The 57,671-nt window shown below is 40.5% G+C and carries 54 protein-coding genes (1 of these 54 running past the window's edge); 40 read left to right on the top strand and 14 right to left on the bottom strand.

The features are described 5' to 3' along the window. The 5 genes from J7K40_13450 to J7K40_13430 all read right to left on the bottom strand — a co-directional run. Nucleotides 1-298, bottom strand: partial view of a sodium:proton antiporter gene (locus J7K40_13450; GenBank protein MCD6163400.1) — the start only. Its footprint begins 935 nt before the window's first position; only the first 298 of its 1,233 coding nucleotides appear in the window; its start codon is at nucleotides 296-298; the stop codon falls past the left edge of the window. A 179-nt stretch (nucleotides 299-477) separates the two neighbouring features. Beyond that, a complete protein-coding gene (locus J7K40_13445; protein MCD6163399.1) occupies nucleotides 478-636 on the bottom strand; it encodes a hypothetical protein in 159 nt (52 codons plus the stop codon). 5 nt (nucleotides 637-641) lie between these two features. Then, nucleotides 642-968, bottom strand: coding sequence for a hypothetical protein (locus J7K40_13440; protein ID MCD6163398.1), 327 nt, complete (start codon nucleotides 966-968; stop codon nucleotides 642-644). Further along, entirely contained in the window at nucleotides 968-1,192 is a 225-nt protein-coding gene (locus J7K40_13435) for a hypothetical protein (GenBank protein ID MCD6163397.1), read from the bottom strand. The genes J7K40_13440 and J7K40_13435 overlap by 1 nt, the downstream gene beginning before the upstream one ends. Before the next feature lie 491 nt (nucleotides 1,193-1,683). Continuing rightward, nucleotides 1,684-2,997 carry a sigma-54-dependent Fis family transcriptional regulator gene (locus tag J7K40_13430; GenBank protein ID MCD6163396.1) on the bottom strand — a complete coding sequence of 438 codons (1,314 nt, stop codon included), beginning with the start codon at nucleotides 2,995-2,997 and terminating at the stop codon, nucleotides 1,684-1,686. A 330-nt stretch (nucleotides 2,998-3,327) separates the two neighbouring features. Here J7K40_13430 and J7K40_13425 point away from each other — a divergent pair, with 330 nt between their 5' ends. The 5 genes from J7K40_13425 to tsaD all read left to right on the top strand — a co-directional run bounded on the left by J7K40_13425 (nucleotide 3,328) and on the right by tsaD (nucleotide 7,922). After that, nucleotides 3,328-4,467: a hypothetical protein gene (locus J7K40_13425; protein ID MCD6163395.1), complete on the top strand. Its 1,140-nt coding sequence runs from the start codon at nucleotides 3,328-3,330 to the stop codon at nucleotides 4,465-4,467. 266 nt (nucleotides 4,468-4,733) lie between these two features. Then, nucleotides 4,734-6,212: a hypothetical protein gene (locus J7K40_13420; protein ID MCD6163394.1), complete on the top strand. Its 1,479-nt coding sequence runs from the start codon at nucleotides 4,734-4,736 to the stop codon at nucleotides 6,210-6,212. A 111-nt stretch (nucleotides 6,213-6,323) separates the two neighbouring features. Next, nucleotides 6,324-6,512, top strand: coding sequence for a hypothetical protein (locus J7K40_13415; protein MCD6163393.1), 189 nt, complete (start codon nucleotides 6,324-6,326; stop codon nucleotides 6,510-6,512). Nucleotides 6,513-6,526: 14 nt separating this feature from the next. After that, nucleotides 6,527-6,919 carry a hypothetical protein gene (locus J7K40_13410; protein ID MCD6163392.1) on the top strand — a complete coding sequence of 131 codons (393 nt, stop codon included), beginning with the start codon at nucleotides 6,527-6,529 and terminating at the stop codon, nucleotides 6,917-6,919. 4 nt (nucleotides 6,920-6,923) lie between these two features. Next, a complete protein-coding gene (tsaD, locus tag J7K40_13405; protein MCD6163391.1) occupies nucleotides 6,924-7,922 on the top strand; it encodes a tRNA (adenosine(37)-N6)-threonylcarbamoyltransferase complex transferase subunit TsaD in 999 nt (332 codons plus the stop codon). Between the two features lie 82 nt (nucleotides 7,923-8,004). On the opposite strand, the gene J7K40_13400 is transcribed toward tsaD, so the two are convergent. The 9 genes from J7K40_13400 to J7K40_13360 form a co-directional block, all read right to left on the bottom strand. Beyond that, a complete protein-coding gene (locus J7K40_13400; protein MCD6163390.1) occupies nucleotides 8,005-8,334 on the bottom strand; it encodes a hypothetical protein in 330 nt (109 codons plus the stop codon). Further along, a complete protein-coding gene (locus tag J7K40_13395; GenBank protein ID MCD6163389.1) occupies nucleotides 8,331-8,753 on the bottom strand; it encodes a hypothetical protein in 423 nt (140 codons plus the stop codon). The genes J7K40_13400 and J7K40_13395 overlap by 4 nt, the downstream gene beginning before the upstream one ends. Nucleotides 8,754-9,055: 302 nt before the next feature. Then, nucleotides 9,056-10,399, bottom strand: a complete 1,344-nt coding sequence (gene dnaB, locus J7K40_13390) for a replicative DNA helicase (protein ID MCD6163388.1) — start codon at nucleotides 10,397-10,399, stop codon at nucleotides 9,056-9,058. Continuing rightward, entirely contained in the window at nucleotides 10,400-11,038 is a 639-nt protein-coding gene (locus tag J7K40_13385; protein MCD6163387.1) for a uracil-DNA glycosylase, read from the bottom strand. It lies immediately after the preceding gene. An 86-nt stretch (nucleotides 11,039-11,124) separates the two neighbouring features. Continuing rightward, complete coding sequence (gene coaBC / locus J7K40_13380) at nucleotides 11,125-12,336, bottom strand: bifunctional phosphopantothenoylcysteine decarboxylase/phosphopantothenate--cysteine ligase CoaBC (GenBank protein ID MCD6163386.1); 1,212 nt, start codon at nucleotides 12,334-12,336, stop codon at nucleotides 11,125-11,127. 315 nt (nucleotides 12,337-12,651) lie between these two features. Beyond that, nucleotides 12,652-14,046 carry a tyrosine phenol-lyase gene (locus J7K40_13375; GenBank protein ID MCD6163385.1) on the bottom strand — a complete coding sequence of 465 codons (1,395 nt, stop codon included), beginning with the start codon at nucleotides 14,044-14,046 and terminating at the stop codon, nucleotides 12,652-12,654. 618 nt (nucleotides 14,047-14,664) lie between these two features. Continuing rightward, on the bottom strand, nucleotides 14,665-15,414 hold the full coding sequence (gene ybgF / locus J7K40_13370; GenBank protein ID MCD6163384.1) for a tol-pal system protein YbgF: 750 nt from the start codon (nucleotides 15,412-15,414) through the stop codon (nucleotides 14,665-14,667). A 619-nt stretch (nucleotides 15,415-16,033) separates the two neighbouring features. Beyond that, entirely contained in the window at nucleotides 16,034-19,411 is a 3,378-nt protein-coding gene (locus J7K40_13365; protein MCD6163383.1) for a hypothetical protein, read from the bottom strand. Nucleotides 19,412-19,561: 150 nt separating this feature from the next. Further along, nucleotides 19,562-22,336: a carboxypeptidase regulatory-like domain-containing protein gene (locus J7K40_13360; GenBank protein MCD6163382.1), complete on the bottom strand. Its 2,775-nt coding sequence runs from the start codon at nucleotides 22,334-22,336 to the stop codon at nucleotides 19,562-19,564. A gap of 398 nt (nucleotides 22,337-22,734) precedes the next feature. Between J7K40_13360 and J7K40_13355 the strand changes: the two genes are divergently transcribed. From J7K40_13355 to J7K40_13185, 35 genes are all read left to right on the top strand, one after another. Next, a complete protein-coding gene (locus tag J7K40_13355) occupies nucleotides 22,735-24,462 on the top strand; it encodes an SLBB domain-containing protein (GenBank protein MCD6163381.1) in 1,728 nt (575 codons plus the stop codon). A 5-nt stretch (nucleotides 24,463-24,467) separates the two neighbouring features. Beyond that, nucleotides 24,468-25,730, top strand: coding sequence for a hypothetical protein (locus tag J7K40_13350; GenBank protein ID MCD6163380.1), 1,263 nt, complete (start codon nucleotides 24,468-24,470; stop codon nucleotides 25,728-25,730). Then, nucleotides 25,714-26,739, top strand: coding sequence for a Gfo/Idh/MocA family oxidoreductase (locus J7K40_13345; protein ID MCD6163379.1), 1,026 nt, complete (start codon nucleotides 25,714-25,716; stop codon nucleotides 26,737-26,739). The genes J7K40_13350 and J7K40_13345 overlap by 17 nt, the downstream gene beginning before the upstream one ends. Nucleotides 26,740-26,750: 11 nt before the next feature. Further along, nucleotides 26,751-27,509, top strand: coding sequence for an N-acetyltransferase (locus tag J7K40_13340; GenBank protein MCD6163378.1), 759 nt, complete (start codon nucleotides 26,751-26,753; stop codon nucleotides 27,507-27,509). After that, nucleotides 27,506-28,609, top strand: a complete 1,104-nt coding sequence (locus J7K40_13335; GenBank protein ID MCD6163377.1) for a DegT/DnrJ/EryC1/StrS family aminotransferase — start codon at nucleotides 27,506-27,508, stop codon at nucleotides 28,607-28,609. The genes J7K40_13340 and J7K40_13335 overlap by 4 nt, the downstream gene beginning before the upstream one ends. A gap of 4 nt (nucleotides 28,610-28,613) precedes the next feature. Then, entirely contained in the window at nucleotides 28,614-29,684 is a 1,071-nt protein-coding gene (gene wecB / locus J7K40_13330; protein ID MCD6163376.1) for a UDP-N-acetylglucosamine 2-epimerase (non-hydrolyzing), read from the top strand. 82 nt (nucleotides 29,685-29,766) lie between these two features. Continuing rightward, a complete protein-coding gene (locus J7K40_13325) occupies nucleotides 29,767-31,062 on the top strand; it encodes a flippase (GenBank protein ID MCD6163375.1) in 1,296 nt (431 codons plus the stop codon). Then, nucleotides 31,059-31,727 carry a phosphocholine cytidylyltransferase family protein gene (locus J7K40_13320; GenBank protein MCD6163374.1) on the top strand — a complete coding sequence of 223 codons (669 nt, stop codon included), beginning with the start codon at nucleotides 31,059-31,061 and terminating at the stop codon, nucleotides 31,725-31,727. The genes J7K40_13325 and J7K40_13320 overlap by 4 nt, the downstream gene beginning before the upstream one ends. Before the next feature lie 27 nt (nucleotides 31,728-31,754). Beyond that, nucleotides 31,755-32,990 (top strand): CDP-glycerol glycerophosphotransferase family protein, encoded by a 1,236-nt coding sequence (locus J7K40_13315; protein ID MCD6163373.1) that lies wholly within the window; start codon nucleotides 31,755-31,757, stop codon nucleotides 32,988-32,990. Between the two features lie 38 nt (nucleotides 32,991-33,028). After that, nucleotides 33,029-34,111, top strand: coding sequence for a glycosyltransferase family 4 protein (locus J7K40_13310; GenBank protein ID MCD6163372.1), 1,083 nt, complete (start codon nucleotides 33,029-33,031; stop codon nucleotides 34,109-34,111). Between the two features lie 95 nt (nucleotides 34,112-34,206). Beyond that, a complete protein-coding gene (locus J7K40_13305; protein ID MCD6163371.1) occupies nucleotides 34,207-35,274 on the top strand; it encodes a glycosyltransferase in 1,068 nt (355 codons plus the stop codon). Nucleotides 35,275-35,341: 67 nt separating this feature from the next. Next, the gene (locus tag J7K40_13300; GenBank protein MCD6163370.1) at nucleotides 35,342-36,370 is read left to right on the top strand and encodes a glycosyltransferase; all 1,029 of its coding nucleotides are present in this window, start codon (nucleotides 35,342-35,344) and stop codon (nucleotides 36,368-36,370) included. Beyond that, nucleotides 36,367-37,218, top strand: coding sequence for a DUF3473 domain-containing protein (locus J7K40_13295; protein ID MCD6163369.1), 852 nt, complete (start codon nucleotides 36,367-36,369; stop codon nucleotides 37,216-37,218). Before J7K40_13300 ends, J7K40_13295 begins: the two co-directional genes overlap by 4 nt. Next, nucleotides 37,215-37,988 carry a hypothetical protein gene (locus tag J7K40_13290; protein MCD6163368.1) on the top strand — a complete coding sequence of 258 codons (774 nt, stop codon included), beginning with the start codon at nucleotides 37,215-37,217 and terminating at the stop codon, nucleotides 37,986-37,988. The genes J7K40_13295 and J7K40_13290 overlap by 4 nt, the downstream gene beginning before the upstream one ends. After that, nucleotides 37,979-38,518, top strand: a complete 540-nt coding sequence (gmhB, locus tag J7K40_13285) for a D-glycero-beta-D-manno-heptose 1,7-bisphosphate 7-phosphatase (protein MCD6163367.1) — start codon at nucleotides 37,979-37,981, stop codon at nucleotides 38,516-38,518. Before J7K40_13290 ends, gmhB begins: the two co-directional genes overlap by 10 nt. After that, complete coding sequence (locus J7K40_13280; GenBank protein ID MCD6163366.1) at nucleotides 38,515-39,492, top strand: GDP-mannose 4,6-dehydratase; 978 nt, start codon at nucleotides 38,515-38,517, stop codon at nucleotides 39,490-39,492. Before gmhB ends, J7K40_13280 begins: the two co-directional genes overlap by 4 nt. Nucleotides 39,493-39,572: 80 nt before the next feature. Beyond that, nucleotides 39,573-41,804, top strand: coding sequence for a sugar transferase (locus J7K40_13275; GenBank protein ID MCD6163365.1), 2,232 nt, complete (start codon nucleotides 39,573-39,575; stop codon nucleotides 41,802-41,804). Continuing rightward, complete coding sequence (gene serS, locus J7K40_13270; GenBank protein MCD6163364.1) at nucleotides 41,782-43,059, top strand: serine--tRNA ligase; 1,278 nt, start codon at nucleotides 41,782-41,784, stop codon at nucleotides 43,057-43,059. Before J7K40_13275 ends, serS begins: the two co-directional genes overlap by 23 nt. 22 nt (nucleotides 43,060-43,081) lie before the next feature. Beyond that, nucleotides 43,082-44,305 carry a HAMP domain-containing histidine kinase gene (locus J7K40_13265; GenBank protein MCD6163363.1) on the top strand — a complete coding sequence of 408 codons (1,224 nt, stop codon included), beginning with the start codon at nucleotides 43,082-43,084 and terminating at the stop codon, nucleotides 44,303-44,305. Between the two features lies 1 nt (nucleotide 44,306). Beyond that, nucleotides 44,307-45,851 carry a response regulator gene (locus J7K40_13260; protein MCD6163362.1) on the top strand — a complete coding sequence of 515 codons (1,545 nt, stop codon included), beginning with the start codon at nucleotides 44,307-44,309 and terminating at the stop codon, nucleotides 45,849-45,851. 36 nt (nucleotides 45,852-45,887) lie between these two features. Beyond that, nucleotides 45,888-46,298 (top strand): tRNA (adenosine(37)-N6)-threonylcarbamoyltransferase complex ATPase subunit type 1 TsaE, encoded by a 411-nt coding sequence (tsaE, locus tag J7K40_13255; protein MCD6163361.1) that lies wholly within the window; start codon nucleotides 45,888-45,890, stop codon nucleotides 46,296-46,298. After that, nucleotides 46,295-46,942: a tRNA (adenosine(37)-N6)-threonylcarbamoyltransferase complex dimerization subunit type 1 TsaB gene (gene tsaB / locus J7K40_13250; GenBank protein ID MCD6163360.1), complete on the top strand. Its 648-nt coding sequence runs from the start codon at nucleotides 46,295-46,297 to the stop codon at nucleotides 46,940-46,942. Before tsaE ends, tsaB begins: the two co-directional genes overlap by 4 nt. A 103-nt stretch (nucleotides 46,943-47,045) precedes the next feature. Continuing rightward, a complete protein-coding gene (gene rimI / locus J7K40_13245) occupies nucleotides 47,046-47,498 on the top strand; it encodes a ribosomal protein S18-alanine N-acetyltransferase (protein ID MCD6163359.1) in 453 nt (150 codons plus the stop codon). Further along, entirely contained in the window at nucleotides 47,498-48,343 is an 846-nt protein-coding gene (locus J7K40_13240) for an acetyl-CoA carboxylase carboxyltransferase subunit beta (protein ID MCD6163358.1), read from the top strand. Before rimI ends, J7K40_13240 begins: the two co-directional genes overlap by 1 nt. After that, a complete protein-coding gene (locus J7K40_13235; GenBank protein ID MCD6163357.1) occupies nucleotides 48,344-49,627 on the top strand; it encodes a bifunctional folylpolyglutamate synthase/dihydrofolate synthase in 1,284 nt (427 codons plus the stop codon). Further along, nucleotides 49,628-51,622, top strand: coding sequence for an excinuclease ABC subunit UvrB (uvrB, locus tag J7K40_13230; GenBank protein MCD6163356.1), 1,995 nt, complete (start codon nucleotides 49,628-49,630; stop codon nucleotides 51,620-51,622). Between the two features lie 121 nt (nucleotides 51,623-51,743). Continuing rightward, entirely contained in the window at nucleotides 51,744-52,616 is an 873-nt protein-coding gene (locus J7K40_13225; GenBank protein ID MCD6163355.1) for a hypothetical protein, read from the top strand. A 205-nt stretch (nucleotides 52,617-52,821) separates the two neighbouring features. Beyond that, nucleotides 52,822-53,631, top strand: coding sequence for a DUF4388 domain-containing protein (locus J7K40_13220; protein MCD6163354.1), 810 nt, complete (start codon nucleotides 52,822-52,824; stop codon nucleotides 53,629-53,631). 1 nt (nucleotide 53,632) lies between these two features. Beyond that, entirely contained in the window at nucleotides 53,633-54,409 is a 777-nt protein-coding gene (locus J7K40_13215; GenBank protein MCD6163353.1) for a hypothetical protein, read from the top strand. Continuing rightward, a complete protein-coding gene (locus J7K40_13210; protein MCD6163352.1) occupies nucleotides 54,399-54,575 on the top strand; it encodes a hypothetical protein in 177 nt (58 codons plus the stop codon). Before J7K40_13215 ends, J7K40_13210 begins: the two co-directional genes overlap by 11 nt. Before the next feature lie 33 nt (nucleotides 54,576-54,608). Beyond that, complete coding sequence (locus J7K40_13205; GenBank protein MCD6163351.1) at nucleotides 54,609-54,797, top strand: hypothetical protein; 189 nt, start codon at nucleotides 54,609-54,611, stop codon at nucleotides 54,795-54,797. Between the two features lie 161 nt (nucleotides 54,798-54,958). Beyond that, nucleotides 54,959-55,162 carry a 4Fe-4S binding protein gene (locus J7K40_13200; protein ID MCD6163350.1) on the top strand — a complete coding sequence of 68 codons (204 nt, stop codon included), beginning with the start codon at nucleotides 54,959-54,961 and terminating at the stop codon, nucleotides 55,160-55,162. 7 nt (nucleotides 55,163-55,169) lie between these two features. After that, nucleotides 55,170-56,234, top strand: coding sequence for a 3-methyl-2-oxobutanoate dehydrogenase subunit VorB (vorB, locus tag J7K40_13195; protein ID MCD6163349.1), 1,065 nt, complete (start codon nucleotides 55,170-55,172; stop codon nucleotides 56,232-56,234). Nucleotides 56,235-56,281: 47 nt separating this feature from the next. Continuing rightward, nucleotides 56,282-57,055, top strand: a complete 774-nt coding sequence (locus J7K40_13190) for a hypothetical protein (protein ID MCD6163348.1) — start codon at nucleotides 56,282-56,284, stop codon at nucleotides 57,053-57,055. Nucleotides 57,056-57,059: 4 nt separating this feature from the next. Further along, a complete protein-coding gene (locus J7K40_13185) occupies nucleotides 57,060-57,596 on the top strand; it encodes a 2-oxoacid:acceptor oxidoreductase family protein (protein ID MCD6163347.1) in 537 nt (178 codons plus the stop codon). The last annotated feature ends 75 nt before the right edge of the window (nucleotides 57,597-57,671 follow it).

Genomic DNA, 57,671 nt, shown 5'->3' with positions numbered 1-57,671 from the left:
GTGCGCCAATAATAAATTTCTGGCTGGCAAGGTCATTCAGGTTAATTTTTAGAGCGCCAGCGAAAAGCAAGAAGCTCAACATCCCCTTCATAAGAGCTTCGCTAAAATCAATTTGTTCTAAAAATCCACCGATAGAGCTTCTAAAATCGACACCCAGAACACTTAGCAATACAACCGCCAAAGACATAGACAGGCCGATAACCATCAGGCCTATAGTTGTCGGCAGTTTAATGAATCGATGGTTGATATAGCTTGAGACAGCGGCGGCGCTTATTAATATCGCTATGATGCCAAACATATTCAGAACTAACCTATCACTTTGTATTTAGTCGCAAATTCAATAATCGGAATAAGTATATATGTTTCTATCACAAATGTAAAGTGTCTTGATTATAGCCCGGTTCTGGCATTAAACATCTTCTAAGATGAACCAAGCGTTTAAATGAGAACGGCTAACTTTTTATTTATTAAGCGCGTCTATTTTTGGTAAATCTGAAAAATAACATTTACCGAATCAGTGTTTATAGCATTAAAATTCAAAATCGCGCCGCAGCTTTTACATACATAATCGCCGTATACCTTAGTAGCTATGCCCTGGCAAAATGGACATTTCTTTTTTCTTTTTTTGCTATACATAATAGTTATTCCATTACAAATTTATTTACAAACATTACAATAGTTGCACCTAAGGCAGTAACAGGCAGCACTCCCCAAAACGCTAATCCGGAAAAGTAGGATATTGCGCCGGCTAGTATTGCGCCTACAATAATAACCATTAGCGACCATTTAACCAGCGGCCGCAATATAAACACAGCTAAAGTCATCATAAATACCAACATAATCAGACTGCAATATTCGGCCGCCAAAGAACCGATAAATGGAATTTTCGCCATTAGTGATTGAAGGGTATTTTCGACAGCCTTAAATTGACCCACAATCTCATCTAAAAACCACACGAACCGTTCCATTAGATTAACCCCTCGTCAACAGGTTCTATTGTCAATGAGGATTCGCCAACTTTTATCAACCCAATCATTTTCTCGGTGAGAAAATTCTTTGAGGTAATCCACTCATGCGACATTTCCAAAACTTGCTGTTGTGAAACATCTTCTACCCAGTCAATAATCATATTATCAACCTTGCTTTCATCCAGAATCAAGTCTTCCATTATAAGCGTAAATTTCATTTTCATCGCCACTCCTTTGCTTGCATTCATAAAGGAATGATTCAAAAGACATACCCTTAAATAAAATCCACTTGGCGATATCCCTGCAGGTTAGTTATTATGGGTTATAACATAGGGTTACATGTTGCAGCGAATGAAACAATTGATGAAAAATGTACATTGAAAGGCGTTGGATATTATAGGTTATATCCAATACATCTTGGATTTATACAAGATTTTCCAGATGTACCGAAAAACTTGAATTAATATAAATTACCTGCAAATATAAAAAGCAGGAGTCGGGTTTGTTCGCTTTTAGCGATCAGATTGTAAACAAAAGGTTGTATTGATAGAATTTTTAATGCCATGTAAAAAGTCGAGGCTGGAAAGCCTCGACTATTAAGTGGCTAGTGCTTTAGTAAAAATTTAATAGCCCCGACTTTCCAGTTGGGGCGGGTTTTATCAACATACCGTGCTGTCGGAGGCAACTTCCGACAGCACGAAATATCATCACAATACTATGTAATTAATTTCTCTTCGATTTTAAATTTTTTCATGCGTCGCCAGAGCGTAGTTCGAGAGATTCCAAGTTGTTGAGCGGTACGTGTATAGTTGCCGGTATTCTGTTTTAGGGCTTTCAATATCAAGGCTTTTTGGTTGTCTTTAAGGGTAATATTTAGAAATCCTTGTTCTTCCTCAGATACTGGTCGGTCTCGCGGCAATGTAAAGATTAACGATTCATCGATTATCTCAGAATTTGATAAAGCGCAAGCGCGCGCAATACTGTTTTCCAGTTCCGCAACATTACCCGGCCATTGATATGTCTGCATCCACGCCAGAATATCCGGCGCTATCGCTTTGACATTTTTATTGAATTTAGCGCTGTATTTCTCAAGAAAATGATTTACAAGAGGGAAAATATCAGCTATGCGATTTCGCAGCGGCGGAGTATAGATTGACATAATATTTATAGCATAAAATAAATCTTCACGGAATTGATGGGCAGAAGCTATTTTTCTCAAACTTTTTGTGCAGGAACAGATTATTCTAACATCAGATTTAATTTTTTGGTTCTTGCTGGGGATTGTATAAAATCCATCCTGAATATATCTTAAGAATGATGCTTGAAGATTAGCAGATAATAGTTCTATGTCCTTAATAAACAGAGTGCCGTTGTTTGCCTGAACAATCATACCAGCGTAATCATTATCTTCCCAGTTGCCGAAAAGCTCCGCTTGAAGGTCTTTCTCATTCATGGTAGAACATTCAACTATCTTAAAAGGGAAATCCTTGCGATTTGACCGTCCATGAATAGCTCTGGCTATTAATTCCTTGCCGGTTCCGGACTCGCCTTCAATTAGAACCGCCACCTCGGTTCCAGACGCTTTGGCAGCTAAATTCAGCACATCCTGCATCTTCTGCGACTTGGTTATAAGCTTATCATATTTATCCGTAGATGTTACCTTGTGTTCCCTTCGCTTGATAATACTTTCAATTCGAGTTAGCAGGTTTCCGAATTCAAACGGCTTGCATATAAAATCCGCCGCTCCCCCCTGAATAGCATCTACAGCCATGGGAATATTGCCATAACCTGTAATTAATATAATTTCAGCAGCCGGATGAATATTTTTAACCTTCTTCATCAACTCAAAACCTGACATCTTATTCATTTTTATATCAGATATTAAAATGTCATAAAACTTATTCTTAGAAAGCTCTATAGCTTCTTCACCGGATTCGGCAGTATCGACTTCATAACTTTGACTTTTAAGATAAAAAGCGAGATTCTTACGCAGCGCTTTATCATCATCCACTACGATGATGTTTATCATGGTGCCTCCGAAGTTTGTTTACAGATTAGATACTGCTTTCTTGTAATATTTCGTCAAAAGTCTGATGATATTTAACTTTGAAACAGTAAAAAAAAATATTGCTTTTAAATTGAACAATTTTTATTATTATCTAAGCTTATGACATGGATATTATCGAATTCATATGCAAACCAATGCACTTTCCCTTCAAGGCTTAACTGTATCCAGTCGATTGAGTCATTATATAATAGAGAACTGATGCAATCACCTGATGGGAATATTCAGAGATGCATGAATGTATTTTTTCGACAATAATTCTTGATTCGAAAAACACGAGAGCTTTAAGTAATAATGATAAAATCTTTGAAGCATAGGATAGTATATTTATTGTTTGTGAATGCTATTAAAACATATGTATTACCTACGCTGATACTCCTGTGTTTTCTATGCGGTAGTTGTCGGGCAGGTCGCTCAGCGACATCGATACATTCTCTTCAACCGGATAGTCTTCAAGCGGCAATGCTCGATAAAGCATTGACCTCAGTCTATAGAGATAGTTTTGAAACTGCCTTAACCTGTATCGACAGCCTGATAATCATGCATAGCGGTTATTGGCCGGCTTATGTAATTAAAGCGGGAATTGTTTTTACCGAAATGACCGATGATGAAGACTACAAAAAAAAAGATAATTTCATAGCCCTGATTGACACTTCATTAGCCGGGTTGGATAAATTTCTAAAGCGAAATCCTGATGATAAATGGGGTTTGTTTTTTAAAGGCACCGCCTTGGGCTACTTAGCTGTCTGGGAGGGGAATCACGGCAGTTGGTATCAGGCTATAACTAAAGGACTGAAAGCTGGCAAATTTTTTGATGATGCCTATAAGCAGGATTCTCTTTTCTATGATGCTTGTCTTGGCTTGGGGAATCTTCATTACTGGCGTTCGGCAAAACTTGGTATAATCAGGAACCTGCCTTTCATATCCGATAGACGAGAGCAGGGGATTGAGGAACTTAAGCTGGCGATAGAGAAATCGCGGTTGTCCTCGACTGCCGCCGCCTTAGGATTAAGTTGGATTTATATTGATCGCAAAGAATACCGCCAAGCGGCCGCCTTAACCGACAGCTTAATCAAACAAGGTATCGATGGCCGCACTGTTTTATGGCCTAACGCAATCGCCAATTTTAAAAGAGGCGATGCGCGGCGAACAATCGAAAAATTTACCCTTATACGCGAGGGGCTTATCCGTAAAGGCGGCCAGAATTACTATAATCTCATTCTTGCCGGCTATTGTCTGGGGGTGGCTCATTACTGGCAACGAGAAAATGGCAAGGCTTTAGAATATTTCAATGAGATTCTGGATTATGAGGTATCCAAAGAAGTTGCCAAGCGCGTCTCTAAGAAGCTGAAGAAGGCGCAAGACTATCGGGAGAAGATACTAAATAGCAGGAGGATTCCCAATAGCAGCGATTGCCAGAACTGTCGGAAGTAACTTCCGACAGCACAAAAACACTCTTTATTCTTGCTTGGTTCCTGATATTGTTTCTACCATATTATTGTCCATGAGGTCATAAACCGATTTCTAATAACAAAATAGATTTTATGATAATTAGGACTACTGCAAACATCGAAAGTGTTATTTAGCGCCGCCGCTATCGCTCAGAAATTTGCATAATAATCTGTTCGCTTAATATTTTACACACATAAAATTTCATTAAAACAGTTGTATCTCTTAATCAAATTACATATTCTTAAAGCATGATAAAAAAACTTGCTCAGACATCTTTTATCACTATCATACTTTTGCTCAATTCGACTATTTCATCTGCTATCGATTACGAGCAGGGCGATTGGGTCGGCTATACAAATTTTAAATATATCACCTCAATCGCCGCCGACCAGCGAGTTGTCTATTTCGGCACTACCGGCGGGATAATCCGGTATGATAGATTTATGGATAAATGGCTGTATCCCTTAACCACTACCGGCGGTTTGCCCTCGAATAAGATACATAGGCTGGCTTATGAACCCAATTACGACGAGCTTTGGGCATTAACCGACAAAGGAGCCGCTAAATACAATATCACTTTCGCGGAATGGTATCCAGCGTCTGATTTCCCGGACAGTCTGGTAAGAAATAGCTGGACTCCATCGCGTTTTACCAGCCTGTTCACACCGTTTGGATATGACTACATGAATGGCTATATCACTGACCCTTATATGCGTAGGTTTTCAATTATGGTCGGGTTTGAGGACATTGACGACTTAATGTATATCGGCACCTGGGGCTTGGGACCGGCGATTCTGAATACACGCTATCAGAAAATCGAATTAATGCCGTTCGGGCCGTTCAACTACAATATATCAAGGCTAATAAGAATCGGCAATGATATCTGGATGGGCAGCGATTATATGCTGAGCGAGAAAGCAATAACCAAATACAGCTTAGATACTCAGGAGTGGGAATATTTTGAGCCTGAGTTCGTCTGGGGTTTAAACAGCTCCGAGCTAACCTCAGGCATACAAACAGGCAATCATGTCTGGCTGGGAACTCCAGAAGGCTTAGTTCGCATCAATGGCAATAATTCATTGCAGACATTTTCAAGTCTGCCCTCAAGATATATCCTGTCGTTGGCGGAGTATGGCGGGTTTATTTATGCTGGCACAAAAAACGGCCTGGGCATTGTTCCCACAGATGGAGATATGCCTGATTCATCGTTTAAAACCCCTTTATCGGATGAATACCATTTGCGGGGTTTTCAGGTAAACGACCTTCTAAAGTTCAATGGATGCCTGTATATTGCCACTCATGATGGCGCTTTTTGTTATGATTCTACCCATTTGAAATTCAGAAAAATTGATACGCCGACGCATGATTTGGCCTACGGTGTGAATGATATTTTCTCTGATGGCAGATATCTGTATTTTGGCGCCAGATTCGGGGTTGTTATAATTGATGTCAGGGCGGACACCAGCAGTGTGGCGACCGACCATTCCTACGCTGACAGATGGCAAATAAATGAAGTATGCAGCAATGATAAGTATATTTGGGCAGCGACCTCTATCGGTCTCTGGCGATACAGAAAAGCCGATGAAGAAACCCGCCTTTACACTACTGCCGATGGCCTTCCGACCGATTACATCAATTCTCTTATAATTGATGGCAACTATCTTTGGCTGGGCACAAGCAGGGGCATGGTTCGATTTTTATGGGATTCGCCGGGCCGCGGCGATTGAAAATTGGGCTTGTTTTTTTATTATAATTCCTGTTAATACTTATCAAAAAACCTTGACACAATCCATACCCTATACTATCTATAATTATTAACCTTTTGTCGGGAGGCAAAATTGGATAGATATCCAGATTGTTTAAAGTGTGGGAAAGGCGTGCTTATTCCCTTATCAGACTATGGCCGTGATGGTTCAGAGATTCGGTATAAAGCTTGGGTTTGCACAAATCATGAGTGCGGATTCTCGATTAGAATTGATAACGGCGAAGTATCATTTGGCCGAATTCTGAAATATTCAAATAAGTAGTCCAAGTATATACAGTGAAAATAAATTTTTTAAAAAATCCCGGCTGGAAACTTGGCGGTTTACTGTTGGCATTAGCGCTATGGTTTCATCTTACAACCGAACAGCAGTTCAATAAAAATATTACTGTTGATATAGATTATATTAATATTCCCGATAGCCTTGTACTGACCGATACCAGTCAGAAATCGGCAATAGTGCAGATCACCGCCAGCGGCAAGAAATTATTCAAGCTGCTGTATTTTGATGATATTCGACTTATCATTGACCTTTGTGAGTATACCAAGCCCGGAGCTTATTCGGAAAAATTATCCCGTGAACAGATGACTAATTCCGCCGAAATGACCGGTGTGGGTATAAATTTTATTGGCGTGCATGTTTGCGATTTTGAGCTGATTCGACAAGAGTAATACAATGCTTATACTTGGCATTGAAACATCCTGCGATGAGACTGCCGCCTCAGTTTTACAAACGCCCCGAACGCTTCTATCAAATGTTATTTATTCACAATTAATTCATAAAAAGTTTGGCGGTGTAGTGCCCGAACTGGCATCCCGTGAGCATATAAAAAAACTTGTTGGCATCGTAGATGAGGCTTTGGACAAAAGCGGTTGCAGCCTTAGCGATATTGACGGTTATGCGGTAACTTACGGTCCCGGTTTGGTCGGCGGCTTATTGGTGGGATTGACATTTGTGAAATCGATGGCGCAAGTATTGGGCAAGCCGTTCTATGGGGTAAATCATTTAGAGGGTCATATATTTTCAAACCGTCTGCAATACTCAGAATGCCAGCCGCCGTTTATTGCCTTGATAGTATCTGGCGGTCATGCCAATTTAGTACTGGTTAGGGATTGGGGCGATTATAAGCTTTTGGGGAAAACCCGCGATGACGCTCCCGGTGAAGCTTTCGATAAAATAGCGAAACTTTTAAAACTTGGCTATCCCGGCGGTCCAGCGATTGAGAAAGAGTCAAGCGGCGGCGATCGAAACTTCTTTAAATTTCCGCGAGCGTATATGGGCAAAGATTCTTATGAATTCTCGTTTTCGGGTTTGAAAACTGCTGTGGCTGTTTATTTAAAAGATAAAAGCGATGAATTTATAAGCAAGCATCTCGCCGATATCTGCGCCTCGTTTCAGGAAGCGGTTTGCGAGGTGTTGGCGGCTAAGGCAGTTGCTGCCTGCCGTAATCTGCAGGTTGACAAAATATCGGTTTGCGGCGGCGTGGCTATGAACAAACGTCTGCAGGAGATGGTTCGAGATATGACGGATGGCGTGCAGGTCTTTTTTCCTGGCGCTGGTTTATGTACCGACAATGCCGCCATGATAGCCGCAGTCGGGGGATACTATCTTGAGCAGGGCAAATCCTCGCCGCTTGATTTGAATGCGGTGCCGTATCTGGGGATTGGAGATTGATTTGTGGTTGGAACACTCCACACGCGTCAATACTCTGTGGTTGGCGTACGTCCTCGTGCGCCAATATGAATCGCCCTTAATATCAGCTCTTTTTATCTTTCAGAAAAAACATCAATATTATAACCAAAACGCCAACGGTAAAATGAAAAATATACTGATTGAAATCCCTGGCGATAATATAATATCCTGCCATTCCGGTTAAAGCTATCCCCTCGATTATTAAAACCGCGACTATTTTTTTCTTGAGATTAGCTTCAATGGTGGCATAGCCAAAACCGACACTCCAGACAATAAAAAATATTATCAACAATGGCAGGTCTATAATGGTTTGATCCGGAGTGTATATATCTACTATGAAAAGAAGGAGAACCGCCGCTAAAAATGCGCCGGCTAATGCTGTAACGATTTTCATAGAAAATAGAAAACCCGCCAACCTTTATCTGACTTATAAAGGTATAATTTTGAATAATGCGTTTTACCGTATTCCTTATCAAGAAGAGTCAGCTCGACCTCCGCAGTATCGCCCACAATAAGCTCCTGATTGATAACTGCGGTTACTCTTTTCCAGAAAGCGCGAGTACCGCCATCACCGGTGAGGTTTTGGATAATCCGATTGCGAAAATATTCCGGCGTTTCGGTTGAATCAATCGGCGGAACTTCCTGCATTCTACGTTTGACCATACTGTCAACATCGAAATGCTCCTCGATAGCCAGCGAATCATCCTCAATTACAGAGCCGATAAATTCCATGGCAACTTCCCGCGGTGATTGAGAGCCGCATCCGATTAACAATCCGATAAGGCACAGACTTATTATTAGTAATCTAATCATGCTTTTATTTTAGCATAAATAATCATATATGTCAATTTAAAATATCCACAGAAATTGCTGTGTAGCAATTCGCAGCGGAGCATGAACTGACACACCTTGCTTGACAAGAAAACCGGCAGGTCACGTTTCACTACGACCTGCCCAAACAGCTCTGCATTAAGTAGGGCAGGTCGCCGCGGCGACCGACTTCTGCCTATTTTTTCAATTGTCAGGAACCCTTGCCTGTGCTGGCATAAGTTTTTCTTATGCCAGAGATTGTCGGAAGCAACTTCCGACAACACATATAAGCAAGATATAGCTAACTACGGCTCCGAATATTCATGGAACCTATCAACCAACTCAAACCGCGCATAGTCCTTTATAAACGTAAGGTCAATCGTCCCGGTTGGACCATTCCTCTGCTTGCTGAGCATTATCTCCGCTTCCGGTCCCCAGTGTCCCTCATCATCCCGGGGGCGATGGATGAATATGACAACATCCGCATCCTGTTCCAGCGCGCCCGATTCTCTCAAGTCCGACAACTGCGGCTTGGCATCCTTGCCGCGCATTTCAATCTGACGGGACAACTGCGATAGCGCAATAATCGGCACTTTCAACTCGCGCGCCATTGCTTTTAATGACCTTGATATATATGAAATTGCCTGCTGACGGCTTTCAGAGTGTCTGGGTTCCTGAACAAGCTGAAGGTAATCCACTACAACTAAGCCAAGGTTTTCCCTGGATTTTAACCGTCTGGCTTTGGCTCTCATCTCAAGGACGCTCAATACAGGCGTATCATCTATATAAATCGGCGCCTCAGACAATGGTCCCACGGCAATTGATAAGTTAGTCCATTGATTATCAGCCAGCTTGCCTATTCTCACGAGATGGGATGATATTCTTGCCCGACTGCAAAGAAGACGCTGAGCGATTTGCTCTTTTGACATTTCCAGTGAAAACAACAGTACCGGAATTTTATTTTCGACAGCCACATGCTCGGCTATATTAAGACTGAAAGCTGTTTTCCCAACAGATGGCCGGCAAGCTATTATAATCAAATCCGATTTTTGAAACCCTGACGTCAAATTATCCAAATCGATAAATCCGCTGGGTACTCCGGTTAAGTTTCCTTTACGTTCGCTGTAGCTTTCGATTGTTTTAAAAGTTTCATGCAAAACATCGCTGATAGGCACCGCGCCGCTTTTCATTTTATCCTCTTTTATCGAGAAAATTTCCTGCTCGGCGGAATCTAATAAATCGTCGACATCCTGCGTTTGATCATATACGCGGGATAAAATAGTATTAGCGGCACCAATTAAACTGTTCAAGGTGGCTTTATCCAACACTATTTTGGAATGATATCCAACATTAGCTATGCTTGGCGATGCCTCTGTTAATCCCGCCAGATAAGCCCGTCCTCCGATATCCTCAAGCTGACCGCGGTTAGCCAATTCCTCCGACACAGTGACCAAATCAGCCGGCTCATTTCTGTCATAGAGATCGGCTATAACCTTAAATATCTTCCTATGTGCGGGACGGTAGAAATACCTTTCGTTTAGCAGCTCAATTGCGCTGTCAATCGCATCCTTGGATAACAGCATTGCCCCTAATACAGATTGTTCGGCCTCTATTGCCTGAGGAGGTATTTTTTCAATTGCCTCAGCCATTTATTGCTTCAACTCCTCTAATTTTTTTAACATTTTTTGCATATCATCCCATAGCGGCCGCTTATACTGATTTGAGCGAAGCAAAGCCGCAGGGTGATATGTTACCATGAGTATCGTTCCCTGATAATCAAACCACTGATTGCGCATCTTGCCCAGAGTCATTTTTGTTTGCAGAAGTCTTTGAGCGGCGATGCGTCCAAGGCAGCAGATTATTTTCGGCTTAATCAGCTTTATTTGATGGTGAAGGAATGGTTCGCAGGTTTGCGCTTCCTCTGCAAGCGGGTCGCGATTTTGCGGAGGACGACACTTGAGAATATTGGCGATATAAATATCATCTCGGCTTAATTTCATAGCATTTAGTATTTTATCCAGAAGTTTTCCGGCGCGGCCAACAAATGGCCGGCCCTGCCTGTCCTCATCCGCGCCGGGCGCCTCGCCTACAAACATTATCTCCGCCCGAGGATTGCCCTCGCCAAAGACAAAATTTATACGGCTTTTACCCAGCTCGCATTTCTGGCATTCGCAGATTGTTTCGAACAACTTATCGAGACTTTCCGCTTTTTTAAATTCATCTATGCTGAGCATAGTATCCTCATTGAGTACATTATTTTCGACAATTTCAGGTTCGGGCATTTCCATATCGAAAGGCCGATAGATAACTTTTTCGCCAAGTTCAAGCCGTTGTTCCAAATAACGGCGAAGCATTATATCGATACCATCCTGCATTATTTTTTTCTGTCTTTAAATAATTTGACCAGTTCATCTATTATCACATGCGCCAGTTCGATTTTGGGCATAACCTGCAAATCAACAGGCTTTTTCCCCCTGATAAAAATAACAGCTTTATTGAAATCAGAGCCAAACTCGACACCTTTTTGGGTGGGATTATTGGCAACAATTATATCGAGTTTCTTATCGAGCATTTTCCGTTTGGCGGCGGCTTTAAGATTTTCAGTTTCGAGCGCAAAGCCTACTAATATTTTCCGGTTACGTTTTGAGGCAAGCGCGCTTAGTATATCGGGATTCTTTACTAACAGCAGGGATAAGTTCTGTTTACTTTTCTTGATTTTCTGTTTTGAATATACTTTTGGTTTATAATCAGCTACAGCGGCTGTCATAAATACGGAATCGACGGTGTTGTAATATCTATCTACCGCTGTCTTCATCTGCTCGGTGGTTTCGACCGGCATAACCTCAACGTCAAGGGGCGCCTTAATTGAAACCGGCCCGGATACTAATATTACCTCAGCGCCGCGGTCTTTCAATGCCTCAGCGATTGCATAGCCCATCTTGCCGGATGACCGATTGGAAATGAATCTAACCGGGTCAAGCGGTTCGACTGTAGGTCCGGCAGTTACTAAAATTTTATAGCCAGCTAAATCATCCCTTCCCCGAATCATCGATTTTAACCGCTTGAAAATCTCATCAGGTTCAACCATCCGCCCCTCTGCGATTGCCATATTAGCGAGATGACCTTTGGTAGGTCCGATAAATTGAATATTATGTTTTTTCAATTCGTTAATGTTGCGCTGGGTGGCATAGTTTTGCCACATCTTCACATTCATAGCGGGGGCGATAAGCTTGGCACCATCGAAAGCCAAAAGCTGAGTGGATAGCGCATCATCGGCGATACCTGATGCCATTTTGGCTATTATGTTTGCAGTAGCGGGAGCTATTACAATAATATCAGCCCAATCAGCCCAGTTCACATGTTGAAGGCTGTCGCGGTTGGGGTCCCACATGTTGGTAGAGACCGATTCGGCGCCTAAGGCTGAGAATGTCAGCGGCGCAACGAATTTTGATGCCGATTCAGTCATTACCACTCGCACCTTGGCGCCGGCTTTGACCAATAGCCGCAAAAGCTCGCAAATCTTAAAGGCGGCGATACCGCCGGATATGCCAAGCAGGATGTTTTTGTTTTTTAGAGATTCTGCCATGATATTCTCCTTATTATGTATATAGATTTTATATTAAAAATAGCTAAATATCAACCACATTCGATTAACATTTTATCAACGGTTTTTGGCGGGTTGGTGAATATGGGCAGGTAATATCAATATTTTTAAAACTAATATCAGTAATTTATTATACCATTGACTATCATACAAGATATTGCAATTAATCGATTTAATGATACGTATGAATCAAAGATAATTTCACGGAAAATTGAAAAAAGAGGGCATCCGGTAGCTGTCGGACGCCCCACTATAGATCTAACACTGCCAATATTTACTAAACAGCACAATTACTATTTATATTTGTTCAAACCGCGCCTGGAAGAATCTTAACAGCTTCGGTTCGAATACAAACTTAAGTCCGCGAATCTGGTCTCGTTTATTGTAAAGGTTAATTATACCCTCAGCGGCATAATCGAGATGGCTCTGAGTATATACGCGCCTTGGGATAGTCAGACGGACAAGTTCGAGTTTTGGCTTGAAATTTTCGCCGGTTTCCGGGTTGCGGCCTGCCGAAACATTGCCGCGCTCCATTGCCCGCACGCCGGTTTCAACATAGATTGCCGCCGCCAGCGCCTGAGCTGGAAACTGCTCCTGCTCGATATGCGGCAAAAAGGATTTAGCGTCAAGGAATATAGCATGGCCGCCATGAGGGATAACATGAGGTACGCCGCCCTCTGTCAGAATTTCTCCCAGATAGTTGGTCTGTTCAACGCGATATTTGATATAATCATCAGTGGCTACCGATTCCCTGATACCCTGTGCCAAAGCCGCCATATCGCGCCCGCTCATGCCGCCATAAGTGTGAAGCCCCTCGAATATTACCACCTGCGCTTTAGCATCGATAAAGAAATCCTCATCATTCATTGCCAGGAAACCGCCAATATTCACCAAACAATCTTTCTTAGAGGAACAGGTACAGCCATCGGTATATGAACATATTTCCTTGACAATTTCTTTTATGGATTTATTAGCATAACCATCCTCGCGCTTTTGTATGAAATAGGCATTTTCAACGGTTCGAGTATTGTCGAGCATGATTTTGATATCATATTTGTCACAAAACTTGCGCAGTTCTCTGATGTTGGCAATTGATATAGGCTGTCCACCAGCCATATTTACGCATGTCTCATAGCTGATATAGGGGATTTTATCAGCGCCGACTTTATCGACAAGCCGCTGCATTTTATTGATATCAACATTGCCCTTGAAAGGGAAAGGATTCGCTGGGTCGTGGGCTTCGTCGATAATAACATCCACAAATTTGCCGCCAGCCAATTCCTGATGCAGGCGCGTTGTTGTAAAATACATATTTCCCGGAATGTGATCGCCCTTTTTAATTAGCAGTTTCGACATAATATGTTCAGCAGCGCGCCCCTGATGGGTTGGCACGAAATACTTGTAGCCGTATACATCTTGCACCGCTTGCTCAAGGTCATAGAAATTCCGGCTGCCGGCATATGCTTCATCCCCAAGCTGCATAGCCGCCCATTGGGCATCGCTCATAGCGCTTGTACCGCTATCTGTCAGCAGGTCGATATATACATCCACGCTTTTTAAAAGAAAGGTGTTATATCCCGCTTCTTCTATGGCTTTTTTCCGTTCATTTTTTGTAGTAACTTTGATTGGTTCGACTGTTTTAATCTTAAATGGCTCCGGTATGTATTTCACTAATCCTCCCTGTTTGAGCATTTATTTCATATTTAATTAATTACCTGTGACAGGCTAATACCTGCGCCTGTATTTTGGTGATAATATATACTTTTATGGTGCTCAAGTCCAATGGATTAAATCGCGATTGAAATAAAACGATTTAACCCCAGATTTTGCAGTAGAACTACAAAATAAATCACTACTGTCCGGTCTTTTCGATTTAGTTCTTCAATAATATAGTAAAGCGAAACTTTCTTGAATTATAATCTAAGCAGCAGCAAGATGTTGGACGATTCCAGTTAACATTGATATTTCATTTTTTATTTTGTTAAATATTTCGGGATAAGATTTGAGAAATTGATTTTAATTCGATGATTATCCATTTACGTCTTTCCCCCGCCGCGGCGGGGGAATGACATCACTATAGCATCCGCCAAAGGCGGACAAAAGCCCGGACAGTAGTGCAGTTATCTAATACTTCACTTTTCCGGGAGGCTATTTTTATGCAAATGTGTATTGATATCGAATTAAAATTATAGTCAGGGAAATACATGTTATCATCAAGAGCCAGAACGTGAATATACACGTTGATTGCTGCGCAACAATTTACAGTTAGGAAAAATATCTTCGTCTAATAAAAGTTGCAAAATCGCAATTCTATCGTTTGTATCCCTGAAGCATCTCGGCAGCCTGATTAGCTTCATCGGTACCGGGGAAATCATTAACTACATCCTGAAAGTATTGCTTAGCTTTGGTTCTATACCTTTTCTTATATAATGACATGCCCAATTTGAGCTTAGCTGAAGCCATGTGTTCGGATTTGGGGTAATCCTCAATCAGCTTGTTATACCAACTCTGTGATTTTGTGTAATCTTTCTGAATATAATAACATTCACCAATCCAGTAAACAGCATTATCAGCCAACGTGGTTTTCGGGTATAATTGGAGATAGTTCTCAAAACCTTTTACAGCCATTTTATAATTGCCCTTAATCACGTCTTGATAAGCTATTTTATAAACTTTCTGATGGTCAATTTCGCCGCTTGTTTTTGTTGAATCAGACTGATTCTTAACATTTGGCCCGGGGCTTTTAGAATCCATCATCTCCACAGACCTGTTAATCATGCCAACGGCATCCTCGAGGTTGGATTCTACCAACAGCATTCTTTCCTCAAGCGCCGACATGCTCATTTTCAAATCGGCGTTCAGCTTTTTAGAGCCTTTGCTCTGTTCAACTATAAGCGAATCAATTTTCTGTAAGGTTGCCATAATCAGTCGGTGTTCACGCTGCAGTTCATTCAACTCAATACTTGTTTCAGCCATCTGGCGGCGCGTGGCGCAGCCCGAAATAAATATTGCCAATAAAGCAGTGGAAATTATCGCTATTATCAAATTCTTTTTCATCATTTTATTTTACCTCGTTAATTATTTTCTGTTCCATGTTCTTACATGACAATTACTATTCACACTGTTATTGATTACCAAAATTTAGCGAATATGTCAAGATAAAGGTTGTCAATCCGGGCTATTTCCCAAACCGGATGGCTTGCAGGGATATATCTGCGCCTGCGAGCCTTAGTGCCAATTCATTAACCGCAATTATTTTTGTGCTGTCGGAAGTTACTTCTGCCAACTCTGATATAAGAAAAACTTCTGCTATTGCATGATAAAATTTGTGAATTTTTATGTTATATCGGTTCGTAGTCCGCCTAAGGCGGATAAACTGACATATTTTGCCTGTCAATAAAGTCAGCAGTCCACGCTTCACTACAACCTGCATAAATTGTTATTTTTGTGCTATCGGAAGTTATTTCCGACAGCTCTGGCGGATGCCAACCCAGTAAGTCAAGCCTACTTGAGGTTTGACCTATTTAACTGGCGATTCAGGTCCCAAGCGGACTCGACCTACTTTTGCCAGCACATATTATCTATTGACAGTGATTATACCATAAACGCCAGATTAAATCTCAACTGCTTCAATTAAATTTATTTTGCCCAATTGGAAAATCATGGTCAAAAAATGCTATCAACGACCGGGTCTGACATCGCCGACCGATTTCTCGATTTTTATATCCGGCAATTGCAATATGTATATCCTAAGATAATAACCGGCCAGCGTCCCGGATGGCCGCCATATAAATTCTCCTGCCCAGCAATGAAGATTACGTTCAAGAGTAAACTTGGGATAATTGGTTCTTTTCGTTTCCATATCATACTGCAAATCCAATGTCATATGCCAACCAGCTGTCAGCGCAAGATCGAATGCCGCACTTAGCCACCTGGTTTTGGAGGTTGTTTTTCCCATACTGCGCTGTTCTGTATATCTGTGAGAAAGGCTTATTTTAATTGCTGTTTCGGTATCCTTATTAGAAAGCATATCTCTATTGTTGGCTCTCGGCAGGGGACGCTCAGTTTCATCATTAAAGCTTAAAGTGTCTTCATCACCAAAGCCAAACCCGCTTTCGCTCTCGCGTCTTTTTCCGAATATAACAAATCTCTGTGAAAAAGACATAGAACCCGACAGGCTTTTCAGCCAGGGATCCAGTGCCCGTAATTCTTTAGTTTGTTCATCATAGAAATCATGAACAGCGCTAAAGCTGAGTTGGATATATTTAAGGGCGCTGCTGTTTATCGAGCTTGAAAGGTTGCTCCATCTTTGCTCATCTTTTTCAAAATCATAGCTGACAGATGAGCTTAATCTGAACAAATCAATTTTCTTCTCGGCTTCGCCCGATTTGATTTTCATCTGAAATAGATTACCTAAGCCAAAACTCATACTTTTTCTTCGGCTTGAGGAAGAGCCAACTCTCGTAAAATCGTAATATTCCTTATTGCGTTCGGTTTTTGGCGCATAACTGTAGCTTATCGAGGGTGTCATCACATGCCGAAGCCCGGTGATATAAAATATATTGGGATAAACCGTGCCATACAGGTTCGTATTAGCTGTAAGCGATGTTGACCAGACCTCCCGACTATAATAACCATCGGTAGCAACTTTAGCATCAGCAGTATCGGCGGCATGAAGCTTATCGATTTTGTAAAACGTCTGTTTTATTACAATAGCTGGGTTTAAAGTTATCGCCCCGAATAATTTCTGAGGAGCCGACAAATTTACCTGGCTGTTAATTGTTTTATATTTCTCCCAATCGAGATAATCCGCAACAAGAGAATCCGACTTTTTGCTTTGATGATGGCGGTTCTGAAGTTTGCTGCTGATTTTGAAATATATCGAATTGTACCATTTCTGGCTGTCCTCCTCAGGTTGTTCTTCCCAAGGCAATACCCGTATATTTGTTTTCTTCGATGGCGGCGGAAATATCTGCATCGATTTACGTGAAAATGTAATCGTTGGCAAAAGTTGCGTTTTTACATCGGTATCAAGGTTCCAATTCTGATCTAAGGCTATCGCAGCCGATTCATTTTTCCATCTTTTGCTGAGGCTGGCATTAGCGCGCACAGTACGTCTCAGTCTTTCATCCTGATCGTAGCTGTTGTCAATATTATAGTCTTTGCTTGATTGAAAAGAACCGCCGGCTTTTAAATTCATCGTTTCGGTTAGGGGCTGGTTGTGAGAGAAATTTATGCCCCAACCAACATTAACATTCCTCTCATAGCCGCTCCAGCTTGTCTGACGCGAAAATGAACCGCTTACTCTGCCGGAAAGAACATAACGGAGCGCGTAATTAATCGAACTATTTATGCGAATGCTTTTGTTTTCATCAAAATCAAGACTTGATTTAATATCCCAGTAATCGGAGGCAGCCCAATAATAGCCGAAGTTTCTTATAAATCTATTCTGGCTTTCAATATTGCTCATGTTAAATGTTAAAAAACCGGAATGCCTGCCTTTGCTGATAGGAAATATATAGTAGGGGATAATGAATACCGGCAGCGGACCTATAAAAAGTATTACCGGTTTGGCAATTACCTTATCTTTGGAAACCATTTTCATCCTATGACAATAGAAATGAAAATGGGGATGCTCTAAATCGCAGGTAGTATATTCGCCGGATGATACAAACAAAACATCCTTTTCGACCTGCCTTAACTCTTTGCCATGATAAAAACCATTGTCGAACTCTGTTTTTCCAAGCTCGACTTTGCCTCTGCGGGTTTTAATATTATAGGCCATACGCTGCCCATATAATTCATCGCCGCTTTCGCTTAATACCGGCGTCTGAACCAGAGTATCGCCGGAATCGGATTGCTCGATAAATCCGGTGGCAATCATAATGGCTTCATTGATATCAAAATCTATTAAGCCTGATTTAAGAGTCATTGCCTGGTATCTCAACCGGCTGTTGTTTTTAAGCTTTATCAATTTATTGTCAACATCATAATCGATTTCATGAGCATCATAGTAAGTGGTTTCAGGTTCAACTTCGCCGGTATCCAGAATTTTTTCTTCGGTGTATTTCCCCTCGGCGCCGCCGATTATCAGAATCCGGCAGACATCGGATTCTTTGAAGAAAAGAGTAATTGAATCGCCGCTGGCTGTATTTTGTCCATTGGCCGTCGAATCATTAGGCGCTGGAATATAATGGCTGACTGCGTTGCGCCTCATCACGGCTTTCGTTAATTCATCATTATCGAAATACGCTTCAAGTTGTTTTCCCTTGAGGGTTGCATTGGTGTATTCCTCAATGGTGCTATCCGGTTGTGAACGATAGGCGGCACTGGCATTGCCCTCGATAAGCATTCCTATTAATATCCTATCAAGCGTCTGTAATTCTATCTGGTCGCCTTTGAGTACATTTTCATTATGGGTAACAATCGGATCGCCGTTAAGCACAATCCTTTGACCCGAATCGAAAAAATCAGCTTTGTCACAATCGGCAATCATGTTGCGGCGAGTTATCTTGACATTATTAACAGCTTCCCCTGTCTTTTGTTCGCTGTTATAGATAATGCTGTCGCCGACTATTACCATTCTTGCCGAATCATCATCGGGATAAACCGTAAACACCGGCTCGCCGGTAGCGGTAAAATTATCGATATCCTTTTGAAAAACCACCGTATCAGCAGTTAAAAGCAATTGCTCGAATTTATCTGTAATCTCAACATCATCGACAGCCTTAGCCAGCCCCGTTCGCCGATAGTAAGTTAATTGTTGACATTTTAGCGTGCGTGAACCGTCAATTAATTTGACTGAGTCGATAAAAACTACAACATCCGTTTTTTTATACCAGATAACCCTTTCGGAGAACATATCGGCGGTGCCATGTCTAAGATGCACATTGCCGAAAAGGTTTAAGATGTTGTTTATATCCTCGCCGCTTGATAAGAATTTATCTGCATGAATCAAATCTATAGGCTTATCATCCTTGTTTTCGCCATAGCAAAGACATGCGGCTGTCAGCATTATCAGTATTGAAAGGTTGATTATTTTCATCATCTTTTTCATACGTAAGGACACATTATTTGTGCCCTAAAGATGCTTATAATCAATTTTATCGGATAATTCAATGATTATCGAAGATTATATGCTTAATTATTAAAATAGCCGCTCGAAATCTATCGAGCGGCTATTATTTAGCTTAAATCAGGATAATAACTATTCAGTAATCGGCTTTAGTTGAATTACCGAGCCTGGAACTGCCGGTGTTGGCGGACTTTGACAGTTCGGCCAGCCAACCGGTTGACCGTCAGCTTCAGCTTCACCGGTTGTAAACCAGCATGGTGGATAATCAGCACAATACGATAGCGTTGTTGTACCTCTGAAGTAGTTTACCAACTTAACCACGTCGCTGCCCATTACAATACAGTCGCCATTAGCATCCGCTGAAGCCCAGAAGTATGGATTGCCAGCCGATGGGTTATTCATCAAGCATTGAACCGAAGCTGATGAACCCTTGAAGTAGTTAACCAGGAAGGTAACATCGCCGCCGATTGTTCTTGGCGGCCATAAACCTAAGGACATATTAGCATCGCCGGGCAAATAGGCGTAGCCGGACGCTTGCATCTGGACATCAAGATGAGTGATACTGCCGGCGATAACCTCGATATTGGTAAATGTAGTGTCTGCATAACCGGCTAATGAAAATGAGACTTCATACATGCCGGGGGCTAATGATGCCAGTTCATATTCTCCATTCTCGTCAGTATAGGTATCATCGCGCATACCTGCTGCAACAACATAAACACCCTCTAAGGAATCGCCGGATGACGCATCGGCAACCAAGCCGGCAATTGTTCCGGTGGATGATGTATCGGCAATCCATTCAACGGCTAAGCCGCCGAACAGCCGGTTAGCCGGGTTGTCGTCATTGCACAGATAGCTTAAACCGGATGGAATAAATTCGTATTCCAAGCCAATTGTCGCCTCCTGTCCCAGTCCGCTCGATATGCTTTCGGCAAGGTAATTATACTGATACAGCAATTTCCCATCCTCGAATAATACTAATTCGAATTCAAGCGAATCGCTCAGTTCATTCATTATGGAAGTTTTCCATTGAATGACAGTGTAATCAATATCAGGTTCATCAAAATATTGGTAATATACTCCCTGCCCGATTTCATATTGAACATGCAGAAAATCCCAGAAAACCAGCGCCATTGGGGCATGCGGCGATGAGGTATCCGGTAAGGGGCAATCATTGGTGCCAAGCCAGACATCGCGAACGCCCAGATGAACCGAACCATGCGAGTTGACCCACATAGTATCATAAGACTGGCCATAGAATTCAAAGCTGAAACCTATAGGCAGTGCGGCAGACATAAAATAATGGTCCGTTGGACTAAGCTGGGTGCCGGTACCGGAAATATCAATCCAGCTGAATTCGGGACCTCCGGCAACTGTGTTATCGAAATAACTGTAGCCGTATGCATCAGGCCCGCCCATTCCCTGATGTTCGCAGGCGGGGATTACCGCATAAACGGTATCATCGATGGCTGCCTCGTCCCCCGGATTGATTACCAACACAATGAATGTATAATCGCCTTCGACAGAGGCAGAAAACGGAGCCGTGAATGTTAACTGAGTTGCTTCTAATGAATCAAGCGTGATGCCGGTCTCTGTCTGGTTGTAAATTTCGATATCACTGGGGTCTTTTACGGTGAGATTAACATCGAAAGTTTGCTGAAGCGACCCCATATTTCTAACGGTTGCTTTTGGATTATAGCTTTGTTCGGTAACTATAAAATCGGTTGGATAATCAAAAGATACGGCTTCAATATTATCACTTAGCAGGATTGTCTGGGAAACAGAAACGTCATCGATTATCCACCACCAGCCATCGAAGCCAACATACTTAAAGCCGATTTTTACCTGACTTTCGCCCAGCGCCCAAGAAGTAATATCATAAGACCGATAAGCTGTCTCGTGGTTAGAGCCGCCCTCATCGGCTGTATAAACAACTATCTCATGAGGCCATGTCAGTCCATTATCCGTGGAACCATAGATAAAAGCCGTATCGGTTAAATTGCTGTAAGTGTCATCCCAGTAATTAACATAAAAGGAAAGACTGCATAAAGAAGTTGAACCAAACGAAAGACTTGGAGTAATCAGCCATTCTTTTTGATATTCAGATGGTATATGATAAGCCCGGGCGATAGTATCACCCCAGGTGGAATAATACCATCTCGACCAGTCGTTGCCGTCCGCTGGAGCCGGCGTAACCTCATTGACGATTTTCCAGCCGTTGGGTGGATTATCACCAAACGGTCCCCAAGCGCCGTTGAAAGCCTCATATACCAGCGTATCGGATACATTGCCAAACACAAATGGCTCATCGAGATACCATGTCAGGACATACGAGCCTTTCAGGACGAAAGCAATTTGAACATTGCTTTCACCATCAGCCCATGGTAAATAGATTGACTGCGTGTCGGGCCCATTCAGCGCTCCCATAGTAGAATCGGTCATAAACACAGTATAATCCCAATTCAAGCCGCCATCTATCGAGCCGAATACAAACGCGGTATCGGGATTGCCAGAACTGTTGGAATGGCTTTGCTTGAATGACAAAAATACAGAATCTTCAGCCGTGCAATCGAATATAGGTGAAATCAGCCAATCTGCAATTGCATTGTCGCCGGCAAAAAATGTTCGGCAAAGGTTGCCGTTCCAATAGGGTTCATAAACGGCTGGCGGGTCGTAAAGCGACCAGGATGTCTCATCCCACTCGGGCACGCCGCTGTCGCTAACTGTCCAGCCCGGTATTGGGTTGTTGATGATTGGCCCAATTGGGCCGCTAAAATCTTCCGATAACAAGGTGTCAACTATCATGATATCGGTTGTTAAATCGCCCTCCGAACCCGCGGCTGATGCGGCTATAACGAAAATCCAAATCATCAGCCAAACAGAAAACCCTTTAGCATTTTTGAACATAATGATACTCCTTTCAAAATGCGCGCATTTTTTTCATGTGATATTACAAAACAGCAATAAAAATCACAGAAATTAGCTTAAGCATTTCAGTTTTTATTTATTAAAAACAACATCATTATCAAAAGAACGAACTATTTAAAATCGAGGAAAGGCCCATTATTTAAAATAGCGGCCGATTTATTTATAAAAATAATATAAATTGATAATCATGTCAAGTTTAATCTTTAAGGAGTTTCGCTATTTTATTTTTCAGAACCCGATATGCAATGTTATGAAAAAAAATGAGGAAATTCCAACAGGAAAATATCTTGACTTGATTGCCATTGAATGTATATTAACAAACTTAAATTGACTGTTTCCATAATAATAACAAACAGTTAATTGGATGGTGAAACAGATTGAAATTAAAATACTCAATTGACAACAAAAAAAGAGGCAACTTTTTCAGGGGGAATGATAAATTGGTTTTAATCATAATAATTATATCGTTGATTTTGACAGCTAATGTTTTCGGCCAAACTGATAAGAGTATAGCTTTAGATGCAGGCATTTTCAATATCCCTGTTAAGCAACCCCAAAATATTTTAGCGCTCGAACAACCGGTGGATCCCCGAACTTATAAGCTAGGTCCTGGCGATAAGATTACTATATTTATCTGGGGAAATATTCAAACCCAGTATGACCTGACTATTTCTCCCGAGGGCAAATTGTTAATCCCGACTATTGGACCGGTTGCAGTTTCGGGCATGTATTTAAAATTTGCTAAAAAAACTATCGAAAAAAAAATACTCGAAAGATTTAAAAACGTTAGCGTTTCAGTCGAACTTAGCGATTTACGCTATTTTAGAGCATCAGTTGGCGGCGCCGTGAAGTTTCCGGGAATATATACAGTTAACGGCATTACACGGGTTTCTGAAATTATCGCAAAGGCAGGAGGATTTTTACGAGAGGTTGATGAAGTTGTTGAACAAGATGAGAATATAAAATTGGATTCGGATATAGAAGAAAAACAGCCTGTTATATATCCATCGGGGATTGCCTCCCATAGAAATATTATTGTTAAGCATATTGATGGTTCAATTGATACCGCTGATGTATTGCTTTTCGAGCAAACCGGTGATCTTAGATATAATTATAAACTTACCGATGGCGATGAGATTTTTATTCCGCTGCGCGAGCAAAATGTAAACATGTATGGAATATTCGGCGGAGTAAAAAACCCGGGGTTTTTTGAGTATTCTCATCGCGATTCGTTAAAAGACTTGATTAGTCTGGGGCATGGTTTTACGCTTGATGTTGATTCATCTGCGGCAGAACTGGTGAGATTTGGCTTGGATGGTCATACGATTATTCGGGATACTATCTTGTTGGGAAAGTACTTGCAGGATGGAAACCAAGATATAAAAATGATGCCTGATGACCGCATATATATTAAAACAATTAATAATTTTAACGAGAAATATCAGGCACTTATTGAAGGAGAGGTAAAAAATCCGGGCTATTATGCTATTATGCCGGAATCTACTTACCTAAGCCAACTAATTGAAGAAGCGGGCGGTTTTACTCCTTTGGCATCCTTAGCTGAGGCCAAAATGACAAGGTTTGTTGATATTAGCGGGGTTGATAAAGAATTTGAACGTTTGAAATTAATGAGCGTTTCAAATATGACTGATATGGAGTATAACTATTTCAAGATAAAATCGAGAGAAAAATCCGGTCGGATGTCCGTTAATTTTCAGGAATTATTTTCCGGTGATGGGAAAAACGATATTTTATTAAAGAATGGTGATGTTATCACTATTCCGGGTGTAAACGATATTGTCAATGTTGCCGGCGAAGTTGCAAATCCGGGATTTATGACATTTAACCCTGCTTTCAATTACAAAGATTATATTAAGCTCGCAGGAGGCTATAGCTTTCGGGCAGATAAGGGCAAAATCAGGATTATTACCGGCGTAACTGGCGAATGGAAAAAAGCTAAACGCGGCACAAGAATCCAGCCGGGTGATATTATAATAGTTCCCGAGAAAGGGAAAAGCAAGTTTTTCACATATGTAAAGGAAGCGCTGTCGTTTACAGCCAGCTTGGCAACAGTATACCTTGTAATTAGTGAGGCTACCAAGTAGAACCTATGGAAACACCAAAAACAACCAGAGCAGGTTTATGGGATATACTATCAGTAATTATTAAGTGGCGGCGTTTGTTTGTTATTAATTTTATAGCGGCAGCCATAATTACTTTTATAATCGCCTCTTTTTTACCAAAATGGTATACTTCGCATGCTACTATATTTCCCCCTGAACGGGAATCCTCAGGAATGAGTCTTTCATCATTATTAGGCGGCAGCGGATTGGGGATGGCGCTATCCGGTGGCGGCATGTCTCTGCCGTCATTTGTAACCCTTTCGGATGTTTATTCATCAATACTATTGAGTAGAGAAGTCGCTGAAGGTGTAATCGAAAAAAACAACCTAATGGAAGCCTATGGAGTTCAGTCTATAGAACCGGCATTAGTAAGATTAGCCGGTCAGGTAGCAGTAAGTGTAGAACCAAATGGGATGATAAAAGTTTTTGTTGAAGACAAAGACCCGGAAATGGCTATGATTCTGGTCAATTCATTTATTGAAGGATTAAATGATATTAATCGCAAGGTTAGAACATCGAAAGCCTCCGCGGCCCGCCAGTTTATTGAGGAACGATTAGTCCAGAATAAAATCGAATTAGATTCTGCTGAGGAGGCCTACAAGCAATTCCAAATAGACAACAAAGCGATTTCCCTCCTTGAACAAGTACAAGCCCAAATCAGCAGCTTAGCAACCTTAAAGAGCCAACAGGTTATGGCTGAGATTGAGCTTGGGGTATTAAAACACTCATTACTACCTACTCATACTAAAATAAAACAAAAAGAAGCAAAAATTGAAGAAATCAAAAGGCAAATCAGGCTTTTCGAAGAAGGTTCATCTGATTCCGGCAAGGAAGGTATTTTTTCATTGTCGATGGCTGATGCGCCCGAACTTGGATTGGAACTGGGAAGATTAACTCGCAATTTGAAGATACAGGAAGCCATATTCGAACTTCTTACGCAGCAGCATGAACAAGCTAAGATTCAGGAAAAAAGGAATACGCCTACCATACAGATTCTCGACCCGCCAAAAATTCCGGAAAAGAAAAGCAGGCCTAAAAGAATTAAATTGTCTATTTTAGCAGGAGCTTTTTGCTTTTTTCTTACTTTTATAACTGTATTTTTCAAGGAGTTTATCGACAGAAATAAGGAATCAGATACAGAAATTTATCACCATCTTGAAAATATCGCAAACACTCTAAAAGAAGATGTCTACGCTATAAAGTCTATCTTTATATCGAAGAAGGGAGACAAAAGTGACCAAACCGGTTGAGATTGGGCAGGTTGGGCTTGGCGCATGGGGAAAAAACCTGCTGCGCAATTTCTCATCCTTAAATAAGTGCCATGTAAAAATGGCTTGCGATTTTAATGACGCGCAATGCGCAAAAGCATCTGAAACATTTCGGGGAATATCTCTGACTACAAAATATGAAGATATTCTCAATGATAATAAAATTGAAGCTGTTGTTATTGCTACGCCGCCGGCTATGCATTATAAAATGGCGGCACAGGCTATTGAGTCTGGCAAGGATGTTTTTGTGGAAAAGCCGTTGGTTTTAAACCTTGATGAAGGTAAAAAGCTTGTTGAGTTGGCGGCCAAAAAGGAACGGATTTTAATGGTTGGCCATATCATGGAATACCATCCTACTACATTATTTTTAAAGAAATACATTGATGATGGAACTCTCGGCGAGATTTATTATCTTTATTCATCAAGAATAAACCTTGGCAAGGTTCGCGATATAGAAAATTCTCTGTGGAGTTTTGCGCCTCACGATATTTCGATAATCATGTTTTTGCTCGATAAATATCCTGTACGCGTTACCGCCAATGGCTCATCGTATTTGCAGAAAAATATTGAGGATGTATGTTTTATGACCATGCATTTCAACGATAAGACGATGGCACATGTGCATGTTAGCTGGCTTGATCCTCATAAGGAACGCAAGCTTACCATTGTCGGGTCGAAAAAGATGGTTGTTTTTGATGATACCAGAACCTCAGAGAAGATATGGCTTTATGATAAAGGTGTGGATACTGCGCTTGATTATTCAACTTACGCCGAGTATTTTAATCTAAGAATTGGTGATATAACCATTCCCCGAGTGCCCGGGGGCGAACCGCTAAAATTGGAATGTTCTCATTTTATTGAAAGCGTTCAAAAACGCAGTCGTCCGCGTTCCGATGGGATAGATGGGCTTAAAGTTTTAACGGTACTGCAAGCCGCGCAGAGTTCGCTTGAAAAAGGCGGTACACCGGTTGATGTTCCAAGCTACAAATAGGTAGGTAATTTATGAGTAATGTTATTGCTGAATCAGCAGGGATAGCTAAAGATATTAAACTTGGAAATTTTTGTGTAATAGGCGCAAATGTGTCTATTGATGCCGGATGCATAATCGGTAATGGCGTCATTATTCATCCCGATACGCAAATTGGCTCAAATGTCCGTATTGATGATAATACTGTTTTGGGCAAACTCCCGATGAAAGCCGCCAATTCGGCGGTTACCAAAGACCAGCAATTGCCGGCTCTTACAATTGGCGATAACTGCATTATCGGCACATCGGTAGTAATCTACCGCGGCTGTAAAATTGGCGAGAAAGTTCTCGTAGCCGACTTATCATCAGTGCGCGAAAATGTTTCGATAGGCAATTTTACAATTATTGGCAGAGGTGTCGCTGTTGAAAATTTCTGCGAGGTCGGCTGTTATTGCAAGCTCGAAACTAATGTCTATCTTACCGCTTATTCAAAAGTAGAGGATAGAGTTTTTATAGCTCCTTGTGTTGCCACCTCAAACGATAATTTTGTTGGCAGAACCGAAGAAAGATTCAAACATTTTAAGGGTGTAACTGTAAAAAAGGGCGGCAGGATTGGCGTAGGCGCAGTGATTTTGCCTGGTAAGGAGCTTGGCGCAGATTGTCTGATAGCCGCCGGGGCTTTGGTTGCCGCTAATGCGCCTGCAAAAACAATAGTCGCAGGAATTCCCGCTAAAAAGTTCCGGGAGGTTCCCGATGAACAACTTCTTGAGAATCAAAACTGGGAGAAAAAATGAAAGTTGTGCCCTTAGATTTAAAACTTCAGTATCAGTCAATCAGGGAAGAGATTAACGAAGCCATACAAAAAGTACTTGACCATTGCGGATTTATTTTAGGTCCCGAGGTCAAACAACTTGAAGCTGAACTGGCAAGATATTGCACTACAAAACATGCTGTCGGCGTAGCCTCGGGCACGGATGCTCTGCTTCTTTCGCTTAGAGCCTGCGGTGTTGAACCGGGCGATGAGGTTATCACAACCGGTTTTACATTTTTTGCCACTGCCGGGGTTATTTCGCGTTTGGGGGCAATACCCGTTTTTTGCGATATAGATGAAAAGACTTTCAATATCAATCCGGAACTTATCGAATCAAAAATTACCCCCAAAACAAAAGCTATCATGCCGGTACATCTATATGGCCAGATTGCTGAAATGGACAGAATAATGGAAATCGCCCGGCAGCATAATCTACCTGTTGTTGAGGATGCGGCGCAGGCGATTGGCGCAAAATATCACGACCGTTTGGCGGGAACATTAGGCGATGCCGCCGGTTTCTCGTTTTTCCCCAGCAAAAACCTTGGCGCTTACGGGGATGGCGGAATTATTGCAACGAACTCCGATGGGTTGGCTGATAAATTAAAGATACTTCGAGTGCATGGCTCTAAACCCAAATATTATCATTCGATTGTGGGTTATAATAGCCGCCTTGATACGATACAGGCCGCCATCCTGCTGATTAAGCTCAAACATCTAAATGACTGGCATGAAGGAAGGCGTAAAGTTGCTCATAATTATGATAAACAGCTAAGCGGTTTGAATGGGGTTCGGACGCCTTATGTTAATGATTACAACTATCATATTTACCATCAATATACATTGACTGTCGAAAACCGGGAAAAACTGCAGGCAGAGCTAAAAAGCAAAGAGATCGGTTTTGCCACCTATTACCCCATACCATTGCATCTTCAAGATTGCTATAATGACCTTGGCTATAAAAAGGGCGATTTGCCGGTATCTGAAAAACTTGCCGAGAAGGTGATATCAATACCTATTTATCCTGAGATGCCTCAAGACCAGCAAGCTTATGTGATTGAGACAATCAGAGAATTCTATAAATAGCATAATGAAGAAAATCGCGGTAGTTGTCGGCGCTCGTCCTCAGTTTATTAAACTTGCTCCGGTTGTTGAGATATTTTCCGACAAGGTTAAATTAGTTATCATCCATACCGGACAGCATTATGATTTTGAGATGTCGGATGTCTTTTTCCATCAGTTGAATCTGCCGCAAGTCGATTATCATCTTGGCATTGGTTCGGACAGCCAGGCGGCTCAGGTTGGGCGCATGATGATTGAACTTGAAAAGGTTTTTGTCAAGGAATCTCCCGACATGACAGCAGTTATTGGCGACACCAACAGCACGCTTGCCGGGGCTCTTGCTGCCGCTAAAAACAACATTCCATTAGCGCATATTGAGGCTGGCCTTCGCTCGAACAATAACCATTTGCCAGAGCAGATAAATCGAGTTGTAACCGACCATTTATCAAATATATTTTGCTGTCCAACTCAAAGCTCGGTTGATCATTTAAAAGCGGAGGGCATAAAGAACGGCATATTTCTAACCGGAGATATTCTTTATGATGTAATTGATAGAATAATCCCGGATGATGAATTCATCGATTCTTTTCTTGCGGAAAATAATCTCAAGCCGGGTGATTATATTTTATTTACGGTTCATCGAGCAGAAAATGCTGATAGTATTGATTTCCTTCAAGCGCTGGTAGCCGGATTGGAAAATTTGCCTTGGCAAATCTTTTTACCATTACACCCTCGAACAAAAGGTAAATTGGAAGAATTTGGTTTGATGAATCGGCTTTCGGCAATTGCAAATGTCCGAATTTCCGAACCGGTTGGGATTATTGAAAGCCTGGCATTAACGAAATCTTCATTGGGCGTAATGACCGATTCCGGCGGGCTTCAAAGAGAGGCGGCGTTTTTCGGTAAGAAGTCATATATATTACGCGATGAAACTGAGTGGTTAGAGCTAAAGCGATGCGGAGCGGTTGTCTGTATAAAATCTGACTTGCGAAACACAGAATTTGATTGGAATAGTTATTCTTCCCCTGGATCTGAGTATTTTCAGAAGGCTTCACAGAAAATCGCCGATTGTATTATTAATGCCCTGTATATGAAGTAGCTTATTTTTGTGCTTTGGCCATCATTTAAGGGGTTTAAGGTCTTGACTTTAATAGTTAATAAAAACATTATAATCTGATATTATGTTTTGGTTGAATGAAAAGTTTTTAAATAACGGCTTTTTAGAAAAAGCGAAAAACGATTTTAGGGGTCAGGGAGTTGGCCGTCTGGCTGAGAATTTTGTATCTTTATCCGTATTACAGGTGATTAATTACATTCTGCCGCTTATAACTTTGCCTTATCTGGTCAGAGTGTTGGGTGTGGAAAAATTCGGATTAGTGGCATTTGCGGTTTCTTTTATTCAGTATTTCCTCATACTTACAGATTATGGATTTAACTTATCGGCAACAAGAGAAATATCAATTCATCGGGATGATAAGTCTAAAATATCAGAGATTTTCATTTCAGTGATGATAATAAAAGGCGTTTTAATGCTGGCAAGTTTTGGTATTATGTCGGTTATTATTCTTAGTTTCGATAAATTTAGAGGCGACTGGTTGATATATATCCTTGCTTTCGGCATAGTTGCGGGACAATCATTATTTCCGGTCTGGTTTTTTCAAGGCATGGAAAAGATGAAGCATATTACTATTTTTAATATTACAGCCAAAGTAATTTTTACAGCCCTTATTTTTATTTTCATACGAGAACAATCAGATTATTTATATGTTCCATTATTCAATTCAATGGGCTATCTGACCGCTGGAATAATCTCGATCTGGGTAGTATTTATATACTTCAAGGTGAAAATTCATATTCCCGGAATAGCCTGTATATATGGCTATTTCAAAGGCAGCACCGAATTTTTCCTGTCGCGCGTATCGGTTTCGATATATACCAGCAGCAATACATTTATTGTGGGGTTGTTTTTAGGCGATGCAATGACCGGTTATTATGCTGCTGCGGAAAAACTCGCTACAGCTATTAGAATGATTTACACGCCGCTTAGTACGGCTTTATATCCATATATGTGCAAAGTAAAGAATTTGAAATTATACAAAAAAATATTTATAATAGTTACTATAATGAATTTACTAATAAACAGTCTTGTCTTTATTTTCTCCGGTTTTATTGTCAATCTTCTTTATGGCGCAGGTTTTGAGATTACAATGAATTTGTTCAGGATTTTATCAGCGGCAAATATGATAGCGATACCGGCGATACTTTTGGGTTATCCTTTGCTGGCGGCGATGGGGTATCCCAAAATAGTCAATTACAGCGTAATTATCGCCTCCTGCGTTCATTTAGCGATGCTTCTGGCTGTTATACCTGTAATAAATGTGTACTTAGTTGCATTGATTACGATTATTACACAGATTATAGTAGTTGGAATTAGAGCATATGGCGTAAAAAAATATAAAATATGGAGCATACAATGAAGGCTATAATCCTTGCCGCGGGCATTGGTTCCAGATTAGGGTATCCGCTTCCGAAAGGATTGTTAGAGATGCCATCCGGGGAGAGCATCCTGGCGAGACAGGTCCGAATACTAAAATCGGAAGGGATATCAGATATTACTATTGTGGTTGGATACAAAAAAGAACTTATTATGTCGGAACTCAAAGAAGTCCAATTCTATTATAATCCTGATTTTCGCACAACAAACACATCCAAAAGCCTGTTGTTTGCGATAAGAGAATTTGATGATGATATTTTATGGATAAATGGAGATCTCGTTTATGACCGTGAAATTATTGCTGGAATAAAAGCTCAAAAAGATAATACTATCATAGTTAATGATGCTCAATGCGGTGAGGAGGAAGTTAAGTACCGGTTAGATGAGAATAATAATGTCTGCTCTATTTCCAAAGAAGTGAATAATGCGCGCGGAGAAGCATTGGGTATAAACATTGTCAATAGAGAAACGCTGAAGGAATTTATTAAGGCTTTGGAAGAATGCGATAATAATGATTATTTTGAAAGAGCTATACAAATACTTATTGATAAAGGTGTTGCATTTAAAAGCCGCAATGTGTCAAATTACAGATGTATCGAGGTTGATTTTGAAGAGGATTGGGAAAAAGCGCTGGCAATGTTCAGCTAATCTAGATTATAGAGGTATATACCTGCCATGATGAAATTAGTTGGCGGAAGAAGAATGACATTCCGCGAAAAAGTATGCCGACTTATTGCCTTAATTTTTGGCGACTTTATTTATCTGATTTCAGTTATTGTTCCTAAAAGAAAAAACCTTTGGGTTTTCGGCGCATGGATGGGAGAAACGTATTCGGATAATTCCAAATATCTATTTGAATATGTTATCAAAAACTATCCGGAAATTCAGGCTGTCTGGCTTGTAAATAATGAGACAACTCTTAAATTACTGAAAAGTAAAAATTATCCGGTATTTAAAAGCTACAGTTTAAAGGGAACCTGGATTTCAATGAGAGCGAAGGTTGCCGTTTTATCCACTTGGTTTAGCGATATAAACTGGTTTACGGTTCCTAATAAAAAGTTTGCTCTATTATGGCATGGAACGCCCCTGAAGAAAATCGGTTTTGATGATAAGAAAAACTCTGATATTACCTCAGGACGGCGAAAAGCTTTTTTTAAGCTGTTTCCATACATATCCCAAGATTTCTCCAAAATTCTTATTACAGCTCCCTCGGATATTGTTCGAAAGCTATTCGTCGGCGCATTCAAGTCCACGGAAAATATTCGCATAACCGGTTTTCCCCGCAATGATGTGTTTTCTCAAAAGGATGTTGAGAATTTCCCGATTAAAGCTAAGATTTTAGAGCTAAAGAAAAAATATAAAATCGGTATATATATGCCTACACATAGAAAAAATAGCAGACGTGAATTTGATGCATATATAGCTGAAAATTTAGATATGGTAAACTCCAGGTTAAAAGAGATTGATGTTGTCTTGTTGTTTAAATACCATGTTTTTAACCCGCATACAGCTAAAAACAGGAAAAATGAGTATTCGAATATCATTATTTTAAATAACGAGGATATTAATCAGGATGTTTACCCATTGCTTACTTTGGTTGATTTTTTAGTTACGGATTATTCCAGTATTTACTTTGATTTTCTATTAGCCGATAAACCGATAATATTTGCGCCGTTTCTATCAGAGCAATATATATGCAATGACAGGGAGCTGTATTTTAATTATAATGAGGTTACGCCCGGTCCCAAGGCTAAAAACTGGGACGAATTATTAATATGTATTGAGGAAACAATAAAAAAACCGGATGAATATAAACGACAAAGAGCTGAATTGAATAATAAATTTAACCAGTATCATGATGGCGGCAACTGCAAACGAGTATTTGATGAGATTATCAGGTTCATTACATAAATTTTGTATGGGGAAGTAATCTTTATGAGATTAAGTATATGATTTTATATATGGAATATTTGGCTGAAGGCAAAAGGGGAGGTGAAATATATCATAGCCATCTTTATAAATTCTTATCAGATCGTTTTAAAGATTTATTCCCAAAACAACTTGGAAAGTTTCCTCAAAATTTAAAAAATCCGATTAAACACATGATATATAAATTGTCATTAGTAAAAGAATTTCACCCTGATTTAGTTATAGTAGATATATCATCGGCGTTTCGCAGTATTGCCGCGGTTCGCTGGATGAAGAAACGAAAACGTAATATTTTGGTTATTGTTCAAGGAGAAAGGCTGAGTTTTAGATATAGGTTTATTTTTATGAAATGGCTGGTTCGGTGGTTTGAGAGGTATCTTTTAAAAAATGCCGATATACTTTTAGCAAACAGTCAATATATCGCTGATGCGTCGAAAAAGTATACCGGCCGCCGGATACCTATTGTTATTGCTTATCCCGGTTTAGAATATAAACCGGTACCTGAGCAAAGCACTTATTCATCAGATACCAATATGCAAAAACCGGTTAATTTATTATTCATAGGGCAATGCACTTATCGAAAAGGAGCGGCATTCTTAATTGAAGCAGTTGGCATTTTAAAGGATATGAATATACATTTAAATATCGCAGGCGAGTATTTTAAGGACGACAAATATTATAAAGAAATAGAAAGTATTATAAAAAAATATGATATTAAAGATAAAGTTGCTTTTCGCGGATTCCTGAATCGTTCTGAATTAACAGAGCTTTATATAAAGAGCGATATATTCCTATCGCCATCGTTGGCGGAAGGATACGGCATGGTATTGGCTGAGGCTCTCTGCTATGGCTTGCCGGTTATTGCCAGCAGAGTGGGAGCGATTCCGGAGATGATTGATGACGGCATTAACGGCATCCTGGTTAATCCCGGCGATTCGCATAATCTGGCTGATGGAATAAGGCGGCTTGTTGAGGATGTTGATTTGCGAAATTCAATGAGCCAGGCAAATCTCGAAAAAGCGAAAACGCTGCCGACTTGGGATGATTTTGACAAAGTATTGGAGGAACAGTTGGCGCCATTGATAGAAGAAATGATTAAATAGAATCGTTCATTTATTTGCAATAGTGAATATTAAGGAATTTAAGATTAAGACTGATTAATGAAAATCCAGAACACTACTATAAAGGCTGCAATGTTATGTCAAAGATAATGTATATAGCTTTTGCTCAATCGTCTCATACAATTAAATGGGTGAAATATTTTAGAGACCTTGGTAATGATATTATGCTGGTTAGTTTTTATCCCGGTAATTCCATTGATGGCGTAGACATAAGATATCTCCGTTGTACAAATAAAAACTTGGCGATATTGAAATTGCCTCAAGTAAAAAAACTTATAAGATATTTCAAACCGGATATATTACATGCTCATTATGCGTCAAGTTGTGGTATTGTTGCAGCGTTGACGGGCTTTCATCCATATGTATTATCTGTTTGGGGCGATGATATTTTAGAATTTCCCCAAAAATCGCTTATCCATAGATGGCTTGTTAAAAAAGCTATTAATAAAGCTGATTATGCAACAGCAACAAGCAATATGTTGGCTAATGCCACGAAAGACCTAATTAACGATAATAAAAATATCAAAGTAATACCTTTCGGTGTTGATATTAGCCATTACAAGTTCACGGTTAAATCACCTGATAATATTACTCATATCGGTACGGTGAGAAATCTACTGCCAAAATATGGTTTAGCGTATTTAATAAAGGCTTTCGCTTCATTGATAAAGAAATATGATAATCTTAAACTAACTATTGTTGGGGATGGATATCTAAGATCAAGTTTGGAATTATTAGTGAATGAATTGGGAATAAATAATCATGTAATATTTACAGGATTTGTTGCCCACGAAAAAGTTGTTGGCTATTTGAAGACTTTCGATATATTTATTATGCCATCAATTGGTGAAGGAGAAACTTTTGGAGTTGCGGCAGTTGAGGCAATGGCTATAGGATTGCCAGTTGTTGCATCAAAAATCGGTGGCTTACCTGAAGTAATTGACGATGGTCAAACTGGAATCTTAGTTAAGCCTGGCGATGTTGAGGATTTGAAGAAGGCTTTGGAATACTATATTATTAATACCGATGTCAGAATCAAGCATGGCAGAGCAGGCAGGAAAAAGGTCGAGGAAAAATACAACTGGCAGGATAATGCTGAAATGATGAATAGGTTGTATTTGAAGATTTTAAATGAAAAGGATTAATGTATTATTGTGTAAAACTAAGCTCTTTTCTAAGATTTACACTTTAATCAAACAGTAATAAGATTATATGACCAAACAAAACGCTCCCTTATTTTCTATAATACTGGCTTTTCGCAATGAAGAAGATTTTCTCAAAGATTGCCTTGAATCGTTTGACAAGCAAACAATCGCTAAAGAAAAATGGGAAGTCATTTTAATTGATAGCTGCTCAACTGATACCTCAAGGGAAATAGCAGATAATTATATAAAGATGAATCGTAATAGCAGATTAATTAACAACCCCTTACAAAATTCCACTGCCGGTTGGAATGAAGGATTGAAAATTGCCAAAGGTAAGTATTTTTGTTTGGCGAGTGCTCATTCAATTACAGATAAGCATTATTTGTCAAAAGCAGAAAATTTTTTTAGAGAGAATAATGATATACAAGCATTAGGCGGGAAAATAACAAAAATCGGGCTTGGTAAATTATCGAAAAGTATCGCCGCTGCCACTAATACACCTTTTGCGATGGGAGGATCTTATTATAGGATTGGAGATAAACCAAAGAAAATAAACGTAATTGGAATTGGCATATACTTAAGAGATATCATTGATTCAATAGGAAAATTCAACTCAAGGATTCTACGTTCTGGCGACTGGGAATTTAACTATCGTGTTTGCTCGTATGGATATAATATGTTTTTTAATCCGGAACTTGTTGTGAAAGTATTTACCAGAGCAAATTATAAATCAATATTTATCCAGCAATTCAGAACCAGTTTCTGGAAAGTCAGAATCTGGGCGAAACATCCTCGTTCGCTGCTGCCTCGTCATATAATTCCAGCTCTATCTGTTCTTTGGTTAATACTTGTACCTATAATATTTAGCTTAAATAAACCGATATTGTCAGTTTGGATTCTATCGCTCTTATTATATCTTTTGATGGCAATATATAGCGCAATAAAAGCATCAAAGGAAGATGCGAAATGGTATTATGTTATGCCGACTTTTCCTATTATTCATATCGCTTACGGATTGGGGTTTATTACTGGAATGTTAAGATGGAGCAAATATCTATTAAAGAGTTTAACCAAAATAAAATTGCAGCCTAAATGAAAAATGAAAACAAAATCACCAATGCCTTCTCAGTCGATTTCGAAGACTGGTTTCAGTGTCTTGAGGTTATCCCGCTGTCGCAATGGGATAACTACGAGTACAGGATAGAAAACAATGCCCATAGAATACTCGACCTTTTAGATGAAGGCAATGTTAAAGCCACATTCTTTATCTTAGGTCATATCGCCGAAAAATTTCCACACTTGATTAAAGAAATTGATAAAAGAGGTCATTTTCTCGGGACTCATGGCTATTCACATAAGCAGGTTTATAAGCAGAACAAATCTGAATTCTCGGAAGAATTGAAAAAATCTATAGGCTTAGTTGCAGATATAACCGGTCGAAGATTGTATGGGTACAGAGCGCCTATTTTCTCGATAGTTGCCGAATCATTATGGGCGCTTGATATTCTTTTAGAACAGGGACTGATTTATGATTCGAGCATATTCCCGGTTTTAAATTATCGCTACGGTATCGTCTCAAACCAAAGATTTGTTCACAACCTGGCAACACCTGGCGGACAAAGTATTATCGAAATACCTATTGCGGCGGCAAAGTATTTTAGGGTGAATTTCCCGGTAGGCGGCGGCGCCTATCTGCGGATTTTTCCCTACAGCATTACTAAAGCCGGTTTAAAAAGTATCAATAGGGAAGGACATTCTTTTACTTTTTATGTCCATCCCTGGGAAATCGATCCAAGCCATCCCCGAATAGACTTGCCTTTCAGAATATCAGCCACTCATTATTTTAATCTTAAATCAACTTGTAATAAAATAACGAAATTAATGAAAGATTTTAAGTTTGGTCCTATCGAGGAAGCATTTTCGCAACAGCTTGGATTAAAATGAGAATATTTTTTATTACTACAAATGACAGAATATTTCTGCCTTTTTTCTTCGATAAAGTATTTTCAAATATTGACTATGAGATAGTCGGCGTGGCTGCGGCAGATGATCCCAATTTCAAGAAATTCCTTATAAACAGCTTCTCCTTTATGGGATTCCGGCTGTTTGCCTGCGAAGTTATTAATCAGGTCAAAGTTAGGCTATTAGATATTGCAAGGAAAATATTTACTCCCAATAGAAAGCATTCGATTCAATCTGTTTGCGGAAAATACAGCATACCATTTTCAAATATAACTAGAGTTAACACTAAAAGCTTCAGATCATTTCTGAAAAACCAGCAAATTGATGTTCTTGTTTCGGTTGCCTGTCCGCAAATTCTGAGAAAAAGGATTTTAAATATCCCTTCAAAGGCGGCAATTAATATTCATTATGCGCTATTGCCTCACTATCGGGGACAATATCCCTCGTTCTGGGTGTTGGCGCATGGAGAGGAATATACGGGCGTATCTGTGCATTATATGGTTGAAAAAGTTGATGCTGGCGATATCCTAATTCAATTAAAAGAAAAGATTACGCCTGATGATACGTTTTATTCACTTGTAAAAAGGCTAAAAACTACTATTGGTCCCAAAGCGCTTATAATGGCTTTAGATAAAATAAATAAAAACGACAGTTCAACTATCAAGAATAACCCTGATAATGGATCATATTTTTCATTTCCGACTAAAACTGATATGGCAGAATTTAAAAAACGAGGGCGCAAGTGGCGATAATCTCAAACCCGGCTGTCTTCCTCGACCGGGACGGGGTTATCATCCACGAGAAAGATTTTATTATAGACCCCGATAAACTTGAATTTATCCCCGGTTCGCTGGATGCCTTAAAACGGATACCTCCATCATATAAAAAGATTATTGTTTCCAACCAATCCGGCATCGGCAGAGGGTATTTCACAGCAAATCAGGTTGAGAGGTTTAATGATGTGTTGCTTGCCCGGATAAAAAAATATGGTGCATCTATCGATAAAATATATTATTGTCCTCATACGCCCGAAGATAACTGTAATTGCCGCAAGCCAAAACCCGGGTTGTTTGAGAAAGCTCGGCAGCAGTTTAATATTGATTTTAGCGGGTCATGGATGATCGGCGATAAAAGTTCCGACATCCGAGCCGGTAAAAATATCGGAGCGGCGACAATCCTGGTTTTAACCGGATACGGTGGGAAAGAGAGAAATTCCCTTGATGTCGCTGCCGATTATGTAGTAAATAATCTTTATGAAGCAGTGGAGATAATTAAATCATGACACCAAGAAAGAAAAAAACAGCTCTCGTAACCGGCGGCGCCGGTTTTATAGGTTCATTTTTATGTGAGGAATTGTTAGAACAAGGATACCGGGTATTTGCCGTAGACAACCTGTCAACCGGCAGCCTCGATAATATCAGACATCTAAAAAAAGACTCCAATTTTGAATTTGAAGTCGGCAACATTATGAGTAAAAAGCTGATGGAAAAACTCATTATTAATAGCGATTCCATATTTCATTTGGCGGCGGCTGTCGGGGTAAAACTCATTATTGAAAAACCGGTTGATACAATACAAACTAATATTATAGGCACCGAAGTTATTTTAAAACTTGCTAATAGATATAACAAGAAAGTACTAATAGCTTCGACTTCTGAAGTATATGGCAAGAGCGATAAAATTCCTTTTAAAGAGACCAACGATTCGGTTTATGGTCCCACTACTAAAAGCCGCTGGAGCTATGCTTGTTCGAAAGCAGTGGATGAATTTCTATCGCTTGCATATTACCATGAGAAAAAACTGAAAGCTGCCATTGTAAGGCTATTCAATACTATCGGCCCCCGTCAAACAGGCCAGTATGGCATGGTTGTGCCTACCTTTGTCAAGCAAGCGCTTCTCGGTCATGACATAACAGTTTTTGATGATGGCAAACAAACAAGAAGCTTTACCGATGTTAGAGATGTTATCGGAGCGCTTATTAAATTAATTAATAATGCCAATGCCTATGGCGAGGTCTTCAATATTGGCAACAATAATGAAGTTTCGATAAACCATTTGGCTGAACTGGTTAAAAAGATGACCGTAAGCTCATCGAAAGTTGTCCATATCCCTTATGATAAAGCGTATGAAAAAGGTTTTGAGGATATGCGCAAACGGGTGCCTGATATATCAAAGGCAAAATCTTTAATAGGATTTCAGCCAACAATAAAGCTGGAAGAATCAATAAAAGACATTATAGAATATCATAAAAAGTAATGGATATATTTTTAATATTTCTAATATCATTTTTCTTGTCTTTATTGCTGCATCCTATAGCGATATGGGTATCGAACAATTTGAATATATTTGATAATCCCTACCGTGACAATATTCATAATAAGCCAACTCCTGTTTTGGGAGGAATAGCTATTTGCCTGTCGATTTTTATTGTTATTATGATTGCCAGGTTTACCGGCATATATGAATGGCATAAACTGGATAGCGGCCTTTTTGTTGGCGGTGCTCTGATAGCTTTAGTTGGTTTTGTTGATGATAGATTCGGTATGAATCCGGTTATTAAATTAGTGGGGCAATTTATATCTGCCGGAATGTTCATTGTATTTATTGAATCTACAATGGGTATTTTCCATCCGCTTATAGAATTCGGCGGGCTTATTTTCTTTCTGGTAGTTATGATGAATGCTTTCAATATTCTCGATAACATGGATGGCGTTACCGGAAGTATGAGTTTTGCCGCAGGGTTGGCATTTTTAGCGGTTGCGATTCTTTCGCATGATAAAAATCTGGCATTAACAACTGCTGCCCTAATTGGCGCCGTATTAGGCTTTCTAAAATTCAATCTGCCTAGAGCAAAGATATTTATGGGCGATTCAGGAGCCATGTTTTTAGGGTTTATAATGGGTGCATTTGCTATTATATATATGACTAACAATAAATCATATTACCTTATGACAACTCCATTTTTGATTCTTAGCTATCCTATTTTTGATATTGCCTTGGTTAGCCTTTCCAGAATGCGGGAAAAACGAAACTTGTCTGTTGCTGCTCCCGACAGTTCGCCATATCGTCTTGCGCGCTGGATATTTTCCACTAAGAATGCTTATATTGCAGTATTTCTTATAAATTTAGTGATGGGTTTATTTGGCGTTATAACTTATGTCCTTAAAGATAATCAGATGTCGGTTCTTTTAATATTTATCGCCGGTCTTTCGCTCTCGGTTTTAGGGGTCCACTTGTATAGAAATTTTCTTCATTTTATCGAGCGAACAGTCTTTTTTGTAATCGATATTATTTCGATAAATCTTTCTTTCTATTTGCTATATTCTCTTAAATATAGCTGGGGGATTTTCAGTTATGAGGCATATATTCCATACAAGGAGATGTTCGCTCCGGCAATCTGGATTAGTCTGTTCTGGATTTTACTCTTTTCAGTTATGGGAATATATGAAATCCGTCCCGAGCGGCATTTTTCCGAATATACATTAGCTTTGCTCAAAGTTATCGGTCTGGGTATGGCTGGATTCATTTTACTCGTTGTTTTTCTCGAGGGTAATTTTGCTGTTTCAATACTGCCGGTTATTCTTTATGTTTTTATTTTCTTTGTTCTAAATTGCGTTTTTAGATACCCATCATTCTTAATAGTCCGCTGGTTATCGAATAGACCATCCCATAGACCGAGAGCCGCGATACTGATTAGAAATATCAATGCTAATCTGAATGAACTTATGGATTTAGCCAAGCAAAGATTCAGTGTGATTGGGTATATCTGCGCTAAACATCTCGGCGATGATTATTATAATCTAAATTACCTTGGCGATGAAAATACCCTAAGCAATACTATACGAAAAGAACGTTTGGAAAAAATAGTATTAGTTTGGCCTGAGGATGATTACAGCGATTTCATGCCAATCTTTCAGTCGTATTTTTTCCTTGAGAATCAGTTTCTTCTAATGGGTGAACCGCCTGATCCTTTTAAGGGTTTTAAAAAAATAAAACTTTATCGTCGGGGTTTTATAATGCCCCTAAAAGAGATATTGCGCACCTGGGAATGGATGGTTAAACGCGGTCTTGATATTTTTGCATCATCGTTAATACTGACTCTCTCAAGTCCTGTTTTTCTATTTCATTTCCTAATAGCTAAATTAAAAAACCAGCCTTTTTTAGTAAAAGTCAGTTTTTATGGAAGGGACGGCAACATGAAATACTGTTATGATTTCTACAAGCATGCTTCGAAATATTCCGGTTATGATAGAATCAAACTAAATATGCCGGCATTAATATCCGTATTTGAGGGCAGTCTTTCGCTTGTAGGAACATTGCCGCTTTCACAGGCAAGAGCAGCTAAAGATTCTATGAAGTTTCCGGGATTCTGGCGCAGAAAATTAGTTAAACCGGGAATATTTAGTATGGCTAATAATTGCAATGAAGATGAGTATTTTGAAAAAGAGTTGAAATATATGCAAAAAATGTCGATTTTATTAGATGTCTGGCTAATTTTTGTCGGTATTACTCAATACTTAATAAACTTGGTAAGGAAAAAAGACAATGTTGGATATGAAGTTTATTAGAGAGAATCCCAATTTAATTAAAAAAGCTGTTGCTGATAAAAATGAAAATAGTGATATCGATGCTATTCTCGAGCTTGATTCCCGGCGACGCGTTTTAATTGGAGAAAAGGAAACACTTGAGGCTAAAAGGAATAAAGTATCAAAAGAAATAGCCGCCGCTAAAAAACAAAAACAGGATGCCTCCGAACTGATTGCCGATATGCGTCGGGTGGGCGAAAAAATCTCCGAACAAACTGAAAAATTTCGGAATATCGAAAACCAGCTTCATGAAAAACTCCTTATGGTAACTAATATCCCCCACGACGATGTTCCGGTTGGCAAGGATGAAGCTGATAATAAAATCATCGAATATGTAGGAGAAAAAAAGGGATTCGATTTTAAGGTCAGGCCTCACTGGGAAATCGGCGAAATAATCGGCGCTTTAGATATTCCGCGCGGCGTTAAAGTGTCAGGTTCGGGTTTCTATGTTCTTAAAGGACCAGGCGCATTACTCGAAAGAGCGCTGATAAATTTCATGCTCGACCTTCATACTCAAAATCACGGCTATAAGGAAGTGATGATACCATATATTGCCGGTTCGCAGGCGATGATAGGTTCAGCCCAGCTTCCTAAACTTGCGGAGGATATGTACCATCTTCCGGATGATGATTTATATTTAATACCAACAGCCGAAGTGCCGGTAACCAACCTTCACGCCGGCGAAATATTAAAAGATGACGATCTGCCGATTTATTACTGCGCTTTTTCGCCCTGCTTCAGACGTGAAGCCGGCTCTTACGGAAAAGAGGTTAGAGGCATTACCCGGGTTCATCAATTCCATAAAGTTGAGATGGTGAAAATTGTTGAACCGGAAACATCATACGATGAACTGGAAAAGCTTTTAGATAATGCTAAAACGGTTCTGCAAAAACTTGAACTGCCATTCAGGGTAAGCCTTCTTTGCACAGGCGATTTATCATTTGCCGCCGCCAAATGCTATGACCTCGAAACTTATGCTCCGGGGATGGATGCCTGGCTGGAGGTTTCATCATGCTCGAATTTCGAGGCGTTTCAAGCCCGACGGATGAACTTGCGTTTCCGGCCTGAAAAAGGCGCCAAACCGGTATTTGCGCATACTCTTAATGGTTCAGGTTTAGCTTTGCCAAGAACTGTAATTGCGATATTAGAAAATTATCAGCAAGCTGATGGTTCTGTAGTTGTGCCTAAGGTTCTACGGCATTATATGCATGGCATGGAGCGAATAGAGCCAATTTGAGTTAAGGTTAAGGGTCTTTATTATGTCGATAAAAGGTTATTTAAGCTACTCAAAAATCCTGTCTGTCGGATTGGGTATTAGCATGGCGGCTATAATTTATATTTTCTTTTATTATAACCAAACTATAATCACGGGTTTAAAAAAGGATGCAGCCAGAGTAAGCCGCGCCTATGCCCGGTTGTGGCAATATGCCGCCACTGAAGCCACCAGCGGCTCTGAGATAAACTATATTTTCGAGGAAATTATCAAAAAAGCCAATTTTCCGATTATAGTAACTTCCGCCAATGGCACTCCAATGTACTGGACAGTGGATATACCTCAAGATGACACAACATCTGCGGCAAAAGTTAAATTGGAAAAATATTTGCAGGTGATGAGAGAGAAACATGAGGCAATCCCTATCTATTATGGTCCTGAAAAACTAATAATACATTATCTTTACTACGGCGATTCCAGGCTTATAAAGCAATTGCAGTATGTGCCAATTATCGAGGTGCTTGTAATCAGCATATTTATTTTAGTAGGGTATTTTGGTTTCCAAAACCTTAGACGCTCCGAACAGCGCTCTATCTGGGTTGGGATGGCTAAAGAGACAGCTCATCAATTAGGCACGCCGTTAACATCATTATTAGGCTGGGTTGAACTATTAAAACTCAAATATAAAAAAAGCGATTTTATTCTCCCCGATCAAAATGTAAAGGTCAACTTTGATGAAATCGTTTCCAGGATGCAGTCCGATTTACAGCGCCTCGATAGAGTAGCCACAAGGTTTGGACAGATAGGCTCTATTCCTGATTTTAAAACAAGCAATATTAATAAACTTATCAAAGAAGTTGTTTCTTATTATAGGTTAAGGCTGCCCGGCGGCGGAAATGGCGTAAAAATTATCGAACATTATGGCGACTTGCCGGATATAAAGATTAATCAAGAGCTAATAGGCTGGGTTTTCGAAAACTTAATAAAGAATTCTCTGGAAGCAGTCGATCCAAAGACAGGAAAAATATACATCGAAACCAGCTGCAAAGAAAAGAAAGTTATAATAAATTTTGCTGATAATGGGCGAGGAATCGAGCCGTCATATCAAAAAAGGATATTTGCTCCGGGATTTTCCACTCGCTTAAGAGGCTGGGGATTAGGGTTAACTTTAGCGAAACGGATTGTTGTAGAGTATCATAAAGGAAAAATATGCCTTGCTAAGAGCGAACCAGAAGTTAAAACAGAATTTATAATAGAATTGCCGGTGTAATATGGAAAAAATTATTTTATGGGTTGATGATGAAATCGACCTTCTGAAAGCGCACATCATTTTTTTAGAGGAGCACGGCTATAAGATCGATACTGCCTCCAATGGCGATGATGCTATCAATAAAGCGGCAAACGAGCATTTCGACCTTGTATTGCTCGATGAGATGATGCCCGTCCGAGATGGATTATCTACGCTTATCGAATTGAAAGATATTAGTCCGAATCTTCCGGTAATAATGGTTACCAAATCGGAGGAGGAGCGGCTGATGGAACAGGCGATAGGGCAAAAAATCGATGACTATTTAACCAAGCCGGTAAATCCAAGCCAGCTGCTTTCGGCCGTTAAAAAAATTCTCGACAAGAAGAGGATAGTCAAAGACCATATCATGCAAGAATTTGTGACAGAGTTCAACCGGATAAATACAATGCTTATGGGACCTATTGACTGGCAGGAATGGATTAATATCTATGTAAAATTATCAACCATGGACATCGAGTTGGAAGGTCATCGGGATATCGGCTTAAGACAATCGCTTCAGGATCAAAAACATCAATGTAACGCCGAGTTTGCCAATTATGTATTTAAAAACTACCTCAACTGGATTAAGGGCGAAGGACCGACTCTTTCTATTGACATTGTTAATAATTATTTAGTTCCTCATATCAAATCAAAAAAACGTGTAGTCTTTGTTGTTATTGACTGCATGCGGCTTGATCATTGGTTAACAATAGAACCGATTCTGGCGGAATATTTTCGTATCCAAAAAGAACATTATTATTCAATACTGCCCACGGCAACGCCATTTTCACGCAATGCTATATTCTCGGGTGAATTTCCTGACGTAGTAGCCAAACTGTACCCGGATGCATGGAAAACCAATTCATCGGAACATAGCCGCAATCGCAATGAACGTCAACTTCTTGAACGCCAGCTAAGTAAGCTTGGAGTCAAGCTGGATGGCGAAATGAGGTATGTTAAAGTGCTTGATTTTGACGAGGGACATAATCTGGCAAAAAAAATTAGAACCTATTCTAAAAATCCGCTTCTTTCCGTAGTTTATAATTTTGTCGATATACTTGCTCATGGCCGCAGCGAATCTGAGATACTCCAGGAAATTGCTCCTAATGAGGCTGCTTTCAGGTCATTGATGAAATCATGGTTTGTTCATTCGCATCTGTTTGAGCTATTAAGAAATCTCTCCGAAATGGATTGCACCGTGGTTATAACAACCGATCATGGCGCTGTTATGGGAACGCGCGGCGCTATAGTTTACGGCAAAAAAGATGCTTCATCTAACCTGCGCTACAAATACGGCGATAATCTTAATTGCGACCCTAAGCAAACATTTCTAATTAAAAATCCCAAGGAATATCATTTGCCAGTATGGGGTTTGGCCACAACCTATCTGTTTGCTCGTGAGGATTATTATTTTGTTTATCCAACCAATTATTCGCAATACCGACGGCAATACCGCAATAGTTTTCAACATGGCGGTATATCTATGGATGAGATGATTTTACCGGTTGTTACTTTAAATCCTAAATAGATTTAATTTTTCCTGGTTTTTCATTATATTAATACCGTGAAAGAGATTACTCATTCTGAAAAGCAAACTGAAGCTCTTGGTGAAAAGCTTGCGCGTAGTTTGAAACCCGGCGATTTCATTGCTCTTTATGGCCAGCTTGGCTCAGGCAAGACCGCTTTTACCAGAGGTTTATGCCGCGAACTGAAATGTATTGTCGATGTTTCAAGCCCGACATTTAATATTATAAATATTTACCCGGGCAAAATCGAGGTTTCTCATATTGATTTATATCGGGTAGACAATGACCTGCATGAACTTGGCTGGGATGAACTTGATAATTCGGAAAATATTACAATTATTGAATGGGCTGAAAAAGCAAAAAACTATTTGCCACAAATGCGTTTTGATGTTTACTTTACCATTATTGATTTGGAAACAAGGGAAATAGAAATCGAAAACAAACAATGATACTGGGAATTGATACATCGGGGAAAAATCTGGGACTGGCTCTTTGCAATGATGGGGAAATACTAAGCTCATCGCTGACAAGCCCGGGTTTAAGACACGGAGAAATTATCCAACAGATGACAGGCGATTTCCTGAAAGATTCAGGCGTCGGTTTTTCAGATATAACCGGCATATCGGTTGCTTTGGGACCCGGCTCTTTTACCGGCTTAAGGATAGGTCTTGCCGCCGCAAAAGGCTGCTCGTATGCCTCTCAAAACCAGCTTGCAGGTATTTCGACTCTTTTGGCCGGAGCATTTGAATTTGCTAATTGTGAGCGGAAAGTGGTTTCTATTATTGATGCCAGACGAGACGAGGTTTATTGGGCTGCTTTTGATTGCGCTGGCGATTTTCCCAAACGGCTTGTTCCGGACAGCGCCGCTTCGCTAAGCGATTTAAGGAAAATAACGGAAGATAACGCTATTTTTTCAGGACCGTCTCATTTGGCAGAGCGGTTTAAATCGGATGTTGGGTCTTATGAATATCGCAGCAATGATAAATACAATCTGGCAATTCCCGCCAGTGTAATAGGAGAAAAGGATATAAACAACGGCAAAAACCTGGATCTGGCATCCGCCGTTCCAATTTATATAAGGTCAGACTTTTAATTAGGGAAACTTACGGCTGTCAGGATTTCAAGCCTGATAGCTTGTAAAACCCAAAATTACTGGTGATGGAAATATTTTACAGAATGTGGTATTAGTAATAGGCATGAATAAAATGAAGATTGATATTGAAAAAATGAACGAAGAAGATATCGACCAGGTATATAAAATCGAGTCGGAAGTTTTTACCGACCCATGGTCCAAAAGAGCATTTTTGTCAGACTTGAAAAATGAATACGCTTATCCGTTGACAGCACATTTCGAGAACAAAGTAGCAGGTTATGCCTCGCTTTATATAGCGGCGGATGAAATTCAGATAGGCAATCTTGCAGTATCCCCGGATTACCATCAAAGAGGGATAGGAACTATGATAATGGAACACATCCTCAATCTGGCATCCGAATTAAAAACAAGGCTGCTGATTCTGGAAGTTAGACCATCTAATGAGGCAGCCTGCAAGCTGTATGTGAAGTTTGGTTTTAAAAAGGCAGGGCGCCGGAAGTATTATTACCATAAACCGGTTGAGGATGCTTTAATTATGATAAAAGGAATGGAATAATGGAATGGTTTCGTAAAAAATCTCGCGAATTGGAAAGAGGCGAGAAAAAAGAAATACCGGATGGTGTCTGGACAAAATGCAAAGGCTGCGGTGAAATTATAACAGTAGCCTCTCTTAGAAAAAATCATTCGGTATGCCCTAAGTGCGCTTACCATTTTCGGATAAACAGCAGCGAGTATATCAAATTGCTTCTTGATGATGGAGAGTTGGAAGAATATGACGCAGCTTTAACATCAGCCGACCCCCTTGGCTTCAAAGATTCTAAGAAATATACAGACAGAATTTCAGCCGCGCGAAAAAAAACAGGCTATAATGATGCGGTGATTGCGGGAATCGGTAAAATCAACAGTCATGCGGTTTCGTTTTCTATAATGGAGTTCAGTTTTATTGGCGGCTCGATGGGTTCGGTAGTTGGCGAAAAGATAGCCCGGGCGATGGAACGCTCTATCGATAGAACTATACCCTTGGTTATTGTATCAAGCTCCGGCGGCGCGCGCATGATGGAGGGGATACTTTCACTAATGCAGATGGCTAAAACGTCCGCCCTTTTAGCCCGGCTTGATAAACTGAAGATTCCTTATATATCGGTGTTGACCAATCCGACAACTGCCGGAGTTATGGCATCATACGCATCGCTTGGAGATATAATCATTGCCGAACCGCAGGCACTTTTGGGTTTTGCCGGTCCGAGAGTAATAGCTCAGACAATGGGAGGCGAATTGCCTCCGGGCTTTCAATCGTCGGAATTTTTTCTTGATCATGGTTTTTTAGATGCTATCGTCAATCGAGAGGATTTAAAGAAAACAATTTCTCTGCTTTTAGATTACATGCAGACGCCTGAATAGATGATGAAATATAAAGAAGTGTTGGAATACCTGTTCCAGCTTGAACGAATGGGTATAAAACTGGGTTTGGAAACCACTAATAAAATTCTGGCGTATATAGGGGACCCTCATAAATCATATCCGACTATTCATATAGCCGGCACTAACGGCAAAGGCAGCACAGCGGCAATTATTGAAAGCATTCTATCTAATTCCGGCTATCGTGTCGGTTTATATACATCGCCGCATCTAGTTGACTTTCGAGAGCGAATCAGAATTAGCGGCCGTTATATCAGCCGAAAGTATGTTGCTGATTTTTTTAATGATGTCCGGGAGAAATTTCAGCTATTTAATCCTACTTTTTTTGAGGCGACTACAGCTTTGGCTTTTTCTTATTTCCGCGATGAGAAAGTCGATCTGGCGATAATCGAAACCGGTATGGGCGGACGTTTTGACTCCACCAATATTCTCAAGCCGCTGGCGTCGGTTATTACTAATATCGAAAAAGAACACACTCGTCATCTGGGTACCGATTTGGACAAGATTGCTTTTGAAAAAGCCGGCATTATTAAAAATGGCGTGCCTGTTGTTACGGCTATAAAAAATTATGAAGCCCTGCGAGTAATCCGTCAGATATGCCGGAAAAGAAAAGCTAAATTAGTATCGATTTTTGATGAGACCCAGTGGGTAATTAAGGAAGCTACCGAACGGAAGACGGAGTTGGATATATTTACCCGTTCGGCAAAATATTACAATCTCAGGTTATCCCTGCCAGGCCATCACCAACTCGAAAACGCCGTATGCGGATTAGTCGCCGCAGAGTATGGCGAACCGATAGGCATTAAAGTTACCCCTACCGGCGCCGCTCTCGGTTTCAGAAATCTTAATTGGCCGGGAAGATTGCAGAGATTATCAAAACAACCTGAAGTAATATTAGATGTTGGGCATAATCCGGCCGCTATAAAAACCCTGTTCGAATACTTCAAGGAATTCTATCCCGACCGTCATATTATTGCCGTATTTGGAATTCTTTCCGATAAGGATTCCAACCTGATGCTGATAGAACTTAACCGCTTTGCCAAGGTTATTATAATTACCAAACCGATAACTGATAAAGCCGCCGATACGGAAATATTAGCCCGTCAGGCATCGCATCTCACCAGCAATTTCCAGATTATTCCGCATGTTGACAAAGCTTACGAGGCCGCATTAAACCATGCGAAGCCCGATGGTGTAGTTTTGGTAACAGGTTCGCATTATACAGTGGGAGAGGTTTTGTCATATACGGGATATTTTGAGGATTAAATGAAATTCAAACTCGTTTCAGATTATAAACCATCAGGCGATCAGCCCCAGGCTATTGAACAATTAATAAAAGGTTTTAATCAAAACAAGAAATTTCAGACGCTTTTAGGGGTTACCGGCTCGGGCAAAACTTTCACTATTGCCAATGTTATCGCCAAATTGGGATTGCCAACCTTAGTATTCTCTCACAATAAAACTCTGGCTGCCCAGCTTTATGGCGAACTGAAAGGATTTTTCCCGGAGAACGCAGTAGAGTTTTTCATTAGCTATTATGATTATTACCAGCCGGAGGCTTATATACCGTCTACCGATACTTTCATCGAGAAAGATACATCCATTAATGATGATATAGACCGCCTTCGACTGCGGGCAACCTCATCATTGCTGGAGCGCCGCGATGTTATCATTGTTGCCTCAGTGTCGTGTATTTATGGCCTTGGTTCCCCTGAAGACTACAAGAAAATGATGCTGTTATTAGTCGCCGGGGAATCATACCCTCGCGATTCACTTTTGAGACATTTAATTAAAATGCAGTACAATAGAAATGATATCGAATTCGGCCGGGGCAGTTTCAGAGTTCGCGGCGATATTGTCGAGGTTCATCCCGCCTATGATGATGTTGGCGTACGCATCGATTATTTTGGTGATGAGATTGAAAAAATAACCTTAGTCAATTTGATAGATGGCCACGTTATAGAACATAAAGAACGCCATGTTATCTATCCGGCGCGGCATTTCGTTATGGAGCATGATAACATTCTAAAAGCGATTAAAAGCATTGAGGACGAGCTTGAGGAAAGGCTCGATTATTTCAGGAAAAACGGTAAACTATTGGAAGCGCAGCGTCTGGCTTCCCGAACCAGATATGATATCGAAATGATGAAGGAACTGGGATACTGCAGCGGTATCGAAAATTATTCGATGCATCTGTCGGGGCGAGCGCCGGGACAGAAGCCCTATACGCTTTTCGACTTTTTTCCGAAAGATTACCTTTTAGTGGTTGATGAGTCCCATCAAACTATACCGCAAGTCAGGGGTATGTACCGCGGCGACCGTTCCCGCAAGGAGACATTGGTTGAGCATGGTTTCCGCCTGCTGTCTGCGCTGGAGAATCGGCCGTACTTTTTCGAGGAGTTTGAATCGACAATCAACAAAGCAATTTTTATCTCGGCAACTCCGGCAGAATATGAGATTGAGCGTTCCGGCGGCGAAGTAGTTGAACAAATTATCCGTCCGACCGGCTTAATCGACCCAATTATTGAAGTGCGGCCGCTGGAGACGCAGGTTGATGACCTGATAGCGGAAATAAGAAAAGCCGCTGCCGAGGGCTGCCGTGTGCTGGTTACAACATTAACCAAGAGAATGGCGGAGGATCTTACCGACTATTTAGCTAATCTTTCTATTAGAGTGCGGTATCTGCATTCGGAAATCGATGCTATCGACAGGGTGGAAATACTGCGCGACCTTCGGCTGGCTCAGTTCGATGTCTTAGTTGGCATAAACCTTCTCCGCGAGGGACTCGATTTGCCGGAAGTATCTTTAGTCGCTATCCTTGACGCCGATAAAGAGGGGTTTTTACGGTCGGAGCGTTCGCTTATTCAAACAGCGGGCAGAGCCGCCCGCAACCGGGCAGGCAAGGTGATTTTTTACGCCGATAAAATCACCAACTCGATGCAAAAAACTATCGATGAAACGAAACGCAGACGTAAAATACAAATACAATATAACCAAGACCACGGTATCGTGCCGGAGACTATTTATAAATCACGCGAGGATATATTAAAAACCACTTCGTTTGCCGATTCTAAGACAATCGAGCCGGAGATGGATATCAACAAAGAGGTTGATGCCGTTGCCAAGCTTGAGCTTGAAGATAAGCTGGCGCATTTTATGAAAATGATGAACAAGGCGGCTAAACGATTCGAATTTGAAAAAGCAGCAATGCTTCGTGATGAGATTGCCAAACTTAAAAAAAGTATAAAAAGTAAGAAATAAAATGCAGCTATGATTGTAATAGTATTGTGATGGTGTTTATAAATCACTCTTATGAACGGTTTGATTTTATGCCTGTTGTCGGAATACAAACATTTAAAAATGTGCTAAGGAAAAGTTTATTATGAGAACCGGTTTGATTATAATTTCAGCGCTGCTAAGTATGCTAATTTATACCTGTGATAAGCCAATATCTCAGCAGGAGGCAACAGATCAGGAAGCGATTTTTAATGTTGTCGTTATCGATAATTACCGTCTTAGCTCCTTGGAGATTTTTCATTCCAATACAACAATTCCTGATACGATGGCTTATATTGAAGAGCCGGACACGTTAAATCCCATTTTTTGGCATGATATTGTTGATACTGAAGAGGAATTCGATGTTAACATCAACCCCGAACCGGTCGAAACCGAATACGGAAGCTTTTATCAAGCTAGCGTGGATTACTCGAAAACCCGGACAGGTATCTTCAATCTGATGAGATATAATAACGAAACCGATAGTCTTGAAAGATTCTCGCTGGAGTTTTCTCTTCAGGGAGAAAGAGAGGCGGTCTGCCAGCAGTGGGGAAGTGTGGGAGGTTCCAGAAGAGGCTGGAGATTAATAGAAATCAGCGATGCCGAATTTAGTTCATCGGGTTCCGGATCGTTTAACCTCGACTCACTATATTATCATGCCGATTCTAATGGCGATTCGGTTTTTTCTGTTAGGTCCCGAGAGCTTGATAGTATTCCTGATTTTGATATTGGCGAACAAGTGAAGCTAAATTTTGATTATGAACCCGAAACCAATCTGCTTTTAATTTATATCCCTAATAATGATTATTTTTACAGGCTGGCTAATATTCATGATGCTGTTGGGGGAGGATATGAGGTTACATTTAATATGCCCTCCAAAGAATTATACGGTCAGTTGAAGTTTTTAACGATAAATCTCGATGAGATTACCGAGCGCTATAAAGCCAGGGGATATAGCTATAATTATCATACGGAATAATTGATAATCGCTCATGATGCAGCACCTCGTAGGGGCGTCCGCCTCAGGCGGATACGCCTTCTTTTTGCTGGTTGACAAGCGCTGCTTGGCAACTAAATTTAGTGGCTGGTGTACATCCCCGTGCACCAATTTTAGAAAAATTGGGCAAACGTCCTTCATTAAAAAAACTTGCAGAGCAAATGCCATTTTTATATACTCACTTGTCATGGATATGCAGGGAAAGATAGAAGAATTTAATATTCCCGATGTTTTTAAAACGATTGCCTCAGACCAAAGGGGCGGAACCCTCGGAATCATCAGGGGCGGCAAGTCGGCTTTATTGTATTTTGATAATGGGCAACTGACCTATGCTTTTTCACCAAACAATAATAACCGTCTCGGTGAAAGACTTATCGCTAAGAACATTATAGACAAAAACGCGCTTGAAAAATCAATCATTACGCAAAAAAACCAAGACAGTCAAAATCGTATCGGGAAAATTCTTATTGAGAATAAACATATCGATGAAAAGCAGTTAAAGGATTCTCTAATCGAACAGGTTGCGGATATTGCTTTTCAGGTGATGACCTGGCATAGCGGCGTATATAAATTCTATGATGGCAAGTTCCCTACCGAAGAGGACATGGTTTTCTCCTTGCCAACCGAAAACATTATTTCGGAAGGCATCAAACGAACGGATGAACTCAGACAATTAAGTGAAAAACTTCCCGATTTTTCTGCATTCTTGAAGCTGAAAACGATTCCTCGAGAAAGCGAAGTCGAACTTAAATTAACCGCTGAGCAATGGAATATCTTAGCCTGTTGTGATGGCCGCCATAATATTCATAAGATGCTAAACGAATCAGATGTCGACCCTATTACGATTCTTCGAACGCTAATTAAATTTATAGATGATGATTTAATCGCAATATCTTTTGAAACAGCAAGCGAAAAAAGCGAAGCCGATTATTCCAAATTAGAACTGCAGATTGATACCCTATCAGATTTACTCAGAAAGTTTCTGGCGGAGGGCTGATATGTCATCATCAAGACAAGAACTTCTAATAAAACTCGACAAGCTTGCTGGGGATTTTTTAAAGGCTTATGCGGTCAAAAGGCTCGACCAATTAGAATCATCCGAGCAGATTGCTTCCCTTAGAAAAATATCATTTGGCGAAAAAAAGCAATCCGTAAAATTAGACAATAGGTTCAAAGCGCTGCAAAACTGGTTTGAAAAAACCGCGCCGCGCCTTAAGAAAAAGTCTTTCGGTAGAGAAATGATTAACACTATTTCAGAGTGTGCAGACAAAATCGGCTCATACTGCGCCGGCGATGTCGATTTCGATGGCCAGCGTTCAACTCTGTTCGACCGTAAGCAGGCAGCCAGAGTAGCTTTGATGGCTAATGCGTTTCTAAAAGAAACCTGTGAGAGTTCAGGATATGAATATTCACCGATGGGTATGAAACTTTACAGACTTCCCGAAACAGCTAAATTGAAGGCTGTTGAACTATCGGCAGAAAAAAAATATCCTAATGACAGAAACTTAAGACCATTAATAGAAAAGAATGACATCAAAGAGAAATTTCGCGATAGCCTGAAATATCAGCTGGATTATTTAGACCAGTATCGCGGCACGGATATCCATCTTTTCACGATTCTTGATAATCTATTTCACATACTTGAGAATAATTCCGATACTAAAATTAACCATCTGGCAGGCAGTATGTTATACTTTATGAATATCAACAATTACAAGACCGCGCCTTATATGCGGTGGTTAAAAAAAATAAACAGGCAAAACAGTGAACAATGAGGATTTAAAAAAAGCTTACAATCTCATTGCTTTTGGGGAGTTCTATCAGGCTTTAGAACAATTTGAAGAATCGGCAGAAATCGCTGCCAATTCTGATAAAATCGTAATCGAAACCTTAAAATTAAAAAAAGAATTGCAAAAATATCTTTCCCTAAAAGCATTTTAGTATTATATTGTATCATTAGAACTGGAGGAAACGATGGCAAAAAAACAAACCTTTGCAGATAAGGCGAAAAAATTAAAAAATGTCAAAACTTGCAGTGTATGCAATTCACCGATAATCCCGACTTTATTTTTAATTCCAAATAAATCGGATAATGGTTTTTATAAGTATAAAAAGAATATGGTTAATATCTGCAAATGCAACCACAAGGAATATTACGGATAGCCGTAATTAAAAGTCATTTCATAAGCTATGAAGACCTGCCTGGTGTAATCAGGCAGGTTTTTTTCTTTAATACTTTGTGATAAAAGTTGCAAAATATATTGATTAATAATATTCTGCTACTTATATTGCAGTCAAAATAATCCCGTTAAACTGGAGGATTTATGTCAAAAATAGAAGTGGACATTCAAAGATGCAAGGGTTGTGAACTCTGTATTGCCGCTTGTCCGGAAGAAGTAATAGCATTATCTAAAACTTTCGCCGCTTCCGGGTATTACCCGGCAACAATGGTAAGACCGGATGACTGCACGGGTTGCAAGTTATGCGCGTATGTTTGTCCGGATGTGGCTATTGAAGTATGGAAATGAGGTGAGTATGGCTGAAAGAAAATTAATGAAAGGCAACGAGGCTTTGGCGGAAGGTGCGGTAAGAGCCGGCTGTCGGTTTTTTTCCGGATATCCGATTACACCTCAAAACGAAGTTCCCGAATATATGTCTTGGCGTTTGCCGGAAGTTCATGGGACTTTTATTCAGGCAGAAAGCGAAGTAGCGGCGATTAATATGCTTTATGGCGCATCAGCCTGCGGCATTCGGACGATGACATCGTCATCAAGCCCCGGCATATCGCTTAAGCAGGAAGGTATTTCATATTGCGCTGGTGCTCGTTTGCCGATTTTTTATGCAAATGTGGTTAGAGGAGGTCCGGGATTGGGAAATATCGCGCCAGCACAGAGCGATTATTTTCAGTCAACTCGCGGTGGCGGTCATGGTGATTACCGCGTTTTCTGCATGGCTCCGGGTTCCGTATCGGAACTGGCTAATTTCCCAAGAATTTGTTACGATGTCGCTTTTAAGTATCGCATACCATCAATGTTGTTAGCTGACGGTCTTTTAGGGCAGATGATGGAGCCAGTCGAATTCGATTTTGATCCCATTGACCCAAAAATTCTAACAGAACCAGATTGGGTGCTGGGTATAAATAAAGGCCGCACTAGAAGAGTAGTTCGTTCTTATGATCTCGCTCCCGGTAAAATGGAAGAATTCAACTTTGAGCTCGAAAAGGTTTTTAATGAAATTGAGGAAAATGAAGTAAGGTATGAATCTATTAATACCGATGATGCCGAATTAATATTAACTGCCTACGGCACAGCCGCCAGGGTTTGCAAATCGGCAATGACTTTAGCCCGTAAAGAGGGGATGAAAGTCGGCCTTTTGCGTCCAATTACCGTCTGGCCATTTCCTAAGGAAGCATTCTCAGAACTAGCTGATAGAGTAAAGTCTTTCTTCGTGCTCGAAATGAGCCTTGGTCAGTATGTCGAGGATGTCCAATTGTCGGTTTTGGGTAAAGCTAAAATTAACCTTCACAAACGTCCTGCAGGCGGTATTCCTACCACAGAGGAAGTTTTTGAACTTGTAAAGAAAATAATGGGGAAAGATTGAGAATCTGTCTCAATTATGGTAAGATAATAAAACTATTGGAGATAGATATGAAAAAAGTATTTGAAAGAACAAAAGGGCTAACCGAGATCCCAATGCGCTATTGCCCCGGTTGCGGTCATGGCATTGTTCATCGGTTGGTTGCGGAAGTGCTTGTTGAGATGGATTTGATAGATAAAGCGCTGGCTATTGCTCCGGTGGGCTGTTCGGTTTTTGCCGATGAATATTTTAATTGCGATGCTATCCAGGGACCGCACGGACGCGGACCTGCTATTGCTACCGGCATGAAAAGAGTCAAACCTGAGTGCTGCGTTTTTTCATACCAGGGTGATGGCGACCTGGCATCGATTGGAATGGCCGAAACAATTCACTCCGCCAATCGAGCTGAGAATATCACCCTTATCTTTATCAATAACGCTATCTATGGCATGACTGGCGGACAGATGGCTCCAACAACGCTTTTGGGAATGAAAGCCACAACCTGCCCCGCCGGACGAACTGTTGAAACAAATGGCTATCCTTTTAAAATGTGCGAGCTTTTATCTACACTTGATGGAGCTGTTTATCTTGAAAGAACTTCTGTTCATGCACCTGCTAATGTGATAAAGACTAAAAAAGCTATTAAGAAAGCTTTTACCTACCAAATGGAGGGTCGAGGGTTTTCAATGGTTGAAGTGCTTTCACAATGTCCGACCGATTGGGCTATGACGCCGCTTAAAGCTATTGAACGAGTAAAAAACGAGATGATTCCGTATTTCCCATTGGGCATATACAAATCGCCCGACCCAAAAGCTAGAATCGTTTCCGCGAAGGTAGGAGGTTGATGATATGTATCAGGGTGTAATTATGGCTGGTTTCGGCGGGCAAGGTGTTATTTCCGGCGGCATATTGATGGCTTATTCGGGAATGATTGATGATAAAAATGTTACCTTTTTCCCTGCCTATGGTGCTGAGATGCGAGGCGGCACTGCCAACTGCTCGGTGGTTATATCAACCGATGAGGTTGCTTCGCCGGTGGTGGCATATCCGGATTCTATTCTTATTATGAACGAACCGTCATTGGCCAAATTTGAACCAGCGTTAAAATCCGATGGCATTCTTTTTCTCAATTCATCGCTGGTTGATTCACGCTCGAAACGTGATGATGTCGAGACTATTGAGATACCGGCTAATTCAATCGCCGAGGAATTGGGCAATATCAAGTGTGCCAACATGGTGATGGTTGGAGCGTTTGTTAAGAAAACCGGTGCTATTGATATTGAGGCTGTGAAAAAATCAATCGGCAAGGTTTACATTCGTGCCAACGAGACAATCCTTGAGATGAACCGCAAGGCAATCCAGCGCGGCGCCGATTTGGTTTCGTAATATCTTTACAGACTTACATAAAGGGCGTCCGTCTTAGGCGGATGCCCTTTTGTTTTGTAATAAAACCTATTGAAA

It is taken from the genome of Candidatus Zixiibacteriota bacterium (assembly GCA_021159005.1).
Taxonomy (GTDB): Bacteria; Zixibacteria; MSB-5A5; order UBA10806; family 4484-95; genus JAGGSN01.
Note: the sequence above shows the minus strand (reverse complement) of the source record. Positions and strands in the feature narration are given on the sequence as shown.

Bases quoted from the DNA above. Each gene is read 5' to 3' on its own strand.
- uvrB (MCD6163356.1), top strand. From the start codon at position 49,628: ATGAAATTCAAACTCGTTTCAGATTATAAACCATCAGGCGATCAGCCC.
- J7K40_13220 (MCD6163354.1), top strand. From the start codon at position 52,822: ATGGATATGCAGGGAAAGATAGAAGAATTTAATATTCCCGATGTTTTT.
- J7K40_13315 (MCD6163373.1), top strand. From the start codon at position 31,755: ATGATGAAATTAGTTGGCGGAAGAAGAATGACATTCCGCGAAAAAGTA.
- J7K40_13385 (MCD6163387.1), bottom strand. From the start codon at position 11,038: ATGGAAATGCCCGAACCTGAAATTGTCGAAAATAATGTACTCAATGAG.
- J7K40_13290 (MCD6163368.1), top strand. From the start codon at position 37,215: ATGAGAATATTTTTTATTACTACAAATGACAGAATATTTCTGCCTTTT.
- J7K40_13360 (MCD6163382.1), bottom strand. From the start codon at position 22,336: ATGTTCAAAAATGCTAAAGGGTTTTCTGTTTGGCTGATGATTTGGATT.
- J7K40_13295 (MCD6163369.1), top strand. From the start codon at position 36,367: ATGAAAAATGAAAACAAAATCACCAATGCCTTCTCAGTCGATTTCGAA.
- J7K40_13200 (MCD6163350.1), top strand. From the start codon at position 54,959: ATGTCAAAAATAGAAGTGGACATTCAAAGATGCAAGGGTTGTGAACTC.
- ybgF (MCD6163384.1), bottom strand. From the start codon at position 15,414: ATGATGAAAAAGAATTTGATAATAGCGATAATTTCCACTGCTTTATTG.
- J7K40_13190 (MCD6163348.1), top strand. From the start codon at position 56,282: ATGAAAAAAGTATTTGAAAGAACAAAAGGGCTAACCGAGATCCCAATG.
- tsaB (MCD6163360.1), top strand. From the start codon at position 46,295: ATGATACTGGGAATTGATACATCGGGGAAAAATCTGGGACTGGCTCTT.
- J7K40_13430 (MCD6163396.1), bottom strand. From the start codon at position 2,997: ATGATAAACATCATCGTAGTGGATGATGATAAAGCGCTGCGTAAGAAT.
- J7K40_13305 (MCD6163371.1), top strand. From the start codon at position 34,207: ATGTCAAAGATAATGTATATAGCTTTTGCTCAATCGTCTCATACAATT.
- J7K40_13365 (MCD6163383.1), bottom strand. From the start codon at position 19,411: ATGAAAAAGATGATGAAAATAATCAACCTTTCAATACTGATAATGCTG.
- tsaD (MCD6163391.1), top strand. From the start codon at position 6,924: ATGCTTATACTTGGCATTGAAACATCCTGCGATGAGACTGCCGCCTCA.
- J7K40_13440 (MCD6163398.1), bottom strand. From the start codon at position 968: ATGGAACGGTTCGTGTGGTTTTTAGATGAGATTGTGGGTCAATTTAAG.
- J7K40_13395 (MCD6163389.1), bottom strand. From the start codon at position 8,753: ATGATTAGATTACTAATAATAAGTCTGTGCCTTATCGGATTGTTAATC.
- J7K40_13225 (MCD6163355.1), top strand. From the start codon at position 51,744: ATGAGAACCGGTTTGATTATAATTTCAGCGCTGCTAAGTATGCTAATT.
- J7K40_13310 (MCD6163372.1), top strand. From the start codon at position 33,029: ATGATTTTATATATGGAATATTTGGCTGAAGGCAAAAGGGGAGGTGAA.
- J7K40_13425 (MCD6163395.1), top strand. From the start codon at position 3,328: ATGATAAAATCTTTGAAGCATAGGATAGTATATTTATTGTTTGTGAAT.
- coaBC (MCD6163386.1), bottom strand. From the start codon at position 12,336: ATGGCAGAATCTCTAAAAAACAAAAACATCCTGCTTGGCATATCCGGC.
- J7K40_13300 (MCD6163370.1), top strand. From the start codon at position 35,342: ATGACCAAACAAAACGCTCCCTTATTTTCTATAATACTGGCTTTTCGC.
- serS (MCD6163364.1), top strand. From the start codon at position 41,782: ATGTTGGATATGAAGTTTATTAGAGAGAATCCCAATTTAATTAAAAAA.
- J7K40_13260 (MCD6163362.1), top strand. From the start codon at position 44,307: ATGGAAAAAATTATTTTATGGGTTGATGATGAAATCGACCTTCTGAAA.
- wecB (MCD6163376.1), top strand. From the start codon at position 28,614: ATGAAGAAAATCGCGGTAGTTGTCGGCGCTCGTCCTCAGTTTATTAAA.
- J7K40_13445 (MCD6163399.1), bottom strand. From the start codon at position 636: ATGTATAGCAAAAAAAGAAAAAAGAAATGTCCATTTTGCCAGGGCATA.
- J7K40_13335 (MCD6163377.1), top strand. From the start codon at position 27,506: ATGAAAGTTGTGCCCTTAGATTTAAAACTTCAGTATCAGTCAATCAGG.
- J7K40_13435 (MCD6163397.1), bottom strand. From the start codon at position 1,192: ATGAAAATGAAATTTACGCTTATAATGGAAGACTTGATTCTGGATGAA.
- J7K40_13205 (MCD6163351.1), top strand. From the start codon at position 54,609: ATGGCAAAAAAACAAACCTTTGCAGATAAGGCGAAAAAATTAAAAAAT.
- J7K40_13340 (MCD6163378.1), top strand. From the start codon at position 26,751: ATGAGTAATGTTATTGCTGAATCAGCAGGGATAGCTAAAGATATTAAA.
- J7K40_13325 (MCD6163375.1), top strand. From the start codon at position 29,767: ATGTTTTGGTTGAATGAAAAGTTTTTAAATAACGGCTTTTTAGAAAAA.
- J7K40_13400 (MCD6163390.1), bottom strand. From the start codon at position 8,334: ATGAAAATCGTTACAGCATTAGCCGGCGCATTTTTAGCGGCGGTTCTC.
- vorB (MCD6163349.1), top strand. From the start codon at position 55,170: ATGGCTGAAAGAAAATTAATGAAAGGCAACGAGGCTTTGGCGGAAGGT.
- J7K40_13280 (MCD6163366.1), top strand. From the start codon at position 38,515: ATGACACCAAGAAAGAAAAAAACAGCTCTCGTAACCGGCGGCGCCGGT.
- J7K40_13185 (MCD6163347.1), top strand. From the start codon at position 57,060: ATGTATCAGGGTGTAATTATGGCTGGTTTCGGCGGGCAAGGTGTTATT.
- J7K40_13420 (MCD6163394.1), top strand. From the start codon at position 4,734: ATGATAAAAAAACTTGCTCAGACATCTTTTATCACTATCATACTTTTG.
- J7K40_13350 (MCD6163380.1), top strand. From the start codon at position 24,468: ATGGAAACACCAAAAACAACCAGAGCAGGTTTATGGGATATACTATCA.
- J7K40_13235 (MCD6163357.1), top strand. From the start codon at position 48,344: ATGATGAAATATAAAGAAGTGTTGGAATACCTGTTCCAGCTTGAACGA.
- J7K40_13240 (MCD6163358.1), top strand. From the start codon at position 47,498: ATGGAATGGTTTCGTAAAAAATCTCGCGAATTGGAAAGAGGCGAGAAA.
- J7K40_13320 (MCD6163374.1), top strand. From the start codon at position 31,059: ATGAAGGCTATAATCCTTGCCGCGGGCATTGGTTCCAGATTAGGGTAT.
- J7K40_13375 (MCD6163385.1), bottom strand. From the start codon at position 14,046: ATGCTCAAACAGGGAGGATTAGTGAAATACATACCGGAGCCATTTAAG.
- J7K40_13215 (MCD6163353.1), top strand. From the start codon at position 53,633: ATGTCATCATCAAGACAAGAACTTCTAATAAAACTCGACAAGCTTGCT.
- rimI (MCD6163359.1), top strand. From the start codon at position 47,046: ATGAATAAAATGAAGATTGATATTGAAAAAATGAACGAAGAAGATATC.
- dnaB (MCD6163388.1), bottom strand. From the start codon at position 10,399: ATGGCTGAGGCAATTGAAAAAATACCTCCTCAGGCAATAGAGGCCGAA.
- J7K40_13265 (MCD6163363.1), top strand. From the start codon at position 43,082: ATGTCGATAAAAGGTTATTTAAGCTACTCAAAAATCCTGTCTGTCGGA.